Source organism: Fulvivirga sp. M361, assembly GCF_007097395.1.
In the GTDB taxonomy this organism is placed as follows: domain Bacteria; phylum Bacteroidota; class Bacteroidia; order Cytophagales; family Cyclobacteriaceae; genus Fulvivirga.
This window is the reverse complement of record NZ_VKDC01000042.1, coordinates 1-55,028: the sequence shown is the minus strand read 5'-3', so window position 1 is coordinate 55,028 and position 55,028 is coordinate 1. Positions and strand designations below refer to the sequence as shown.

Here is a 55,028-nt window from a genome sequence, read left to right as displayed (position 1 = left end):
GGAGGAAGATATGCGAGAAGAAGGACTGGGCTGGGAAGCGCGGACCCAAAGAAGGCAGCAAGAAGCTACGCCTGTTTTAGATCGCCTGGAAACCTGGCTGAAGGAACATGCCCTCAAAACTCTCTCGGGCAGTCCCTTGGGTAAAGCTATCGACTACAGCTTACCGCGGTGGAAGGGGCCAAGCGCTTATGTGCAGCACGGGCAGCTGGAAATCGACAACAATCTTGTGGAAAACGCGATACGACCGCTTGCCATCGGCAGGAAGAACTACCTTTTCGTCGGCTCACATGATGCAGCAGAAGCTACTGCTGCGATGTACTCCTTTATGGCCACATGCAAAAAGAACAATGTCAACGAACTCGAATGGCTCACTGACGTCTTCGGGCGAATCCAGTCCCATAAGCAAAAGGACCTCTATCAGCTTCTGCCAAATAACTGGGCTAACTACAGGGACGCTCCCAAATAGTCCGATATGGGTTCCTCGGACGTTTACAGATAACCAGGAAAATGGTGAAGGACTATTAAAAAGTATCAAGTCTAAAATTCCGTTGGGTAACAGAATGACTACTCCGCAGGAAATTGCCGATGTCGCTTTGTTTCTTGTTTCGGAGAGATCTTCGCATACTACAGGTCAATATTTTTTTGTAGATGGAGGGTATGTCCATCTTGACCGGGCTGTACTTGATCTTTGACCTTATAAAATGTAAATTTCACAATCTGCTTTCCTTTAGGGAAATTAGTGTTTGAAATTATAAACAGACAAATCAACACACATGATTTTTCCATTTTACATAGAGAAAAGACTAAAGTCCGTTTTCCTTGCAAAGGATAAAAATCAACCCCTTATGCCTGCTTATACACTGCCCGCAAGCGAACCACACCAACCGTAAACCACCAGCCTTACAATTTTATATAAATTATCATGGGTGCTATACATAGAATATGTATAACTGCTTCATATTTGATTCGCAGTCTTATTTAGCGTAAGCGACAGATCGCATTTCCCGTATCACAGTGACTTTGATCTGCCCCGGATACTGCATGTCTTTTTCAATTTTCTGAGAAATATCAAAAGAAAGCTGACCGGCGCGATCATCCTTGACAGTATCTGCATCTACCATCACCCTTAACTCTCGTCCTGCCTGAATTGCATAGCACTTGTTGACCCCGTCGAAACTTAGCGCCAGTTCCTCGAGCTCCTTCAGGCGCTTAATATAGCTTTCCATAATCTCACGTCTCGCGCCAGGTCTAGCACCTGAAACAGCATCACAAGCCTGCACAATGGGAGAAATAAGACTTGTCATTTCTATTTCATCGTGGTGCGCCCCGATGGCATTACATACTATCGGGTGTTCCTTGTACTTCTTGGCGAGGTCCATACCCAGGATGGCATGAGGCTTTTCCGGTTCTTCCGGCCATACTTTACCGATATCATGGAGCAGTCCTGCTCGTTTGGCTTGTTTTGGGTTCATGCCAATCTCAGAGGCCATGGTGGCACATAAGTTAGCCACCTCACGTGAGTGTTGTAACAGGTTTTGACCATAAGATGAACGAAAGCGCATTCTACCTACCATCTTGATCAACTCCGGATGAAGTCCATGGATACCAAGATCAATGGCAGTTCTCTCACCGGTTTCTACGATCTCTTCTTCAATGTTTTTCTTGGTTTTAGCTACAATCTCCTCAATTCTTGCAGGGTGTATTCTACCATCCACCACGAGTCGGTGCAGCGATAGCCGTGCTATTTCTCTGCGTACCGGATCAAAACCAGAGATGATGATAGCTTCCGGTGTATCATCGACGATAATTTCCACACCGGTAGCGGCTTCCAGCGCGCGAATGTTTCTCCCTTCACGACCTATTATCTTACCTTTGATATCATCACTTTCAATATTAAAGATAGATACACAGTTTTCAATGGCATGTTCAGTTGCAGTACGTTGTATGGTTTCAACTACAATCTTTTTAGCTTCTTTCGTTGCGGTAAGTTTAGCTTCTTCAATGATGTCTTTAATGAAAGAAGATGCCTTGGATTCTGCTTCTACCTTCATGGACTCTACTAATTGTTCACGTGCATCGTCCGCCGTAAGATTTGATATCTTTTCCAGAATACTCACCTTCTGCTGATTGAATTTGTCCAATTCAACTTTCTTTTTGTTCACCACTTCCAGTTGTGTCTCAAGCTTTTCCCGGAGGCTTTTTATATCTGATTCTTTACGATTGACCTTTTCAAACTCTTTGGACAGAGTTTGCTCTTTTTGCCTTAATTTATTCTCATTGCTGATGAGTTGGCTCTTTTTACGGTTACTTTCTTCCTCAAAGTCAGATTTTAGTTTCAGGAACTTTTCTTTAGCCTCTAAAATTTTATCCTTTTTAATATTCTCAGCTGAAATTTCTGCTTCCTTTATAATCAACTTGGCTTTTTCTTCCAGCTCGAGTTCTTTAGCCTTATTGGCTTTTGCCACCAGGGTTTTTCCTATAAACAAACCTGTTCCCAAGGCAACTACTGCTGTGATGACCAGATAAACAATCAATAAGTCCATTTTTCTATATGTAGTTAATCTTAAAATTCATCAGACTGGTCGCTAGGTAATGATATGAAATGAAGCTGTTTCAATACATTCAGAGAGTGATAGAAACAGAGCTTTCCGGTATTTAACCTAAGCCAGATCTTTAAAATAGACTCTAAAGAGAGGTGCTGAGGGAAAGAAAAATTCTAAAGGGATTTGCTAATCAACTTATTAAGATGTTCAATTCGTTCTATGGTAGCGGAGTCATCAGCACTTAACTGTTTATCTTCCATTTCCAGTTTGTCCACCAAACTATCAAAAGCCACCATTGCGAGCAGGTCTTGGTTGTCATTGATGCCAAATTGTTCTCTGTAAGACCGTAGCCTTTCATTGATCTTTTTGCCGGCCTTCCTTACCCTTTCTTCATCTTCAGGCTTCACTTTCATAGGATACTCCCTGTCAGCTATTTTTATTTTGATCGAGAGTATGTCCATTTCCGGCTGATGTTATTATTAGCTTAAATGCGTAATGCATTTATCAATCTCTTTGATATATTCGTCTATCTTCCTCTTAAGCTCTGACGTATCTTCATCAGAATCTATTTCCCTTACAATCTTACTAATTTTAATCTTATTTTGAAAGCTGGCAATTTGTTCGTCTTTTGCCTTCAAAAAAGACCTAAGTTCGTCATTTTCTTGCTGTAAAGAAGCGATGTGATCTTTGGAGGATCGATGTTCTTTGAGTAATAAATTGAGTTTGCGTTCTAGTGTGGATAGATGTGATTTTAGAAGATCCTGACTCATATTTATTTTCTTATTATAGCTCCAAGTTCGTTTTCAAAGGCCTGCATCATTTTGTTCATAACGCGATCAATGACCTTATCAGTGAGTGTCTTTTCTTTATCCTGAAGAACAAAGCTCATCGCATAGGCTTTTTTATCTTTGCCTACTTTCTCCCCCTCATACACATCAAACACATTTATGTTTCTCACAAGATGTTGATTATGCCTCTTCGCAATGGCCTGGATTTCCTGGAAAGCAACACTTTTGTCAAGGACTAAAGAAAGGTCTCGTCTTACTTCTGGAAACTTTGATACTTCTTGATATACTATATTATTATTTGTAAGCTTCAAAAGCAAGTCCCAATCCATGTCAGCATAAAATAATTCTTGTTTAATGCCTGATTCTTTTAACAATGTATCCTTTATTTTCCCATATGTAACCAACACCTGCTTATTCAGTGACATTTCCAACGCATAATCATAAGGATACTGATGAATTACATCAGACTCCAACTTTGAATCGGCCAGTCGTTTTAATACAAGTTGAACAGCGCTGGCCAAATCATGGAATTTTATTTTTTCTGCCCGGGCCGTCCAGCTTTCAGCTTGCCTGTATCCACTCATAAATAAACCTAACCTAACTCTCTCATTGTAGTCTTTATCCTGCCTGAAGTAGTTCTTGCCGAATTCAAAAAATTTAAGGTTTGTTTGCTTTCTGTTAATGTTGTAGGCAGCCACTTCCAAACCGTTATATAATAGGCTTTGTCTTAGTACACCAAGGTCTTCACTCAATTTATTCAGAACTTCTACACTTTGCGCACTATCAAGGTCTTCTGCTTTTTCAGCATAAACAGGTTTTGTGAGTGAGTTAGTCATAATCTCATAGAAGCCATTAGCTACTAATAACTCTGTGATGCCTTTCTGTGTTTTACTGGCGTCTTTTTGAGGGAACTCAGCCAGGTAGTCACTATTGAAGCTTTCAGGGATGGTAATATTGTTGAAACCATAAATACGCAATATTTCTTCAGCTATATCTGCCTCACGTTGTACATCTACACGATAAGGTGGGACAGAAGCGAGAAACTTGTCTTTGCTCTCCTCTTCAATTTCGATATCAAGTGAGCCTAATATTTCAAAAATACGTTGCCTCTCGAGTTCGATGCCGAGGAGCCGATAAATGTTTTTGAATTTTACTTCAATTCTGAAGTTCTCAACTTCTTTAGGATATAGATCTATGATCTCAGAAGACACTTCGCCCCCCGAAAGTTCTTTAATTAACAGGGCAGCTCTTTTCGCAGCATATACACAAACCCTTGGGTCCGTACCTCGCTCATACCTGAACGATGCGTCCGTTTTTAGCTGGTGACGTTGGGCTGTTTTTCTGATACTGTCAGCAGAGAAATAAGCACTTTCCAGGAAAATGTTTTGAGTAGTTTCTTTCACACCGGAACCTATTCCACCAAACACACCGGCAATACACATCCCTTCTGACTTTCCATTGCAGATCATTAAGTCGGCAGCGCTGAGTAATCGCTCTTTTTCATCCAGGGTAGTAAATTTGCTTCCCTCCGGCAAAGTTTTGACGATCACTGTGTCTTCTGCAATTTCATCGGCATCAAAAGCATGAAGTGGTTGTCCTACCTCATGCTGGACGAAATTGGTAACATCAACAATATTATTAATTGGAGTTAGTCCTATGGCAACTAATCGCTGTTGTAACCATTCCGGAGATTCCTTGACGGTTACATTGCTAATAGTCAGCCCTACATATCTTGGGCAGGCATCTTGATTTTCTACTTTAATAGTAATGGGGCGATCATTATTTTCTACAACGAACTCATCAACAGCAGGCCATTTGACTTCGGTTTGCAAAGCAGCTTTCAGGTCCCGTGCTGTACCCAGATGAGAAGCAGCATCTGCCCGGTTCGGTGTTAATCCAATTTCGAAAACGTGGTCATCGTCCAGGTCAAAATAATCAGATGCTGGTGTACCATTTGGTACGTCAGTATCAAGCACCATAATCCCATCATGACTTTGACCCAAGCCTATTTCATCTTCAGCACAAATCATTCCTTCAGATACTTCTCCTCTTATTTTTGCTTTTTTAATTTTAAAAGCATCATGACCCGTAGGGTATAGTGTAGCGCCTACCGTTGCAACTACCACTTTTTGACCTGATTGAACATTAGGGGCGCCACAGACTATGGGAGATGGAGTTTCTTCTCCTATATCCACTGTAGTTATCTTAAGTTTGTCTGCATTAGGATGTTTTTCACAAGTGAGGACTTCACCTATCACTATACCCGCGAGCCCGCCTTTCACCGATTCAATTTTTTCTATACCTTCTACTTCAAGCCCTGTGTCTGTAAGTATTTGACCTATTTTTTCAGGCGTATCATTTAGATCAATGTACGTCTTGAGCCAGTTTAAGGATATTTTCATATTGTACTCAGAATACTGTTAAGTTGAAGCGTGCAAAGTTAACTATTTTAACGATTTGATAGAGGGATTATAAATGGTTGTTTATTCCTCTGGTTACTTTGGCTTGTTACTCAAAATTTTAATCATAATGAACCTGTAAGAGATATGTTTAGCATACACAGGCACACTGTGATACGGATCAATGATATTATAAGGGCTTTGAAGGGGTGATCAATCCGTAAGGTAACTTTTTTCTCCAGCCGTGATAGCAATATCCAAAAGGTTTTCTTTTGGAGGAAACGGACAGCTGAAACCTGCTGAATACGCACAATATGGATTATATGCCAGGTTGAAATCCAGAATGATGGTTTTATCACCGGCATGATCTACATCCAGATAGCGCCCGGCACCATAAGTATCTATAGCACTGGTGGCATCTCCGAAAGCAAGAAATAATACATTTTCAGTAACATTTTCCAGAATGAGCAATTTGTTTTCTTTATCTAACAGAGGGAAAATAGCATATCCGTATTCAAGGTATTGCTCTTTTTTGCCATCGTTAGTTCCAAGTGTAATTATTTTAGGATTAGGGATAGGTTCAAAACGTCCTTTAACCTTAAAGGACTTATCTGCCGGGTAGTGATTCAATCCCTGGAAGGTAACACTATCTTTAGCAAATGGTGATTCATCCGAGTATCTCATAAATCTATCTTGCTCCTCCCGCTCTTTTTCTATGTACTCAGCATATTCTTCGGGGGTTTGATCACCTGAACCGGCATAAAAAACAATACCTCCAATAACGACCAATACAATAATCAATACAATCCTATTCCTTTTCATGCTCAAAGCAGATTTTCATCTGTAAAGCTAAAATACCCATTATCAGTAAATATCAAATGATCCAGGAGCGATACATCCAACGTTTTGCCGGCCTCTTTCATTTTTTGTGTAAGCCTTATATCTTGCTGGCTCGGCTTCAGATTTCCGGAAGGGTGATTATGGACCAATATAATGCCCGAAGCTAATTCTTCCAGGGCTGCTTTAAAAATGATTCTGGGATCTGCAACTGTACCTGATACACCTCCACTGCTTACGAGTTGTTTTTTAATGACAATATTACTCTTACTGAGCAAGACACACCAAAACTCTTCATGGGATAAATCCATAAGCTCTTGGCCCATTAGCTTATACACATCATTACTGCAGGTAATCTTGGGTTTTTTAGAAACCTCGGCCTCTTTTCGCCGGCGTCCCAATTCCATAGCTGCCACGATACCAATAGCTTTAGCTTCTCCTATACCTTTGAATTTTTTAAGATCGTTTACAGACAACTTTGCAAGCCGGTTAAGGTCATTTTCAATAGAACTTAGTATACCTTTGGCTACGTCGACTGCATTCAACGAGGGTGTACCTGAACCTATAATGATGGCGATAAGCTCTGCTTCTGACAAGGCCGATTTTCCCTTCAGGGAAAGCTTTTCTCTAGGACGATCTTCTTCTGCCCAATCTTTGATATTCAAATAGCGGTATGTCTTCATTAATTACCCAAATTTTTGCCTGATTTCTATAGTGTACAAATATGTGGTGAATGAGTATAAATTAAAAAGCCCTGCCATCATTGATGGCAGGGCTTTTTAATTTATAAGATTAAATGCTACAGGATCTGTCTTCTATGCCAGACCGTTTACATATTTAGTGAGTTTCGACTTGTTGTGAGCTGCTTTATTCTTGTGAATAATGTTTTTCTTAGCCAACTTGTCAATCATTGAAACAACTTTCTTTAACAGTTCGGATGCTTCACTTTTGTCAGTAGTCTGGCCCAGTTGTTTAATATAGGTTCTTGTGGTCTTATGTTGGTACCTGTTTCGTAACCTCTTCGCATTATTAGACCTGATCCTTTTTAGTGCTGATTTATGATTTGCCATATCCGGTTTATTTCAACTGCTCTTTAATTTTGAGTGTGCAAAGTTAAGGGTAATTATTTTATTTGCAAAACTGAACCTTTTAATATTTAATGTAAATCAGTACTTAAACAATTCAAAGAAGCCACCTTGACCCGATATCTCGTAGTTACGCTAATTTGCTTAAGCCTTCCCATCAAAGCCAATTTTTGGGGGTTTTATGCTCATCAAATGATCAACCGTATGGCAGTATTTACCTTGCCACCCGAAATGATCGGTTTCTATAAACACCATGTTCAATATCTTTCTGAAAATGCTGTGAATCCGGACAAGCGTCGATATGCTGTGGAAGAAGAAGCTGCACGTCATTACATTGATATAGATGTTTACGGAGATAGTGCTGTTTATCATATGCCCAGATACTGGAAAGATGCAGTACAAAGGTACCCGGAGGATACATTGAAAATGTACGGCATTGTGCCCTGGTATGTGAATAAAATGCGATACAGACTGACAGATGCTATGAGAGTTCGTGATGCTGCTTCAATATTGCGTTTATCGGCTGAGTTGGGTCATTATGTTGCGGATGCCAATGTGCCTCTACATACTACGGAAAATTATAATGGTCAGCTGACCGGTCAAAAAGGCATTCACGGTTTGTGGGAGTCGCGTTTGACAGAACTGTTTGCAACGGAATATGACTTTTTTGTAGGGAAAGCGAGTTATCTCGAACGACCTCAAGTAACCATATGGAATGCTGTCATCCAAGCGCATGAGGCACTGGATTCTGTGCTGTTTTTTGAAAAAGAGCTTACAACAAAATTTGGACCGGACAAAAAATATGGATATGAAACGCGTGGTAACCAAACTATAAAGACCTATTCATATAAATTTTCCCAGGCATATCATCGTGTATTGAATGGTATGGTTGAACGTCAGATGCTGCGTTCTGTGAAAATGACCGGCGATTTTTGGTATACCTGCTGGGTTGATGCTGGTCAGCCTGATTTGCAGGAAATGATAGATTTTGAATTTAGCGAAGAGGAATTAGCTCAGCGTTATAAAGAACTGGAAGAATGGAAGAAGAGACGCTTAAAGAGTAAAAGAAAACATGAAAGTGGGGTTGATCTATGAGCTTTCAACCTATTTGAAAGCTCATAGATAAGACATTTATTCTTCCGCTATGGTACTGTCAGATGCTTCGGTGACAGGTTCCATCACTTCAGCTGTCGGCACGGGTTTGGCTTCAGCGATTTGTTTGAGATCGCTCAGACCTTTTTCAAACATTGGCATCATTTCCTCATTTACGTCCATAAGCCCCATAAAGAACCTACCTACCTGGTCAATGTCCTTATAATTGTAACCCCATACCACTTTAGTACCATTCTCTGCAGGTTCCAGGTTGAGATAACTGCTGAAGTTTCCATTAAAGCCTTCAAACTTCATTTGGGTTTTAATGCTTTTGTTTTCAACGGCTTCTATTATTTTAAGACTACCTATACCTAATTCGGGGTTTTCAGAGCTCCATTTTGAGGTAGCGCCTACACCTTCTTCCGGCCCTTCATATGTATATGCCCCAGGGTCCATGGCATACCAGGGTGACCAGGCATCCAGCTTTTTTATATTTACAGCTTCTTCATAAATGGTTTCCGGAGAGGCTGATATGACGATAGAGCTTTCCAGGTTTCCTTCAGCAGGTTGTCCTGAAGAAACGATAAAAAATGTGGCGGCAAAAATAACCACAACCACAGCCAGGATGATTCCAATAACTTTTAATACTTTCATTTTCAAATAGTTTTGGTTGGACTACAAGTTAATATCAAAAAACTAAGCCTGCAATACCCCTGATGAGGTGACTGTATATCCCATATGAACGATATAAACAACCTTTTCCAATATGACCTCAGTACTTGAAGCAAACATTACGACTCTCTTGCTCTATTCTTATTAGTTTTGTTCTATGAATTATCTGTCAGTTGATCAACTTTCCAAATCCTTTGGAGAGCGTACTTTATTTGAGAATATTTCTTTTGGACTCAGTCAGGGGCAAAAGATTGCGCTTGTAGGTGTAAATGGTAGTGGTAAGTCCACTTTACTTAAGATATTGGCCGGCATAGATAGTCCGGATCGTGGTCAGGTGGTGATTAATAGTGAGGTAAAGTTGGCTTACCTTGGGCAGCAACCGGATTTTGAACCTGATCTAACTATTTTAGAAGCTATACTTGCCGGCGATGATGCTGTATCACAGTTGATAAAAAAATATGAATACCACGTAGCGCGAGTTGATACTGATGCTGAAAGTGCAGAGAAGCTGACTGTACTCATAGAGCAAATGGAAGAGGCGGATGCCTGGAATTATGAAAGTCAGTTAAAAGAAATACTTGGTAAAGTAGGCATTCACAATCTGGAGCAAAAGATAGGCGAGCTTTCCGGAGGGCAGAAAAAGCGTGTAGGCCTGGCAAAGACATTAATAGAGAAGCCTGATCTCATCATATTAGATGAGCCTACAAACCATCTGGACCTGGCAGCCATAGAATGGTTAGAAAACTATTTTTCTTCTTCTCAATTGGCACTGATCATGGTTACACACGATCGTTATTTTCTGGATAACGTAACTACCGAGATTATTGAGCTCGAAAATGAGGGACTGTATCATTATCAGGGTAATTATGCCTATTTCCTTGAAAAGAAGACAGAGCGAGAACAAAATGCCCAAATAGAAAAGGATAAAGCCCGAAGTCAATATAAAAAAGAGCTGGAGTGGATACGCCGGCAGCCAAAAGCACGAGGAACAAAAGCTAAATACAGGGTAGAGGCCTTTGATGACATAAAGAAACGCGCTCATGTAAACCTGGAAAAGTCGGATGTAGTGCTTCAGGTGAGTGACCGCCGTCAGGGAGGTAAGATAGTAGAGCTGGAAAAAGTGACAAAGGCTTTTAATGGTCAACAAGTGATCCAGTCATTTAGCTATATATTTAAGAAAGGAGAGAAAATAGGTATAGTCGGTGAAAATGGCAGTGGTAAGTCTACTTTTCTTAATCTGATCAATCAAAAAATTATGCCTGACTCAGGTGAGGTGATACTTGGTCAGACCACTCTTATAGGGTATTATGAGCAAAAGGAACCTGACTTTCAGGCTGGACTTAAAGTAATTGATGTCGTTAAAGAGATTGCCGAAATAGTGAGCCTGTCGGACGGAAGCACCGTTTCTGCATCAAAATTCCTGACCCTGTTTAATTTTTCCGTAAAAGCCCAATATGATTATGTGGACAAGCTCAGTGGGGGAGAAAAGCGTAGGCTTCAGTTACTGCTGGTACTTATACGCAATCCTAATTTTTTGATCTTGGATGAGCCGACGAATGATCTGGATTTGATTACACTCCGTGTGCTGGAAGATTTTCTGGCTGGTTTTAAAGGATGTGTGATCATCGTTTCTCATGATCGTTATTTTATGGATCGTCTGGTTGAACAGCTTTTTGTATTTGAGAAAGGTAAAGCTATCCGACCCTTTACCGGAAATTATTCTGACTACAGGCAAGCAGAACGTCACTCTACAGAAAAAACTGTAGTAGAAGCCACCCGGGAGGTAAAGGAACGGGTAAAAACGGAGGCAAGAAAAATGTCTTTCAAGGAAAAAAGAGAACTCGAAGAAATTGAAAAAGAGCTGGAAACGATAAATGGCGAAAAAGAAAGATTAATAATTATGCTTAACTCAGGTGAAGGTGATCATGCGTTATTGGCTCAATGGGGGAAAGAACTAAAAATGCTGGAAGATAAAATTGATACAAAAGAGATGCGATGGCTCGAACTTTCAGAGTTAGAATAAATCTTACAACTATCTTATAACCATACCTTTAAATCTTAACCTCTGCCTCAGTTACGTCCAATGGATCATTGCATTCATCCAGTAATGTTAGCTGGGTCTTGTTCAGTACAGGGTGTATAAAACGGGGGGCCAGTTCTACCAATGGTACTAAAGTAAAGCGCCTTTCAGGAATGCCTGGGTGCGGAAGTTGCAATGTAACCGATGAAAGGATGGTTTGATGATAGTAAAGTATATCAATATCAATGATCCGGGCTCCCCATTTTTCCTTTCTTACCCTGCCTATTCTCTCTTCAATGGTAAGCAGTTCATGAAGCAGGAGTTCAGGAGATAAATTCGTGCGTACTTCTATAACCTGGTTATAAAAAGAAGGTTGGTCGGTTTTACCCCATGCAGCGGTTTCATAAATGGTAGACTGTCTTAAGACGGACGTTGGTGATTCCTTCATTAAGCGCAGATCAATTTCCTTTCTGGCAGAAGTCAGATTAGCCTTTTTATCAGCCAAATTGGAACCTAACAGTAGATATATTCCTTCCGTCATAATTGTGATCAAACTTAAAACAAATGGCGTTTAACTTATTAATTTTGAAGTTGATATTAAATGGAGAATTATGAGTTTTTTGAAAAATATGCTCTCTGCCTTAACGGCATTGATCATTTTTAGTGGATTAGTGCTAGTAGTGGTGGTAGGTATAGTAGGTGTAATTTCTTCGGAGGAACCTGTGACATTGGAATCTAATTCTATATTGCACTTAAAACTGAACAGACAGGTAGGTGAGCTCGAAAAGCAAAGCCCGTTAGAAGGTATATTTCCGGCGATAGCGGAGAACATTGGTCTGAAAGAATTGAAAGAAGCGATACTCAACGCCAAAGAAGACGATAAGATAAAAGGGATATTTTTGGAAACCCCGTTTATGATGTCGGGCATAGCTATAATAGAAGAAATACGGGATGCACTGATCGAATTTAAGGACTCTGGTAAGTTTGTGATATCCTATAGTGAGTTTTATACCGAGGGTGCTTATTACCTGGCTTCCGTGTCAGATAAAGTTTACATACACCCTGAAGGCGAACTGGAACTTAATGGATTAGCTGCTAATGTCACATTTTTTAAAGGAATGCTGGATAAACTTGAAGTAGAGCCCCAGGTATTCAGAGTGGGGGATTTTAAAAGTGCAGTAGAGCCTTTTTTAAGAACAGATATGAGTCCGGAAAACAGGTTGCAGTTGGAATCCATACTTAATTCTATTAATGATCATGTGCTGAGTAACATTGCTGAATCCCGTGGGATGGAATTGGAACAAGTTAAAAATATTTCCAATAAAATGCTTATACGTAATGCGCAGGATGCCAAGCGTGTAAATATCATTGATGACACCTACTATCTTGATCAGGTGTATAACGAGTTGAAGCAGTTGACTGGACTGGAAAAAGAAGATGAATTAGAAATCATTAACTATGATAAATACAAAAAGACTTTTTCCAGCTATGTTAACTCCAAAAATGTAGTAGCAGTTATCGTTGCTTCGGGTGATATTATTTCAGGCAAGGGAGATGACAACACGGTTGGGTCGGATAAATTTGCCAAAGAGATCAGGAAGGCACGTGAAAATGATAAAGTAAAAGCTATAGTAATGCGTATTAATTCTCCGGGGGGTAGTTTCATAGCGTCGGATGTTATGTGGAGGGAGATAAAACTGGCGGCACAAGAAAAGCCTGTTATAGCTTCCATGTCAGATGTGGCAGCATCTGGTGGTTATTACTTGGCCATGGCTTGTGATACCATACTGGCCCAGCCAAATACTATTACCGGATCAATCGGTATATTTTCCGTTATATTCAATGCGCAGGGTTTTTTGAATAATAAATTAGGCATTACAACGGAGGAAGTAGCTACTGGTGAGATATCCACACTCTATACCATGAGTAAACCACTTTCTGAGGAACAGCAAAGAATTATTCAAAAGAACACGGACGAAGGTTACGAAACGTTCATCTCAAAGGCTGCAGAAGGGAGACGGATGAGCCCGGATGCGATTAAGGTGATTGCGTCCGGCAGGGTATGGACTGGCGAGCAGGCGTTAAACAATGGATTAGTAGATATATTGGGAGGTATAGATGATGCGATCACCTTGGCAGCAGAAAAGTCCGGTGTTAACGAGGATTATAAAGTTAAATATTACCCCCGGCAAAAGCCGTTCATTGAACAATTATTAAGTGATCTTGAAGGAGAAACAAAGACCAGGATGATGCAGGAGCAACTAGGTCAGTTTTATCCCTATTTAAAACAATACGATAAGATCAAAAACCTTCAGGGCCTGCAAAGCAGGCTGCCATTTGATATGACAATACAATGATGAAGGTCATAGGCTTGGTCAGGGAATTATGCTTTTGATCATGTGTATTTCAAAAGGAATGTAATTAGATTTGAAACTATGAGTAGTATTAGAAATAACTGGACAAAAGAAGAGGTAGCAGAGATCTACCACTCGCCTATTATGGAGCTGATTTACAGAGCAGCTACCGTACACAGAGAATATAATGATGCAAGTGAGGTACAGGTATGCACACTGTTGTCAGTAAAGACAGGTGGGTGTCCGGAAGACTGTTCTTATTGCCCGCAGGCAGCCAGGTATAATACCGACGTTCAGGTTCATAAGCTATTGGATACCCAGGAGGTACTTGGTAGAGCCCTTGAAGCTAAAGAAGCCGGTAGTACACGCTTTTGTATGGGAGCAGCCTGGAGAGCAATTCGTGACAACCGTGATTTTGACAGTGTGTTGGAAATGGTGAAAAGTGTGAATTCCATTGGTATGGAGGTTTGCTGTACGTTAGGAATGCTTACGGAAGAGCAAGCTACAAAACTGAAGGAAGCAGGCCTGTATGCCTACAACCATAACCTGGACACCAGTGAAGAACATTATGATACGATTATCAGTACCCGTACTTACAATGACCGTTTAGACACCCTGGAAAACGTAAGGAAGGCAGATATTTCTGTTTGTTCAGGGGGTATTATAGGTCTCGGAGAAAAGGAAGAAGACCGGATCAGTATGTTACTCACCTTAGTGAACTTACCACAACATCCAGAATCGGTGCCTGTCAATGCACTCGTTCCTGTTGAAGGAACACCATTGGAAGACCAGCCACGTGTGAGCGTATGGGAGATGGTACGTATGATAGCCACAGCACGCATACTGATGCCAAAATCCATGGTACGACTTTCTGCCGGAAGAGTTATGATGGACCTGGAAGAACAAGCATTGTGTTTTATGGCCGGTGCTAACTCAATATTTGCCGGAGATAAGTTACTTACTACTCCTAATCCGAAAGTAGTAAAAGACCAGGAAATGTTTCAGGTACTTAATCTTAAGCCGAGGAAATCTTTTAAAAATGAAAAGGAGCCTGTATTGGAATCTTGATTTCTAGAGAAGTTTATACATACCCTGAGTCTTATAACTTATCATACGACTCAGGGTTTTACTACCTAATGGTGAACTCAGTTCAGCCCACCACTATTACCATTGCTTTAGATTTTCTGTCCTCCGCTCATTCGTTTGCGTTCGTTTTCATCCAGGTAGATCTTCCTCATTCGTATAGATTTAGGCGTGATTTCCAGGTACTCATCTTTTTGGATGTATTCCATTCCTTCCTCAAGGGAGAATTTCCTTGGAGGAACAATCTTCGCGTTTGAATCCGAACCTGAAGCGCGCATGTTGGTGAGCTTTTTTCCCTTCTGAACATTTACCACCAGGTCATTATCCCTGGAGTGTTCACCTATCACCTGACCTGTATACAAATCTATACCTGGTTCTACAAAAAATATACCTCTGTCCTGGAGTTTATCGAGCGTGTAGGGTGTAGCCGGACCTGACTCCATAGAAATCAGAGACCCATTAATACGTCCGGGGATATCGCCCTTGAAGGGCGCATATTCTTTAAAGCGGTGAGTCATAATAGCCTCTCCACCTGTAGCTGTCAGCACATTATTTCTTAATCCAATTAATCCTCTTGCCGGAATATCAAATTCCAAATGCTGTAAATCGCCCTTGGGTTCCATGATGGTCATTTCTCCTTTTTTGGCGCTTACCAGCTCAATTACTTTTCCCGAAGTCTCTTCCGGTACATCGACTACCAAGTGTTCAATCGGCTCATGCTTTACTCCGTCGACTTCTTTGATCAGAACCTGAGGTTGACCAACCTGAAGTTCATAGCCTTCCCTTCTCATGGTTTCTATAAGCACGGATAAATGCAATATACCACGTCCAAATACGTTAAAACGATCTTCTGAGTCAGTTTCTTCAACACGCAGAGCGAGGTTTTTTTCAGTTTCTTTAAACAGTCTCTCTCTAAGATGCCTTGAAGTAACAAACTTGCCCTCTTTACCAAAGAATGGTGAGTTGTTAATGGTAAATAACATACTCATTGTTGGCTCATCTATAGCGATCCGTGGTAGTGGTTCAGGATTTTCAAAATCTGTGACTGTATCACCTAAGTCGAAATCCTCAACGCCAACAAGTGCACATATTTCACCTGAGGCAGCTTCAGGCACCTTTACCTTTCCAAGCCCTTCAAAAATATGTACTTCCTTTATTTTTATTCGTTTCAGTTTGTCATCTTTCTTACTCAATCCCAGGGTAGCCCCTTCTTTTATGACACCCTGACTAATCCGGCCTATGGCAATACGGCCAACGTAAGAGGAGAAGTCCAGTGAGGTGATCTGCATTTGGGGTACCCCGTCTTTCTGAGGTGCAGGCGGAATATGTTTTATTATAGCGTCCAGTAAAGGAAAAATCGTATCGGTAGGTTTGTTCCAGTCATCGCTCATCCAACCTTGCTTGGATGAGCCGTAAAGTGTAGGGAAATCTAACTGATCTTCCGTGGCATCGAGATTAAACATTAAGTCAAAAACCTGTTCATGGACCTCATCAGGACGACAATTTTCCTTATCGACTTTATTAACAACTACAATAGGTTTCAACCCTAAAGCCAACGCTTTGCTCAATACAAAACGTGTTTGGGGCATAGGTCCTTCGAAAGCATCGACCAAGAGTAGAACACCATCAGACATTTTGAGCACACGCTCTACCTCACCTCCAAAGTCGGCGTGGCCGGGGGTATCGATTATATTGATTTTGACATCATTATAACGAACAGAAACATTCTTTGAAACGATTGTGATACCTCGCTCTTTTTCTAAATCTTCATTGTCAAGAATAAGCTCTCCTGATTCCTGATTTTCCCTTAAGATTTTAGAAGCATGGATGATTTGATCTACCAGCGTAGTTTTGCCGTGGTCAACGTGGGCAATAATAGCCACGTTTCTGATGTTTTGCATAGTGTATATTTAAGCAGCAAAGCTACTAAAGTCTGGCAAAATTTATAGTGTAGGTCTGGGATAGTTTTTACGGTCTGTAAAGCGGGGTAAAGTAGCTTTTTTTTGCCTGGAAAATGGTGTCGATCTAATTTTTTCAGATCGAATAAAACTTTTGAATAGGTAACCGCAGGGTGTTACAAAAGCATGTAAGTTTTGCTTTCGAAATTGCACATTGGCGGGATATATATTGAGAAAAGGACTAAAACTTATATGACTCCAGGGCTATAAGTCGTTTATAATTAGTTATATAGGTGCTTTTTTTTAAATGTATGATTGAATATAACTATTTCTACATTGATGAGTAACTTGTAGGATTTTATGCCATTCTAAACAATATGAATTCAATATGCATTGCCTTTCAAAGAATAAAACGGTGAAATCAAAGTGAAATTCATAAGTTATACCGTCTTAGGCAATACGTGCGTTATATCATGGACGACTTCATTTGGCATTTTGAAAAACCACCATGGTTTTCCATAGATACATGAATATCCAGGTTTCATCGCCTTGTTATTATTTAATTATGAATACTAACAAGAACTTTTTAACTCCATCTATTTTTGTCATATTAAAATCCTGATATTAAAGGAATTAATAAGCCTAGAATGAATCTTCATCCTCAGCAACAAAACCTGGTAATGCTCTTTCTTGCTTGCTGTCGATAGATTGATTTTTATTATTGGCTCGCTCTCCTTTGTTAATTATTGTAAATGCAAATGATAGGGCTACAGCCATAGAAACAAGGGCAATTATTAATTTAGATTTCATAGTTTTAGTATTTAAATAAGTTGTTAATTTTTACCAGTTTTCATCGTGAACAGTGACGCCTGTGGCATCTGATCTCGACGTAGAAGGTTCGATTGCTTCTTCAGAGCAAGAAGAGAAGCCGATGGCAGTGATACAAAGAATAGTAAAGAGTATAATTTTGGTTTTCATATTTTTAAGGTTTATAAGGTTAGTTTTTACCAGTTTTCATCGTGAACGGTGACGCCTGTGGCATCCGAAGTAGATGTAGAAGGTTCGATCGCTTCCTCTGAACACGAGGAGAAGCCGATAGCAGTGATACTGAGAATTGTAAGGAGTATAATTTTAGTTTTCATATTTTTGGTTTAATAATTTGAAAGAGAAAAGTTTACCAGTTTTCATCGTGAACAGTGACGCCGGTAGCATCTGAAGTTGATGTTGATGGTTCTACTGCCTCTTCTGAACAACTGGAGACAATGGTGATAGTTAATACAAGAAAGGCGAATGTTAATGTTCTTTTCATTTTATTGGTTTTAGCTGGTTATTTAACTATTATTCACTTTGAAATTTTTATCATCTCTTACAAGTTGTCAAATGTGGACATCGAAATAAGTTGAAATGATTTGATACGAAGGTCATTCTTTTTTTGTACATATATGAAGCAATATTTGAGCTATCATTACGCATGTTTAGTAAACACATCATTTGTTTAATAAGCTTCTTCGTCTTAAGCTCCATTTTAGCAGCTGGTGTTCTGCTTGGTCAGAATAAAAAGCCTGCGGCAGACGAAGCCTTTAAGAAGTTTGTTTCATACAGACAAACGGACTTGGATAGTGCCTTATATTATGCTGAAGTTGCGTTGAATCTTGGCTATGAATCTCAAGACAGCATGATGGTGGTTCGGGCGGAACGAGCAGTCGGCTGGATATACCAAAAGAAAGGTGATTTTGAGCAAGCAATCAAGCATTATTCAATCAGTTTGCAAGTGGCTAAAAATAATGGGTTTGAAGACAGGGTAATCTATGCATTAAATAGTTTGGGTATTATCCATTATGAAAATGGTGAATATGATCAGGCCCTCGTCTATCACCTGGAGTCCCTGGGTTTACGTGAACGTCAAGGTAACAAATTGGATGTAGCTATATCAGCTAACAATATCGGCTTGATCTATTATCAAATCCGCAATTACGTGTTAGCGGCAGATTACCTGACGCGATCCGTTAGCCTGTACAGAGAAGCTAAACCCGGTAGTGAATTACCGGCCTTAGTCAATTTGGCCCTGTGTATGACTTCTTTAAACAGACATGATCAAGCGCTGCAATATTACGAGGAGGCGCTGGACCTTTGTGAAAATGAATGTGGTGAAAATATAGCCTTTGAATCGTACAGAGGTATTGGATTAAGTCATTATGCCAATGGAGATCAGAAATTGGCCAGGGAATATTTTTTGAAAGCGCTTAAAATTGCTCGGGAGTATGACTTGAAGATCAGAATAACTTCTGTACTCTATAATCTGGCCAGGCTGGATGTAGATATGGGTAAAATGGATAGTGCTTTGGTAAAGGTGTGGGAAGGTCAGGAAATAGCAAGTAAACATAATTATAAGCACTGGAGTAGTAAGAATTATGGACTGTTAGCCAGGATCTATGCTCTGGAAGAAGACTTTGAGTTAGCCTATAAGTATCAAACGATAAATGATTCCTTAAAAAATCTGATCATTAATGAAGATGTTATCATTCGGATGGCCAGTAGTCAGGCCAATTATCAGGAACGAGAGAATCTTGAAACTATCCAATCACAGGATGAAGAAATTTCCAGGAGGACAACGTTGCTCGCCCTGTTCGCGATCATCATTGTTTTAATCACTGTTATACTGGTCATTTTGTATCGTGTTAATAAATTAAGAAAGAAAATTAACCGGCAATTGTCTGATGCCAATGCAATAATTGAAACTAAAAATAAAGAGCTGAACGACATTAACAGTGTATTAGAAGAAAAAGTTAAGGAACGGACCAAGGAACTAAAAGAAACCAACGAGGCCTTATTACAGTCCAATATAGATCTGGATAACTTTATATATAAGACTTCTCATGATATCCGTGGTCCACTGGCTACGTTGCAAGGTATGTGCAATGTAGCGTTGATCGATATAGATGATGCCCAGTCATTGGACTATTTTCAAAAGATTGGAATGACTGCTAATCGGTTAAATGTTATCCTTTCAAAACTTTTGATTATTAATCAAATCAATAACTCTTTAATCACACTTCACGAAATTGATATCAGAAAAGTGGTGAAAGACATCCTGAAAGAATATAAAAAGGAGTTGGTCGCAAAATATATTAAGGTAGAAAATAAGATTGAAGAAGTTCCTGCTTTCAAATCAGATGATGCATTGGTCAAGATTATTTTGAACAATCTGATCTCAAATGCCTCTAAGTTCTACAACAGTTCGGACCGAATAGAATCTTGGATCAAAATAGAGGCCACAAGGCTTAATGGTCGTGTAGAGCTTAAGGTGATAGATAATGGTATTGGAATTGATGATAAGGTGGCGGGTAAGATCTTTGATATTTTTTCTAAAGCCTCAGAGGTGTCCGATAGTGCTGGCCTGGGCTTATACCTGGTCAGGCTGGCAGTAGAAAAGCTGAGGGGTACGATTAATCACTCAAAAACAAGAGAAGGACATACTCAGTTTACCGTAGGTCTTCCAATGGGATAGTTCTGCGTTCAATGTATGAAAAAGGTCAGTCCATAATATGAACCGGCCTTCTTAAATTTACGGCTGAGATTGACTGACTATTTTCTCTTATATATTTCCTTTTCGCCTTCTTCCATTAATATCAAATTTAGAAGCAGTAACATCAAAATATCCATCTGCTTTGTTGCCGTTAACATCCAATAACTGGATATAAGCACCGGCTATTATACTCGTTGATGAAAACGTTATGTCAAAACCCGAGGTGAGAAAGCCTTCCTGATTACAAAACATTCACTTTTTATATTTCACTCAATTTGTTTTCGAATCACATATCTTTGCCCATTCAAATTGGAAACCAGGATGTCAGAGAATAGTTATAACCGATATACCATTACCGCTGCTTTACCTTATGCTAACGGGCCGGTTCACATAGGTCATTTAGCAGGAGTTTATGTGCCTGCAGATATATACGTTCGCTATTTGCGTAGCCGCGGCAGAGATGTGGCATTTGTTTGTGGGTCTGATGAGCATGGTGTGGCTATCACGCTTAAAGCAAGAAAAGAGGGGGTTACCCCACAGGAAGTAGTGGATGAGTACCATGAGATTATAAAAGACTCCTTTGAACAGTTTGGAATCTCTTTCAATGTTTATTCCCGAACCTCTGCTCAAGTACATCATGAGACTTCTTCGCAACTGTTTAAAAAGCTCTTTGATCAGGGAGTCTTTAAAGAGAAAACCTCATCACAATATTATGATGAAGAGGCAGGGCAATTTCTTGCAGACCGTTATATTATAGGTACTTGTCCTAATTGTAATTACGATCAGGCTTATGGTGATCAATGTGAAAAATGTGGTTCTTCATTGAGTCCTTCAGAGCTGATAAAACCCAAATCTGCCTTGAGCGGGGGGGAACCGGTTCGTAAGGAAACCACACACTGGTACCTGCCTATGGAGAATTATGAGAACTGGTTACGTCAGTGGATATTGGAAGATCATAAAGAATGGAAAGCCAATGTCTATGGACAGTGTAAGTCATGGCTGGATGCAGGTCTTCGACCCAGAGCAATGACCCGGGATTTGGATTGGGGAGTAAAAGTGCCGGTAGAAGGGGCCGATGGGAAGGTGCTTTACGTTTGGTTTGACGCGCCTATTGGGTATATATCTGCTACTAAAGAATGGGCCCGGAGTCATGGGAAAGATTGGGAGCCTTATTGGAAAGCAAAGGATACACGACTGATACATTTTATTGGAAAGGATAACATTGTATTTCATTGTATTATATTTCCGAGTATTCTAAAAGCAGAAGGCAGTTATATTTTACCTGATAATGTGCCTGCTAATGAATTTCTTAACCTGGAAGGAGACAAGATCAGCACTTCGCGCAACTGGGCCGTCTGGCTGCACGAATATTTGGAAGAGCTACCGGGCAAGGAGGATGTACTTAGATATACATTGTGTGCCAATGCGCCTGAAACGAAAGATAATGATTTTACATGGAAAGATTTCCAGGCCAGGAATAATAACGAATTGGTGGCCATTTATGGTAATTTTATTAACAGGGCGCTGGTACTTACTCATAAGTATTATAATGGAAAGATACCCGAACGACGCGAACTTTTTGACATAGACACAGAAGCTATTAACCGGGTAAAAGAAACCCCTGAAAGGATCGCAAAAGCGTTAGAAGCCTTCAAGTTCAGAGATGGCCTGAATGAATTTATTGACCTGGCGAGGACAGGAAATAAATACCTGGCTGATACCGAACCCTGGAAGATGATAAAAGATAATCCTGAACGTGTTCACACTATTTTAAATATTGCGCTTCAAATAGCCGCAAATCTGGCCATATTGGGAGAACCATTTTTGCCTAAAACGTCATTAAAACTCCTAAATATTCTGAGAACTCCCATTAGTAACTGGGACAGTGCTGGTGGGGCAGAATTGTTGATGGCAGGACATCAACTCGGTGAGGTGGAGCTACTATTTGAGAAAATAGAAGATCACGTAATAGCAGCTCAAATTCAAAAACTACAAAATACCAAAGATCAGAACGCACAGGCGGAAGTACCTGTTAAAGCCCCCAAACCGGGAATTACATATGATGACTTTTCTAAGTTAGACATCCGGATAGGTACTGTACTTACTGCAGAAGCTATGCCCAAGTCTAAAAAACTGTTGAAACTGCTCGTTGATACCGGAATAGACAAAAGAACTATTCTGAGTGGAATAGCACAGCACTACGGTCCTGAGGAGATCATTGGTAAGCAGGTTAGTGTGTTGGTTAACCTGGCCCCCAGGAAAATGATGGGTATTGAGTCGCAGGGAATGATATTAATGGCTGAAGACTCATCGGGAGATTTGAAATTTGTATTGCCCTCAGAAACAGTGGATAATGGTGCTATGGTTAGTTAACCTTGCTGGTGTTTAGCTGTTTTTTCTTCGAATGTGATATCTGAACCGTTCCTGATATGGAGCTTAATATTTACGATCAATTCTTCAGCCCCGGCTTCAATAGATGCGCGCTGAGCACGTTCCAGTAAAGCAAGTACTTTGCCGTATTCACCTTCTATCACTGTTTCCATAGGTGTAACGATATATTTCAATCCTGAATCTTTGATCACATCGATAGCTGCGTCAATCAGTGGGTAATAATCTTTCAGGGTAGTTTTGGGGATTATCTGTATAGCTGCGTTGATTGTATTTTCCATATGTTGTTTCTGATGCTAATCGTTGAACTGACCCATTGTTCTTTCTATTCCAGCAGTACAAAAAGAAAATATCATCTCAATTGCTTTATCCATTTTAAAGGGCAATTCTTCAAATTCATGCTTGGTGAAATTACTCAGTACATAATCTGCTTGTCTGCCTCTTGGGAAGTCATCTCCTACACCAAATTTAAGCCTGGGGTAATCCTGCCCTCCTGTAAGTTGTTCAATGTTTTTCAGACCATTGTGTCCGGCCGAGGAGCCTTTGGCACGCATTCTTAAATTGCCAAATGGTAGTGCAATTTCATCTACAATTACCAATAAGTTTTCTTTTGGTACTTTCAGTTCTTTTAGCCAATAATTGAGCGCTTTCCCACTTAGATTCATAAAGGTCGTGGGTTTTATAAGGTGAATATGCCGTCCCTTGTACTTTATATCGGCTTTATCTGCATAGCGATTGTGTTCAAAAGATGTATTATGCTCGTCTGCCAGACGGTCCAGGACCAGGAAGCCTATGTTGTGACGCGTTAGCTCATATTCTATGCCTATGTTGCCTAAGCCAGCTACTAAATATTTCATCTTTTTAATTATGAGGTTAAAAATAGTCTATAAACAAAAAAATCCTGCTCGATCAGAGCAGGATTTAACTTTTCATATGACTGCTATTTATTCGTCGCCGCCTTCAGGAGTTGCAGCTTCTTCCACCTCTTCTCCTACTCCGTCTTCTTCTTCATCTGTTTTACCTCTAAGTGCTCTCGGTACCTCTACCACGGCTACGGAAGCAATCGATGAATCAAGTATTTCAAAATTGCTGACTTCAATTTCGTTGACCTTTACAGCTCTGCCAAAGTCCAGTTTACCTAAATCTACAACAATATGTTCAGGCATATCTTTAGGCAATGCCAACACCCTCAGATGTCTCCTTTTCTTAATGAGTGTTCCACCTTTAGCTACACCTGGTGATGTGCCTTCAAAGTGAACAGGGATATCCATTTTCAGTTTTTTGCCTTCAAAGATCTGTAGAAAATCTACATGAAGGATTACTTCACTTACAGGATGGAACTGTATATCTTGAAGTACAGCCTGAAACTCTTTACCTTCTATGTTCAAATGAACAAAATGGGCTTCATCAGTATATACCAACTCTCTGAAAAGAATCATTGGAGCTGAAAAATGAATTTGCTCATCACCTCCGTATAAAACGCAAGGTACCTGGCTGTCAGCTCTAAGTCTCTTGGCTTCTGATTTGCCGAGATTTGCTCTTTTAAACCCTATAATCTCAACTGTTTTCATAATTATAAATTTGGTTACTATTAAATATTGATATTATTTCTGTATAAAAAGTGAGCTGATTGAACCGTGTGTGTGCACATTACGTATCGCTTTTGCGAATAGATCACATAGTGTCAAAACTCTGATTTTATCGGACTTTCCTTTTAAAGGAATACTATCTGAAACAACCAATTCTTCCAGAACAGAGTTATTCAGATTTTCATAGGCTTTTCCTGATAATACAGGATGCGTTACAACCGCTCTCACCGAGTTGGCCCCGTTTTCTTTAATTAATGCCGCTGCTTTACACATCGTCCCACCGGTATCTATAAGGTCATCTACCAGTACTACGTCTTTACCCTTCACATCACCTATTAAACGCATCGAAGCTACTTCATTTGCTCTTTCTCTATACTTATCGCATACCACTAATTCTGCGCTGAAAAATTTAGCAAAGCTTCTGGTTCTCTTCACTCCACCTACATCAGGAGAAGCAAAAATGAGGTTTTCAAGATTTAATGATCGAAGATAAGGTACAAAAATCGCTGTGCCGTCCAGGTGGTCAACGGGTATATCAAAGAACCCTTGAATTTGATCCGCATGGAGATCGCACGTCATGATGCGATGAGCGCCGGCAGCGGATAATAGGTTGGCCATTAACTTAGCCGCTATAGCTACACGTGGCTTATCTTTTCTATCTTGTCGTGCGTATCCAAAATAAGGGACAACGATAGTGACATATTTGGCGCTGGCCCTCTTGGCAGCGTCTATCATGAGCAAGAGCTCTACAAGGTTGTCAGAAGGCCCGAAAGTAGATTGTATGATAAATACATCACACCCTCTTACAGATTCAGCAAAATACGGAGCCATTTCTCCATCACTGAAAACCTGTAACGTTGCTTCGCCTAAAGGCTTTCCGTAAGCATTAGCTATTTGTTCTGATAAATAGGTTGTGGCACTTCCTGAAAATATTTTTACTGATGACATAACCGTTGTAGAAAACCCAAAATAAACCGGGGCAAGCTCAAGCTTACCCCGGTTTTATTTTAAAACACTTACATGTTTCTCAAAAAAACAGTCTCTTAAAGTTGCCCGACTAGGGCTCGAACCTAGACTCTTCTGAACCAAAATCAGACGTGTTGCCAGTTACACCATCGGGCATTAATATCTTTCCTGATTTTTTGAGGTGGCAAATTTAAAAATTAATTTGCTAAAATCTAAAGAGCAGAATGAAAAATAATTCTAGTTAGCCAATTGTGCTCGCTTCTTTTGTTCTTCAATGAAACCATCAGCGAAAAACTGGTATTTATTGAGGATTGACTTGACGGCATTACGTACCTCCTGGTAGTTATCGAAGTTGAGTTTTGAGTATTCATCGGTAGCATATCCTTGCCATATTGAAGAATTTTGCTTCCTGTCAAATACCTGGATCAGCAATGTGCCCTGGTCAAGATTGAATTTGAGTTGATTATAATCTAAATCACGGTCCCGGCTTTTCATCCAATCATTAATGTCAGGTTGATCATAACCCCTGAATTTAAGACTGTCATAAAATACAGCATAGTTTAAAAGAAGGTCTGGCTTATTCTTCTTTCGCTTGTAACCCAAGAACTTCATATGCTGGGCAATAGAAGACTTTACAAGTGTTGTATCAGAACCCAATAACGTATTGCTTACAATGAAATCGTAAGATTTGTATTTATTGAATCGCCCCTTGTAGCTATAATCGTATTCTACGGGGAGTTCTTTATAGCCGAAACATCCGGATAAGATCACAATAAGAGTCAGGTATAAAGGCTTTTTCATGTTATCACAATTTTAAACAGCTTATGAATTTACTGCAATTTTTCTTTATTAAGAAATGATGTTATGTCATTTTAACAACACTTGCCCTCTTTTGATTTTTTTCAACCCAATTTTTTGCATTTACAAAGGCTTCTATCCAGGGAGAAACCTCATCTTCTTTCCTAACTCTCGGATAGTCAGCCCAATTATATGGGTATAGTGATCTTTCAATATGAGGCATTATAGCCAGATGACGTCCATCAAATGAAGCTAAGGCCGCGGTAGAAAAATCTGAGCCGTTAGGGTTGCCGGGGTACTGTGAATAAGTATAATAACTTGCTATGTTGTAGTCCGAGATCTTTCCCGGTAATACAAAACGACCTTCACCATGGGCCAGCCATACCCCTAATCTACTACCTTCAAATGACTTTAACATTACTGAGTTGTTTTCAGGGATATCGAGGGTAAGGAAAGAAGATTCAAACTTGCCGGAGGCATTATGATGCATTTTAGGATGCTTCTCCAGACCGGGATATAGTAAGCCAAGCTCCATCATAAGTTGACATCCATTGCATACCCCCAGGCTCAGTGTATCTTCCCTGGCATAAAAGTTATCCAACGCCTGCTTAGCCTTGGGGTTATAGAGAAAAGCTCCAGCCCAGCCTTTTGAAGAACCCAGAACGTCGCTGTTAGAAAAGCCACCTACAAAAACAATGAAATTAACATCGGTAAGATCCTCACGTTCATTGATTAGATCAGTCATGTGCACATCTTTTACATCGAAGCCGGCCAAATGCATGACCCATGCCATTTCACGGTCCCCGTTAACGCCCTTTTCTCGAATAATAGCGGCTTTTATATTAGACCTCGATTTTCTTTTTGCATCTATGCCGTAGTCATTCAGTTTCCCTGAGAAATTTTCAGGAAAAACATAGTTCAGTGCCTGATGCTTGTAATTATCATATCTGGATTTAGCCAGTTCACTACCAGATTGACTACGGTCAAGCAAGTAAGAGGTTTTAAACCAGGTGTCTCTTAATTCATCTACGTTAAAATTATGTAATGTATCACCCGTTCCTATGCTGACTTTTCCGGTCTCTTCATAGGAGCCAATGACATAATAAGACAGGTTAGCAGAAGAAAATATCCTTTCTACCTCATCAAGCTTTTCAGTTTGAATAATTACCCCCGGTTTTTCGCTGAACAGTAATTTGATATGATCATTTTCTTCAAACTTTGATAAGTCTATTGTCATACCGGATTTAAGAGAAGGAAAGCACATTTCGAGCAATGCTGTAATCATGCCCCCGGCAGAAATATCATGACCGGATAATACAAGGTTTTGATTGATAGCCTGTTGCAAGCTTTCAAATGCCTTGATAAAGTAATCAGCATCAGATACCTGTGGGGTTTCATTACCTAATTGATTAATAACCTGGGCAAAAGAACTACCACCTAAATGGAAGTCGTCTTTTGTGAAATCAATATAGACCAGTACTGAACCATTCACCTTTTTCAAGTCAGGGCTGATGATTTTAGTCACATCTGAAACTTCGGCAGCGGAACTCACAATAACAGTACCTGGAGAATATACGGTTTTTCCGTCAGGATACTTTTGTGTCATAGAAAGGGAGTCTTTTCCTGTAGGTACATTAATACCTAATGCTATAGCAAAATCACTTAATGCTTTTACAGCTTCATAAAGGCGCGCATTTTCCCCTTTATTTTTTGCAGGCCACATCCAATTAGCACTTAATGATACCCCTTTTAAACCATGGGTTAAGGGGGCCCATACCAGGTTAGTAAGTGCTTCGGCTACCGACAGTTTTGACCCTGCCACAGGGTCTATCAATGCAGGTACCGGAGCATGACCAATAGAAGTGGCTACTCCTTTAAGACTGCTATAGTCAAGCATCATTACCCCTACATTATTCAGTGGTAGTTGTATCTCGCCGCATGTTTGCTGTTTGGCGACTTTACCCGTTACGGATCTATCTACTTTATTCGTTAACCAATCTTTGCAAGCAACAGCTTCTAACTGAAGCACTTGTTCAAGATAGACATAGAGTTTCGTTGAGTCGTAGTCTAACGCTTCAAATTGTTGATCATTCCGGCTGTCCTCTAACACCAATTTTGGTGAGGAACCAAACATATGAGAAAGGTTCCAGTCGATAGCGTTTTTACCGGTCTCTTTATTTTCAAAAACGAATTTACCGTCGTTGGTTACATCACCTACTACATACATAGGTGCCCGTTCACGTTCAGCAACTTGTTTAAGTACATCAAGATCTTTATCACGCATCACTAACCCCATGCGCTCTTGTGATTCATTACCGGCTATTTCTTTATCTGATAGGGTGGGATCACCTACTGGTAATGCATTTATATCAATTTTTCCTCCGGTTTCTTCTACCAGTTCGGAAAGACAATTTAAATGACCTCCGGCGCCATGGTCATGAATGGAAACGATTGGGTTTTCAGCACTTTCTTCCATTGCACGGATAGCATTCATAGCTCTTTTTTGCATTTCAGGGTTAGAACGTTGAATAGCGTTGAGTTCTATTGCATTGCCAAATTCTCCTGTAGCGACTGAAGAGACAGCGCTACCCCCCATGCCAATACGATAATTATCACCGCCGAGTATAACGATCTTATCTCCCTCTTTTGGGACTTCTTTTAGACTATCCTCTTTTTTGCCAAAACCAATACCACCGGCAAGCATAATAACCTTGTCAAAACCATGAAATTTATCCGCTTCTTCATGTTCAAAGGTTAATATACTCCCTGAGATAAGCGGTTGGCCAAATTTATTACCAAAGTCACTGGCCCCATCAGAAGCCTTTATTAAAATGTCCAGGGGTGTTTGATATAACCAGGGACGGGCTTTTGTCTTTTGTTCCCAGGACCGGTCCTTCTCAAGCCGCGAATAAGACGTCATATATACTGCCGTACCCGCCAAAGGCAGGCTGCCTTTACCACCGGCCAGACGATCACGTATCTCGCCTCCGGAGCCTGTAGCAGCACCGTTAAAAGGCTCTACCGTGGTAGGAAAATTATGAGTTTCTGCTTTAAGACTAATAACAGTTTCTATGTCTTTGGTCTCAAAGTAATCCGGTCGATGTTGAGTTTTAGGAGCAAACTGTTCTACTGTAGGCCCGGAAACAAAGGCTACATTATCCTTGTAAGCCGATACGATCAGGTTGTGATTTTCGACCGAAGTCTGTTTGATCATTTGGAATAATGAACGGTCCATTTCTTTGCCGTCAATAACAAATGTGCCATTGAATATCTTATGTCGGCAATGTTCAGAGTTAACCTGCGAAAAGCCAAATATTTCACTGTCAGTAAGCTTTCTGCCCAGTTGTTCACTCACAGAATTGAGATATTCTATTTCTTCCTTATTTAGCGCCAGTCCTTCCTGAGCATTGTAGGCGGCAATATCTTCAATTTCTATCACCGGTTCCGGAGCATGTGAAAGTGTGAATATTTCATGGTCAAGTCCTTCATAAATAACAGAAAGCATTGGATCATGTGGCACGTTTTTGCCATCTACCTGTACAAACTGTTCAATCCGATCTATACCCGAGATACCCATATTTTGACATATCTCAACTGCATTTGTACTCCACGGAGTGATCATTTCCTTCCTGGGTCCCATGAAATACCCTGTTATTTGGTCAGCCTTTTCAGGAGAAGCATTGCCAAATAACCATACCAGTTTGTTGACATCATTTTCGTTAATCGGAGCATTGGTTTTTACTGCATAAACCGAACTCATCGGGCCATGAAAGAACTGTATCATTTATTCCAATATAAGAAGTGTAAGTGGTTGTGCCACAAAAGTAGAGAAATACATAATAAATGAGGACTAAAATAATTTTTAAAGGTTATCCGTATGTTAATACGATCTATTTTATCCGATTTGGGTGTTTTTTTACCCAATTGCACCTAGTTGCATTGACTTTCATCCATTTTTTAGTTAAATCTTAAAGAGAAATCAAGGAATATATGGATTTTAATTTACCCAACGATCCTGGAATTTATGATGAGATGTTCGATCAGGCTGGAAAATGCCGCCCACACTATCAGAAGTTCAAAGATAAAATAAACGAAATATCAAGGAAGAGACTTAAACAACTTCAACATTCTACAGGGAAGTCTCAGCTTGCTATGGGTATGACATTCAATGTATACCATGACAAGCAAGGCCTTGAAAAAATATTACATTTGGATGTTGTACCAAGGATTATAAATGCCACAGACTGGAAGAAGCTGGAAATTGGTCTCCAACAGAGGATTGAGGCCATCAATTTATTCATCCAGGACATCTATAATGATCGAAAAATACTCAAGGATAAAGTTGTGCCTTCAGACCTTATCTTATCCAGTAAAGATTACCTGGAACCTTGCGTCGGTTTCACTCCTCCTAAAGGCATTTGGTGTCATATTACAGGTACTGATTTAGTACGGGATAAGGATGGAGAGTTTTACGTTCTTGAAGACAACCTCCGTTGTCCTTCAGGAGTTTCTTATTTATTGGAAAACCGTGAAATAATCAAGCGCGTATTTCCGGATCTCTTTTATCAACTGGGTGTTCGTCCTGTATCGGATTATCCCGGAAAGCTATTGAGCATGTTAAAGTATCTATCCGGTAAAGCAAAGCCTGTGGTTGCCGTGCTTACTCCCGGTGTTTTTAATTCAGCCTATTTTGAGCACTCTTACCTCGCACAGCAAATGGGTGTTGAGCTGGTGACGGGACCTGATTTGATTGTAGAAAACAACAGGTTGTATATGCATACAACTCAAGGGTTACGACAGGTCGACGTATTGTATCGCAGAATTGATGACCTGTTTCTGGACCCACTTAACTTTAACCCTGATTCACTACTGGGGACTCCTGGTTTTTTCGATGCCTACAAGGCCGGTCATCTTGCCTTTGCCAATGCCCCTGGTACAGGTGTGGCAGACGATAAGGCGGTATATGCCTATGTGCCGGATATGATCAGGTACTATTTGAACCAAGAGCCATTACTATCTAATGTGCCCACCTATTTATGTTCCAGACAGAAAGATCTTGAATATGTATTAGAACATTTAAGTGAACTGGTGGTGAAAGAAACGAATGCAGCCGGAGGTTATGGGATGTTAATAGGGCCCAGATCTACGAAAGAACTGCAAAATGAGTTTTATAATAAGATCAAAAAGAACCCGAGAAACTATATTGCACAACCGACATTATCCTTGTCTACAGTGCCTACGCTGGATGGCAATTGCATAGAAGGCCGTCATGTAGACCTGAGACCATATGTTCTTTACGGAGAAAAAATAGAGGTACTGCCGGGTGCACTTACCAGGGTGGCTCTTGTGAAAGATTCGCTTGTGGTTAATTCCTCTCAGGGAGGAGGGAGTAAGGATACATGGGTCCTATACAGTTAAATGAAAAAGTCAATAGAAATATAGTCAAGTATGTTGAGCAGAGTAGCAGACTCCATTTATTGGTTAGGCAGGTATGTGGAACGTGCAGAAAATTATGCACGTTTTATTGACGTTAACTTAAACTTATTGCTGGATCTGCCTCCGGGGTTAAATGAACAATGGGAACCACTCGTAACAGTAACGGGTGATAAGGATTGGTATACCTCGAAGTATAATAATTTCAGCCGTGATAATGTCGTCTTTTTTATGACGTTTGATGAAGAAAATCCTAATTCTATTATTTCATCTATTTCAAGGGCACGCGAAAATGCAAGGATTATACGCGAAAACCTGGCGCGTGAATCGTGGGAAAAACTCAATGAATTATACTACATTGTAAAAAATGCCAAAAAGAAGAAGGTCTGGCTTAAGAACGACCCTCGTGTTTTTTTTGAACAAATAAAATACGGTATTCAGTTAATCTATGGTATTGCAGATAATTCTGTTTCCCGGACTGAAGGCTGGTACTTTAGTCAAATTGGACAATTCCTGGAGCGTGCAGATAAAACTTCACGAATACTTGATGTGAAATACCATATATTGCTTCCTTCCCTGGAAGAGGTAGGTTCTACATTGGACTTTTTGCACTGGGCTGCTTTATTGAAATCGGTAGGTGGCTTTAATACTTACCGACGTTTTTATGGAGGTATCGAACCCGCTGGTGTACTGGAATTTCTGGCATTGGATCAGTATTTCCCCAGATCAATACTCTTTTGCCTGAGACAGGCAGAAAAGGGGTTACATTGCGTATCGGGATCTCAAGAATCCGGTTATTCCAATGTGGCAGAAAAAAAATTAGGAGCGTTACGCTCTGAGCTGGAGTTTGCTGATGTCAATGACGTGATGGATTTTGGATTACATGAGTTCATGGATTCTATTCAGATAAAAATAAATAACATTTCCGACGAAATACATAACCGCTTTTTTAAGATTACCGATAACTTTACCGGAATCCAAAGTCTTCAAGAATGACATATTGTTTAGGGATCAAAACGAGATCAGGTGTAATTGGACTGGCTGATACACGTATTACCTCCGGTAGCGATACTACTACTGCGAAAAAGATATTTACAGTAAAAAGAGAAAAGCATTCCTTTTTTATCATGACGTCCGGGCTGCGCTCGGTGAGAGATAAGGCCATCACTTATTTCAAAGAAGTGATAGAGGAGGAGGACCAAACTTTCAATAAGCTGTATGAGGCGGTAAATAAATTTGGAGATCAGGTAAAAAGAGTTGCCCGTGAAGACAAGGTTTCATTAGCGGAAAGTGGTATGGCCTTCAATCTGTATGCCATAGTGGGTGGCCAATTGGAGCAGGACAATGAACCCAAATTGTACTTGCTCTATCCTCAGGGGAACTGGATAGAGGTTGGAGAAAATACACCTTATGTCATTATTGGTAATACAGGTTTTGGCAATCCAATTTTAAAAAGATCGTTAACTTATGAGACTGATCTGGAATTTGCCTTAAAAAGTGCTTTTCTGTCATTTGATGCAACTCGTATAAGTGCTAATGATGTGGACTATCCCATTGATACGGTGATTATGAGAAATGACGGTTATCTTATATTGGAGAACCGATTTGAAGAAAAAGAATTAGGTCATATTTCAGAATTCTGGAATTCACATTTGCGTAATGCTATTGACCAGCTTCCTGCTGAAGCGCTGGATAAGGCTTTCCAAAATCTGAACCTTCGCAAGGAAGTTCTATAGTTATGCGCTTGAATATCAGGCATAACACACTGTATAGCTATTCTAAGACAGTTTTCCTTGAGCCGCATTACCTGCTGATGTATCCATTGCAACGGCCTTATGTAACAGTAGAGCATATATCATTTGACATATCCCCTCAACCATTAGGGACTGCGGATGTACTTGATATATTTAATAATCCTACAAAGCAGATATGGTTTGCAGAAATGCAAAATATGCTGCACATAGAAGTGGACATGGTATTGAGTTTAGAACCTTTCAATCCATTTACTTTTTTACCATTTCCGGAAGTGGATTTATCTCACTCAGAACTATATGCTTTTGAAAAGACACATGCGTTAAATCCGTTTTTGCGCTATGATGAAGAAATGATAACAGAGGATATGAAAACGTTACTTAGTGATATGGTGGCAGGAGCAAGAAATGATATAATTGCTACCTTAACCAATTTGCTAGGACATATTCATAAAAACTGGGACCATAGTATCCGCTTGCATCCTGATGTGTGGTCGTCAGATGAATGTTACAACAAAAAAAAGGGATCATGCAGGGATCTGGCATGGATGATGATGATCATGCTGAGGTATTTAAAACTGGCCACTCGTTTTGTGAGTGGGTATTCTTTTAATCCTGAGCAGAGAAACGGTCATGAGCTACATGCTTGGCTGGAAGTGTTTATACCAGGGGGAGGTTGGATAGGAGTAGACCCTAGTCTTGGACTTTTTGCTACTGATCATTTTGTGCCTTTAGCTGTAGGTAGTGAGCCTAAATTTACCATGCCTGTAAATGGTTCTTACAGAGGCTCGGCCATTTCAAACATGGAAAGTACGGTCACTATCAGAAAGATGGACTGAACTTCACCTTCGAATGAAGATCTACTGCTTTATTGAATGGAAAGGCCTGTTGTAAAAACCTAGAAAAACTTTTTATAGTTAGTGTCTTCCTTCCAGAACTCACGGCACTTTTTAATATGTTCTTCTCTGAACGGTTCATTCTTTTTGAGCTCTTTCCAATCGCCCATGCCCAATTGCTCACAAAGTTTAAAGAAGCGATCCCCTTGACCGGCTTTTTTATCTTGTATCAATGCGCTAAGCAATGGACGATTTTCCTCGTGTTCCTCTTCTGATATTTCATCCAGTATCTCACCCAGAAGCTGCTTCTCATGTTTGATATCCATGTTCAACCCTAAATCAGCTTGGTTGATTAATCTTCTGTAAGAAATAGGGCCCTCGTCGGTGCGAGCGAGCTGAATTAACTTATTACGTACGCGACTATTCAAATTCTCGGTAATTTTGGGCCAATGATAGCAAATTTAGAATAGGATTAAAAGTAAGCGGATATGTAACTATCTCTAGATGAGTAAAAATGCTGCACAATCTCCTTTAATCGGCAAATAACCCGGTAGCTTGGTTTGGTTATCAGACCAGTCTTTTGGGCTATTTTGTTAATAATAAGCGATAAAAAGTGTTTATCCGGGTGTCGACAGACAATAATCACCAAAGTTTAAAGTAAAGCATTTAAAGAATAATATCATTCTGTTGCAAAAACCTTGAAAGTCTTCAGGTAAATTAAACTGGAAAACCTTCTGTTCTATGAATTGAAAGGAAGTTGAGCAGGTCATGAATGGACCAATAACTCAGTTGCCTTTTCCAGTAGTTGGCCATGTTTGCAACATATTATTTCCAAATGATGGAGCCTAATCCTTTTTAATAGGCTTGTTATATTTCTTTTTACAATTACCTTATCATATGCTCCGAGGAAAATGCTCAACATGACATTATTATCATTTAAATGAAGTGTTATGTCAGCCTTACTAACATTTAAATGCCGAAATACTGTCCATACATGATATACCTGTTGGCGCCTTTCTTCTGTACTCATATAGTGAGAAGCAAAACGGAAGAGTGATCTGTCAATGATTCGCATTGCTTTGAGCATATATAATAGGTTTGAGAGCCTATTTGGTTTACGCACTATGCTTTTAAAATAACTCCTGGTTAAGCTAAAGCGAGTCGCCAGGCTATACCAAAAGTTGATGCCGATACCATCGGGTGCTATCAAAAATATTTTTTGGATACGACCAGGGAAAAGGGTTAAGGTGCTTAGGGCAAATTTAGCGCCAATGCTAAATGCTATTATAGAGAAAGTATCGATCTTATGTTTTTCCAATATACTTTTCAAAAATCCTCTCCAATCTTCCGGATAAAGGGGTTTTTCCACGTCTGACCAGGTGCTTTCCCCATGGAAGAAAAGGTCAAAGGCATAAATAGTATATTTATAAGATAAGGCATTGATTATCGAACTCATAGATTCAGACCGTTGACCAAAACCATGGAATGCTAGCATTTTCTTTTTACCCCCTTGATATACGTTATAACTTAGAACACCTAAATGATTTTGGAAAGAATGGCGGTCAGCCTTCATGGATTAAATTTTAGCCCGGGCATCAGGTTTCCCCTCAGTAAGGTTATAGTAAATACGTTGTGTGGGATAAGCGAAATCTATATCATCTCTGCTTGCAAAGGCATCCAGGACATTTTGCCATATAGCATCTTCTGTGACACGTCGTTTGTTCGGAACACACAGGTAACGCATCGTGAGCATTACTCCACTGTCTTTTACCGTTACATAAATTATCGGGTCCAGGGTGTTGTAAAATATCATGTATTTTTTTGATGCATCCAACAGTTTTTTTTCAGCTTCTTCTGTGAAGTGAGCACAGTGTTTGGAGACGATATCTTCCAGTATGTCTTTTGCCTTTTTCCAATTACTTTCAAAGGTGACCATCACCCCTATTTCATTCCATATATGACTAAAACCCTGGTCATAATTTGTTTGACTTTGAGTGAAAACCATTCCATTTGGAATATGAATGATGCGGCCGGTACTTTGTTCGGCGTCTACCCAGTTCCCTATTTCATTTATCGTAAATTGAAAAAAGCGGAGGTCTATGACATCTCCTGCATGCGTTCCTATTTGAATACGGTCACCTACATCAAAAGGCCGGCGCAGTAAGATGAAAAGCCAACCGGCAAAGTTGGTGATAGGGTCTTTTAACGCAATGGCCAGGCCCGCAGTCAGTAAACCTAGAAAAGTCGCTAGTGAATCTATTTGCTTTATCCATACAATGCTGATCAAAATTATACCGACTACAACGGTAAAATATTTAATGCCATTACGCCAATAGTAGCGCACTTTAGCCTCCTGTATCTTGGCAAAGATCAGTTGCAGTGTGACAAACCGGAAACCCCACAGTATCATAATTATCCCCAGGGATATTAGCAGCTTTGTTTCAACAGGTCCCAGATTAAGCTGTTCTGCTAACCAGTGTTCTATACTTGCTTCCATCGTTTGTAAGTCAGGTAAGTACTAATGCGCCAAATATAGTGTGAAATAATGAATGATGATTTTACATGAAGCAATAGAAATGTTGAAATTTTTTTAATAAAAATCTGCTAAACCCTGAACAAAAAGAAATTAGACTCGTTAGGAACTCTGGAAACTTTGAGTGATTTGAAAGTTTCCAGAGTTTTTAAGATGGATTAGAATACCTATAAACCGGTGGAAATTAAGAGAAAGATTGTAGAAGGTGCCAGTGAACTTTTTCACAAATACGGAGTCAGAAGTGTTTCCATGGATGACATAGCAAGGCATTTATCAATGTCAAAAAAAACTGTATATCAATATTATAAAGATAAAGATGAACTGGTCACCATTGGGATGAGCCTGCATATGGAAAAGGAAAAAGAGGAGTATCAGGAAATTGAAAGTAAGGCTCATGACGCTATTGAAGAAATGGCAATGTTGTCAACTTGCCTGAGAAGGGATTTAAGAGACATTAACCACTCACTGCTTTTTGATTTGCAGAAATATCATCCTAAGGCGTGGCAGGTTTGGCTCAATTTTAAAAATGATTTTATTAAAAATTCAATCTCTGATAATGTAAAACGGGGCATGGAACAAGGCCTGTTTAGAAAGGACGTAGATCCTGAAGTCATGGCCATTTTAAGAGTAGAGCAGGTACAAATGGCTTTTGATGATCGGATCTTCCCGGCCGATAAATTTGATTTCAGAGAAGTACAGATAGATTTTTTCGACCATTTTATCCATGGTCTGGTAAATGAAAAAGGCAAAAAACTCCTAGATAAATATTTAGAACAAGAAAACAATTCCAAAACCATTACAACAACACATGAAAACTAGAATTCGACTGTTGATAACAGGCCTGATGCTATTACATGCATCAGTATATGCGCAGCAGGGGGCCAAAACGGCCTTTTCGCTGGAGGAAGCAATAAACTATGCTCTTGAGTATAATCAAAACGTGATTAATGCATCTTATGAAAAGGATATTGCCGAAACTCAGGTGAAGGAGACTTTGAGTTCAGGCTTACCACAGATAACCGGAGAAGTGACACTTAATCATAATTTTGAACCTCAAAAGCAACTTCTGGATGCCAGTACGTTTGATCCGACTGTTCCGGAAGGTAATGAAGTACCTATAACCTTTCAAAGGCGGTATGATGGTAATATGGCCCTTAATGTCAGACAATTGATCTTTGATGGTTCTTTTTTCGTTGGCTTACAAGCAGCCCGTACCTTTCGAGAATTATCCAGTAAAGACCATATCAAAACGCAAATAGACGTAGTTGAAGCAGTGTCTAAAGCTTACTACAATGTTTTGGTAACCAAAGAGCAGTATGATCTTCTTGAAGTTAACTTCAGTCGCCTTGATACTTTGCTGAGAGAAACGAAAGCCAGGTTTGAAACCGGGTTTGTGGAAAAGATAGATGTCAGCAGAATTCAGGTGGAATATAACAACACAAAAGTCAGACTAACGAATACCAGGGAATTATTGAAGGTTTCTTATGATCTTTTAAAATTTCAAATGGGTATGCCTATTAAAACCACGATAACGTTAACAGATGTGTTGGAAGAGGTGTTATTTGATGAAGAAGATAATGAAACATTCAACTATAATGAACGTATTGAATATTCACGACTTCAGACTAATTTGGCTCTTACCAATCTGGATATCAAGAATAATAGGGTCCAATACTTACCTAATTTATATGCAAACCTCAACTTAGGGTATAATACCCAGGCGGATCAAGCCAATCAATGGTTTGAGGGTAACAGGTGGCTTGATTTTGGGTTTGTTGGTGCCACATTGAGTGTTCCTATATTCGATGGATTTCTCAAAAAGAGCAAGATCCAGAGAAATAAGATACAACTGAAGCAGCTGGACCAATCTTTTGCTCAGCTTGAAAATTCGATCGACCTTGAAATCATACAGTCAAAAACAAATTTGAAGAACGCACTGGATAATATGGCTGCACAAAAAGAAAACACGGATCTGGCAGAAGAAATATATAATATAACGCGTATTAAGTACCAGGAGGGGGTGGGCGCTAACCTGGAAGTAATTGAGGCAGATGCAGATTACAAAGAAGCCCAAACGAATTATTATAATTCACTTTATGACGCGCTGGTGGCAAAAATTGATCTTGACAAAGCCTATGGCCGTCTCCTTAAATGAACTCAAACATCCTAGAAATAATTAAATCATGAAAAAAACATTAAGTGCAATTATTCTGATTGCCGTTTTTGGAACAGCATGTGAGCAAAAAAATGAAGGCTCTATTTCAGAACTTATCGCAAGTGGTGATATAAAAGCTATCCAGTCTAAAAAGAGTGAGATGTCGAAACAACAGAAGGCATTAGAGCAGGATATAGCTTTATTGGATTCTGTAATCAATGCAAATGATGGGAATAAAAAATTTCCACTTGTCACCACATTTACAGCTAAAACACAAATGTTTGAGCACTTTGTAGAGCTTCAAGGCGATGTTACTACGAAACAAAATGTGCTGATATATCCGGAAATGGCTGGTCCTTTAGTCAAAGTATATGTGAATGAAGGGGACAGAGTGAGCAAAGGGCAATTGTTAGGTACTATCGATGATGGGGGTATGTCTAGCCAATTACAGCAATTTAAGACCCAACTGGCTTTAGAAAAAACAACCTATGAAAGGCAGAAACGCCTTTGGGAACAAAAAATAGGTTCAGAAATACAATACTTGCAGGCTAAGTCGCGCTATGAGTCGCAGGAGAGTGCTGTTGCTCAAATGGAAAGTCAGCTGGGTAAGTATTCCATTCGTGCACCGTTTAATGGCATTATTGATGACGTCATTAAAGACCAGGGTACCATAGTTGCTCCTGGTGGGCCAGGTTCTGAAGTGTTTAGAATAGTAAACCTTTCTAACATGTATATCGAAGTATCAGTACCGGAATCATACATTGTCAATGTAACACCAGGTAAAAATGTTAAAGTGCATTTCCCAGTGTTGAATGAAACTGTTGAATCCAAAGTCAGACAAACCGGTAATTTTATCAACCCGGATAACCGGTCGTTTACAGTGGAAATCCCTGTTCCTAATAAAGGCGGGAAGATAAAACCTAACCTGACTGCCAAAGTACAGATCAATGATTATAAAAATGAACAGGCCATTTTGATACCCCAAAGTATTGTTTCCGAAAATGCTGAAGGAGAACAATATGCTTTTGTAGCGTCAAATGTGAGCTCTGATAACATTGCAGAAGCTAACAAAACCATTATAACAACTGGAAAAACCCAGGGTGACTACGTAGAAGTACTTTCCGGTATCACAAGTGGTCAGAATGTGATCCAGGAAGGGGCCAGAAGTGTGAAAGATGGCCAACAAGTAAAAATACTAATGTAATAGTCCATGAACAATCAAGAAAAAAAGGTAAATAAGGAATTTAAGTTATCTTCTTGGGCCATAGATAATCCATCGGTTATTTATGTTATGATAGCTATCTTTTTTCTCATAGGCTTATCTTCTTATTTCTCTATGCCGCGAGAAGATTTTCCGGAGATCAAAGAAACCAAGATCTATATCAGTACCTCTTATCCAGGGAATACAGCTGAGGATATTGAGCGGCTGATCACCGATCCATTAGAGGATAAGCTTAAAAACGTGAGTAATGTTGTGGAAATACTTTCCACTTCTCAGGAAGACTATTCTATCATAACCGTAGAGTTTGATGAGGATATTGCCGTAGATGCAGCGAAGCAAAAAGTGAAGGATGAAGTAGATGAAGAAAAAGCGGGAGAAGATTGGCCTCTTTTTAATGGCGCCAAGGTAGAACCCAATGTTTTTGACTTAAACCTTTCGGAGGAGTTCCCCATTATGAATGTCAACATTTCCGGGGACTATCCAGTAGATAAACTCAAGGAATTTGCAGAATATCTGGAAGATGAAATAGAGGATCTGCCACAAATCAAAGAAGTAGATATCCGTGGAGCCCAGGAAAAAGAGGTAGAAGTAGCGGTAGACATTTACAAAATGATGGCTGCCAAGGTAAGTTTCGATGATGTGTTACAATCCATAAGCAATGGAAACACGACAATGTCAGCAGGAAACCTCAAGGTCAGTGGGCAGCGGAGAACGGTACGTATTCTTGGCGAGATTGAAGACCCGGATGAATTAATTGATTTTGTGGTAAAATCTGAAAACGGTTCTCCCGTGTATTTGAAAGATATAGCCACCGTCAGTTTTGGAGAAGAAGACAAAACCACTTATGCGAGAGAATTCGAGCACAGCGTGGTAATGCTGGATGTGAAAAAGCGTGCAGGAAAAAATATGATCGAGGCGGCCAACAGCATACGGGAAATTATAAAAGATGCGCAGGCTGATGTTTTTCCACCCAATCTGGATATATCGATCTCTAATGACTCTTCTTCCAGAACATTGAACCAGGTAGATGATCTCGTCAATAATATCATTTTTGGTATCATTCTGGTCGTAACAGTACTTATGTTTTTCTTAGGGTTCAGAAATGCCCTGTTCGTGGGTTTTGCTATTCCAATGTCGATGTTTATGTCATTCATGGTGTTATCTGCTCTGGGTTATACTATGAATACCATGATACTGTTCGGGTTAATTATGGGGCTAGGTATGCTGGTTGATAATGGTATCGTCGTGGTAGAGAATGTATATCGACTTATGGAGGAAGAGGGACTCACTAAAATTCAGGCGGCTAAAAAAGGAATTGGAGAAATAGCTTTCCCTATCATCATTTCAACATTAACTACAGTCGCGGCATTTGTGCCATTAGGTATGTGGCCAGGGTTAATGGGCCAGTTCATGATCTATTTCCCAATTACCCTATCCGTGGTTTTAGGTTCGTCCTTGTTTGTTGCCATTTTTATGAATTCAATGCTGGTGTCGAACTTCATGGAGATAGGAGACAAAGAACTGACATTGAAGCAACTCATCAGGCTGAGTATTATTCTTGTTGGGTTTGGAGTATTCATTTTGTTTTTTGGCGGATCTGTCAGTGGTTTGGGTGCCCTGATGGTTGTAACGGCTGTCTTGTTCTGGATATATAAATTTGTCATTAAGAAACTGGCCAACCGGTTCCAGAGGAAAACGTTAACACGCTTTGAGAATCTTTATGAAAGGCAATTGACACAAGCATTAAGAGGTAGAAATGTTTACCTCTATTTTGGGGGTACTTTACTTATGCTGGTGGCCGCTTTTGTACTTTTTGGGATATCGGTAGGTTCAGGTAGGACTAAAATTGAGTTCTTCCCGGATAACACTCCTAACCAAATCATTGTCTACATCGAGTATCCACAAGGGACCGCAATCGAAAAGACCAACCAGATGACAAAGGACATAGAAGACAGGGTTTATGCTATCATTAACCGTAGCGAATTCCGGGAAGGCTCTCGTAATTTCCTGGTAGAATCATCTGTTTCACAGGTAGGAGAGGGAGCGGGAAACCCTCAAACAGATGGAGGTTCTGCTGCCGAGATGCCGCACAGGGGAAAGATTACGGCTTCTATGAGAGAGTTCAGATATAGAAAAGGGAAAGATTCTGAAAAGTTACGGGAAGAGATACAGAACGCTCTGAAAGGTGTTTATCCTGGAGTAGCCATTTCCGTGGAAAAAGATGCAGTAGGACCTCCTGCGGGTTATCCTATCAATATGGAGCTGGAGGGTAATAGTTATGATGAACTTATTGCTACTGCCGAGAGTATGAGGAATTACATAAACACAAAAAACATTCCTGGTATTGAAGAATTGAAAATTGACGTCAATAAAAGTAAGCCTGCCATGCAGGTGGAAGTGGACCGTAAAAAAGCGGGAGAACTTGGTATTAGTGCCGGGCAAGTCGGGAACCAGCTGCGTCGTTCATTATTTGGTGAAAAAGCAGGTATCTATAAAAAGGATGGGGAAGATTATGACATTAACATACGCTTCAACGAAGACCTTAGATACAATACCAGTGCACTGTTCAATCAGAATATTACCTTTCGCGATCAATCTACCGGTAGAATCAAAGAAGTACCGGTGGCAGCAGTGGCGACACAAAAAAATACTTCAGGATTCAGCGCTATCAAGCATAAAGATACACGTCGTGTAGTGACAGTATATTCAGGTTTGCAACCAGGTTTTACCGATGCCGGCGCTATTGTTACTCAAATTCAAAGAGAGATGCAGGACTTTAAAGGACTTCCAAAGACGGTAAAGATTGATTTTACCGGTCAGATTGAGGAACAGGAAAAGGAAATGTCATTTTTAGTAAGTGCCTTCTTCTCAGGACTCGGACTCATTATGCTTATTCTGGTATTCCAGTTTGGAGGCGTTTCGAAGCCGGTAATTATTATGTTGGCCATATTCCTGAGTTTTATTGGAGTATTTGGTGGTCTGATGATTACCGGATGGTCATTTGTTATTATTATGACCATGATGGGTATTATTTCACTTGCTGGTATTGTAGTGAACAATGGTGTTGTACTTCTTGACTATACCCAACTCCTGATTGATAGAAAAAAGGTTAAACTGGGGCTGTCGGATAGAGAGATGTTATCTAAAAGTGATGTAACGGAGGCAGTGATCAAAGGAGGAAAAGCAAGGTTACGACCTGTAATACTTACTGCCATAACTACAGTACTTGGGCTTATTCCATTGGCGATAGGCTTGAATATAGATTTCTTTTCATTGTTTACAGAGTTCGACCCTAAGATCTATATTGGCGGAGATAATGTTATCTTTTGGGGGCCACTCGCATGGACAGTGATCTTTGGATTGATCGTAGCTACTTTTCTCACGTTGATCATAGTGCCTGTTCTTTTCACTATCGTTTATCGACTTAAGTTTTGGATATACAGTAAAAGACTTCCGGCCTCATCGCCAAAGCCGGTAAAGGAAAAGGAGATATTGGAACCTGCGTTAAGTACAAATTAATACCCAAAATGAGATTAAAGGGATGACCTGTTTAACTTGGGTCATCCCTTAATGAACCAAGTTATTTAATCATTTTCGGATGGTATTAAGTGCTATGCGTAACAGAACTATGTTGTTAAAACACTCTTCTCTATAAGGCGTTCTTAGATTAATAAAGATCATACTACAATGAATAAAATGTTCACGGTCACTGTGCTTTTAGTGGTCCTGTTTTTTGTGGACTGGTATATATATCAGGCGATATCTCTCCTGATGAAAAGCTCCGGAACTACTTCGATACGAATTGTCCGGTCCATTTACTGGGGGCTTACTATTATAACTTTTGGCATTATCTTAATGTATAACTTTGGTAATCCTGACTTGTTCGAAGGTAAGTCACGCAACCTCGTTTTTACCGGTATCTTTATTAACTACTTTTCAAAAGTATTTGGTATTATATTTCTATTGGTAGAAGATGTTACCCGGTTAGGACGTTGGGCCATCAACTTATTCCAAAACCCAGCTCCTTCAGGACAGGGCAATGCTATACCACGTTCTGAGTTCCTGGCTAAAGTAGCATTAATTGCCGGGGCCGCACCCCTTTTGGCGATGAGCTATGGCATTATTTCAGGTGCGCATGATTATCGAATCAGGCGAAAAAAGATCAAACTGCCAAATTTACCAAAGGAATTCGACGGTATTAAGATTGCTCAGTTGTCAGATATTCATTCAGGGAGTTTTTTCAATAAAACAGCAGTACAAGGTGGTGTGGAAATGCTAATGAATGAAAAGGCTGATATAGTTTTTTTTACAGGGGACCTGGTGAATAATGAAAGTAAAGAGGTTGAAGATTACATCAATATTTTTAATAAAGTAAAAGCCCCGTTAGGTGTTTTTTCGACTACCGGCAATCATGACTATGGTGATTACAAGTCATGGTCTTCGGCCACTGCTAAGTCTCGAAACTTTGAAAACCTGAAAGAGGCCCATAAACTTATGGGATACGATTTGTTGATGAACGAACATCGTTTTATTGAATTAGGAGGAGAGAAGATAGCTATTTTGGGTAATGAAAACTGGGGAGCCGGGCGATTTACGAAATATGGTGACCTGGATAAGGCGTATCGGGGTACTGATGAAGCAGCTGTGAAATTGTTACTTTCTCATGATCCCAGTCATTGGGATGCTAAAGTTCGTACCAATTATCCGGACATAGACATAATGTTTGCAGGTCACACACACGGATTTCAGTTCGGTGTGGAATTAGGAGATTTTCAGTGGAGTCCATCGCAATATATCTATAAGCAATGGGCAGGATTATATCAGGAAAATAATCAATATCTCTACGTCAACCGGGGTTTTGGTTATATTGGATACCCTGGTCGTGTAGGCATGCCGCCTGAAATTACAATTGTTGAGTTGGAAAGGGCTTGATCTAGTACGCTCTGGCCACTTCTCCGCGTCCGTATTCTTTCTTGACTACATTTTTGGTAGCACCTTTATGCTTGACTGATCCGCTACCATATACCGTGGCTTCAAGTTTATCACTTACGTTAATTTCACAAGCGCCATCACCGCTCACCAAAACTTCAGCTGTTTCCAGTTCGCAGCTAAAAGCATTGAGTGAGCCTGCACCACTTAAGTTTATCTCATTTTCAGAAGCATAGCCTTTTAAAACGATACTGCCTGAACCCGATATCTGAGTCTTTACATCCTTGCCTTTGATATCAAGCTCCATGTTTCCTGCTCCGGATACACCCAGATCCAATTCACTGGAGGCAATGGAATTCTCACCAATGATTTTACCACTGCCATTGAGCTTTAATTCCTTTACGTCTTTCATAGATATCCGGACATTTAGTGTGGGGGATATCTTAATATCGTCAATTTTTGACCACAAACTCTTATTAGCTACCTCTTTTTTTCGTTTAATATTAATGTGAAGAATGCCATCTTCTACCTTAAACTCACTAATTTCGAATATTTCGGTCAGTGCCTCTACCTTTACCTCTTGTTTATTACTTTGTTTTATATATACAGTGTATGCAGAGTTTACATATACACTATGGAAAGGAGGCAATTCTAATGTTTTATTGGTTACTTCCGGTCCATAGGAATAGGACAGTGCTGAAGTGAAGAGGGTAAAACAAACAAACAGTGTGGTAACAAAGGCAATATTTTTCATAATACGAACATAAGTAATTAAACCAGTAATATTAGCGAATCTGTAATCCCGTGTAAACGATTATTCTATGAGTTAACGGATAAAGCCGTTTAATTTTTAATCCAGTCGTCAGAAGAAGAGACACCTAATCCACCTTTATTGTATTTCATTATGAAATCGAGCATGACCTCTTTGCGGCAACCTTGAAACCGGATATCTCCTGTACACTTCATCAATATGGGATAGGATAATCCATATTCGCGTGTAAATGAGACTAGTGAGTCTTTTTCATCTACCAAGAATCCCCATTCTATTGCTATTGCTGAAGGCTTACAGGAGGCTGGTGCAAATCCGAAGACATCGTACTTGTATTCGCCGGAACCGTCTTCGTTAAGTTTTAAATAACCTTCTTTTTTTCCTTTGTAGATACCATAAAATTCTGATGGAGCGTTGTAAGTAGTCTTTACCTTTTTGCCATTATAGTCAATATGGCGTGTTTTATCGGTGAATAATATACTACATATGACGAAAATGTAAAGAACTTTCATTTAGAATGGAAGGTCATCTTCTTCATTATCTGTGATCCACCCTGGTTCTTCCATATTTTCCATACCAGTATCTGCCGTTGGTGACACAGTTCCATCCGCCGCCGATGGAGCGCCGCCAGCTTCCAGTCTCCAGGCTTGTAAAGAGTTAAAATATTTCACCTCCCCTTTGGGATCAGTCCACTTACGTCCCTTTAGATTGAAATGAACATCAACTTCATCACCTACTTTATGCTTATCCAGTAAATCACATTTTTCCTGTATCGTTTCAAACTTTACAAATTCAGGGTATTGTGGGTTTTCAGCATATTCGATAACAAACTCCCTTTTCTTAAATGTCTTAGTAACTTGTTGAGTGCTGCTTAATTCGATTATTTTGCCTTTGATGTTCATAGTTATTATTATTTCCTCTTCTTCCTAAAAATTGCAGTGAATACAACCACAAAAATAATAGCCCCAATAACAATTGCCAGTAATGAAGATGCATTTATCTGATCTACTGCATGCATGGAGTCGGATTTATTCTTAGCCTAAATGGAGGCTGATTTTAAAAGAATAATAGAAGTTTAAATTTACCTGACCTACGCCACTTTTAGTTTACTGTACTTTGATTTACTAAATTTCTCTTCTGCATATGAACGGTTGATGACCAGTCGTTGAGCATTTTCATTGGAAGGCATTTCAAACATAGCGTCATTTACAATAGCTTCACAAATAGATCTCAGTCCTCTGGCACCAAGTTTATATTCAACAGCTTTTTCCACTATAAAATCAAGGGCACCTTCTTTGAACTCTATTTTTATATCTTCCATTTCAAACAGCTTTGTGTATTGCTTCATCAAAGCATTTTTTGGCTTGGTGAGTATTTCTTTTAGAGCTGCACCATCCAGTGGGTTTAAATAAGTAAGTACCGGAAGTCGACCAATTAACTCAGGAATAAGCCCAAAACTCTTCAAATCTTGTGCAGTCACATATTGCAGCAAATTGTCTGTTTCAACGTCAAGAGGATTAATGGCATCACTTGCCGAAGCGAAACCAAGAGGGCGGGCATTAATACGTTTTGCTATATGCCTGGATATGCCATCAAAAGCACCCCCGCATATAAAAAGAATATTCTCCGTATTTACGGAGATCATTTTTTGGTCCGGGTGCTTGCGACCACCCTGGGGTGGTACATTAACCACCGTACCCTCAAGTAACTTTAACAACGCCTGTTGTACACCTTCTCCACTTACATCCCGTGTGATGGAAGGATTGTCCGATTTTCTGGCAATTTTATCCAGCTCGTCGATATATACAATGCCTCTTTGAGCAGCATCCACTTCATAATCTGCGGCCTGTAGTAAGCGAGTGAGTATACTTTCAACATCTTCACCCACATACCCTGCCTCTGTGAGTACAGTGGCATCCGCTATGCAGAAAGGTACTTGCAGTATTTTAGCCATTGTCCGGGCGAGGTATGTTTTGCCTGTACCTGTTTCACCTGCCATAATGATGTTAGACTTTTCAATCGTAATTTCATCATCGGAAGGTTTCTGCATGAGTCGTTTATAATGGTTATAAACAGCCACGGCAATGACTTTTTTTGCTTCGTCTTGTCCTATTACGAATTCATCAAGAAACTTTTTCATTTCTTTCGGCTTCACCAGATTGAAATTCGGCATTCCTCCCTGAGTGGTGGTGGACTTTTTCTCCTCCGAAAGTATTTGACTGGCCTGCGTGATGCATTTATCACAGATATGAGCATGTATTCCCGATATCATCAGGTCGACGTCTTTTTTGTTTCTCCCGCAAAAGGAGCAAGTAACTTCAGCCATTGCTAATTATTTTCTTTCTAAAACTTCGTCGATAAGCCCGTATTCCTTGGCTTCCGTCGCTCTCATCCAATAGTCCCTGTCAGAATCCTCTTCAATTTTCTCGTATTTCTGACCCGTATTATCTGACAGAATCTGGTAGAGGTCCCTTCTTAATTCCTGCATTTGCTTTAAGGTAATCTCCATATCTCTGGATTGACCTTGCATACCACCGCTAGGCTGATGGATCATAATTCTGGAATGTGGTAGAGCCGCCCTCTTTCCTTTAGCACCGGCGCTCATTAGAACAGCCCCCATAGAGGCTGCCATGCCTGTGCAGATAGTGGCTACCTCAGGATGTACATACTGCATAGTATCATACATACCTAGTCCTGCGTAAACAGAACCGCCTGGACTGTTGATGTACATGATTATGTCTTTCTTGGGGTCGCTGGATTCCAGAAAAAGCAGTTGAGCAGTAATGATATTGGCAATCTGATCATCAATTCCCATTCCCAGGAAAATGATCCGATCAGATATCAAACGGGTGAAAACGTCAATCGCCCTGAAGTTGCCAGGTCTTTCTTCGATGACATACTGAGTCATATTTTGTACCGCTTTGTTATAATCATCCACGGTGGTTCCACTGATGCCTTGATCTTTAACTGCAAACTTTCTGAATTCTTCGGTATTTAGCATTTTATTTCTATAAGTTGATCTTCTACACTACTCAATAATAACAAGATTTTGACTAAAAAGGTCTTTGATGAAAGAAAAAAGCCTTATCCATACAGTATTGGATAAGGCCTTTATTTATTCACTTCAAAGCGTTAATTACGCTACTATTTTTTTAAACTCTTCAAGCCCTACTTTCTTTTCGCTAATGGTAACGCTTTCCTTAATATGATCGAGTATTTTTTCATCCCTAACTTCACTGTAAAGCTTCATATAGTTTTGACCATTTTCAGCTTTCAAATAATTATCAGCAAAACCATCCATATGATCTTTCAACTGTTCTGCTGCTCCGGCGCCTCCCAGTTGTTGAAGAATGAGTGATTTAGCTTTGTCCACCACCTCTTCATTTTCTACCTTAATCTCTACATCCTGCGCTATTTTGTTCTTAATCAAGTCCCATTTCAACGACTTGACGTATTCATCAAATTCCTTTTCTATGTCCTCAATAGTCACTTTTCCTTCATTACTTATCAGTAACCATTTTTTTAGGAATTCGGTAGGGATTTCGATTTTGGTTTTTTCAATCAAAAGGTCTTTTACGCTCTGGTCTAAAAAGTAATCAGTTTCTTTGCTATAGTTCCCTTCAACGGTTTCCCTTACTTTGTTTAGGAATTCTTCCTCAGTTTTTATCGCATCTTTTCCAAACACCTTGTCGAACAGTTCCTGATTTAATTCGGCTGGTGTTGTGCGGTTAATATTCTTAACGGTAAATGTAAGTTTTGAATTAAGTTCTGTGGCTTTTTCACGGCTGACATTAAGAATATGTGAAACCGTGTGTTCATCTTTAAAGGATTTTTTTGGATCCAATTCTATCGAATCACTGGGTTTTAGCTTTAAGAAATTCTTCTGCTCTTTCTTAGCCAGGTCTTCCCAGTTGATCAGTGCCTGGTTTGTCAGGTCTCCTTCATTTTCCTTGATCTCGCCAAAAAAACCATCTCCCTCTTCAGCCTCATCAGGATTAGTAACCTCGCCAAATTGCTTTTTGATATTAGTCAGGGTTTCTTCCATGGTCTTATCATCTAATTCGATCTGATAAGACTTTACTTTTTGTTTGTTAGAAATATCGTATTTAAAATCATCTACCAAACCTATGTCATAATCAAATTCGAATTCTTTTTGATTCTCCCAATCTATGTTAGCCGCCTTGTCCTGATCCGGCAAAGGTTCTCCAATAATTTGAATGTTCTCTCCCTTGATATAGTCAGTTAATGATTTGGAAAGCAGGTTGTTAACTTCCTCAACCATAATGGATTTGCCATACATTTTTTTGATAAGTGATGCCGGTACTTTGCCTGGTCTGAATCCCTTAATGTTGGCTTTTCGGGCATACTCCTTTACTTTTTCTGTTACATTAGGTTGATAATCACTTTCCTTTAACTTAACTTTAATTGAAGCTTCTGTGGAAGTTTTTTTGTCTAATGAAATATCCAAAGCGTTATAATTTTAATGGTTAATTAATGACAAAAACCCTCAATCTCGACCCTACATTTAATGTTGGAAAATCGCGATCGAAGGTTTTTTTTATGTGCGGATGGAGGGACTCGAACCCCCATGGATCGCTCCGCTAGATCCTAAGTCTAGTGCGTCTACCAATTTCGCCACATCCGCTTTTTAAAATGGAGTGCAAATGTAATATAGTTTTTAATTTAGGCAAAGATTTTAATCGGTGATTTTTTGAAAAACATGTATGAGTACTATGATCGCAGTTGACGTTGAGGAGGAAAACAGAGAGATTGTACGTAAGTACCGGCAATTGTTGAGAAGATCGAAGCCTATTTTAAAGGACGATGATGGTAAGTTGATTAGAAAAGCATTTAATGCGGCACTTGAAGCACATAAAGGGACCAGGAGAAAATCCGGAGAGCCTTATATATTCCATCCGTTGTCCGTGGCACGAATATGTGTAGATGAAATTGGCTTAGGCACAACCTCCATAGTGTCTGCACTATTGCACGATATTGTAGAAGACACAGACTGGACTATCCAGGATATCGAAAGGGGTTTTGGTAAAAAAATAGCCCGTATAATAGATGGACTTACCAAAATATCAGGAGTATTTGAACATGGCAGTTCTCAGCAAGCAGAGAACTTCAGGAAGATGCTCCTCACACTTTCTGAAGATGTTAGAGTAATATTAGTCAAGTTGGCTGACAGATTGCACAACATGCGCACCTTGGAAAGCATGCCGGTGAATAAGCAATATAAGATTGCTTCGGAAACAATATTCCTTTATGCCCCATTGGCGCATCGTCTGGGACTTTATGGCATTAAGTCGGAGTTAGAAGACCTTTACCTGCGTTATACAGAATCCGAAACCTACGATGAACTTGTAGGTAAAATGGACGCTGCAAAAGAGACACGTGACAAATTCATTAAAAGTTTTATACGTCCCATTCAACGCGAACTAAACAATCATGATTTTAAATACATAATAAAAGGGAGACCGAAATCTGTTCATTCCGTTTGGAATAAAATGAAAAAACAGAACATCCCATTTGAAGAGGTTTATGATCTGTTTGCGATCAGGATTATCCTGGATACTTCATTGGAGAATGAAAAAGCGGATTGCTGGCAGGTTTACAGTATAGTTACAGACTTTTACAAACCTAACCCTGATCGTTTAAGGGATTGGATAAGTACTCCAAAAGCCAATGGATATGAATCTTTACACACTACGGTAATGGCCAAGAACGGACAGTGGGTAGAGGTCCAAATACGAACAAAACGTATGGATGAGATCGCTGAAAAAGGATATGCAGCACATTGGAAGTATAAAGATGATGCCTCACAAGAATCAGGCTTGGAACAATGGATAGCAAAAGTCCGGGATATGTTGGAGCAAAATGATTCTTCAGCACTCGAATTTGTGGACGATTTCCGGGGGAACCTGTTTAATGAAGAGGTGTTTGTCTTTACACCGACAGGAGACCTAAAGACCTTACCTCATGGTGCCACAGCATTGGATTTTGCCTTTGATATACATACTGAGGTAGGGGCTAAATGTATAGGTGCTAAAATCAATCAGAAGTTAGTGCCTATTAATTATAAGCTGAAAAATGGTGATCAGGTTGAGATACTAACCTCCTCGAAGCAAAAACCCAGTGACGACTGGCTTCGATTCGTAGTGACATCGAAGGCAAGGTCTAAGATCAAAGATGAACTCAAGGAGAATAAAAAATTCTATGTAGATGAAGGCAAGGAAATAGTATATCGCAAACTCCGTCACTTAAAGCTTGAACCTAACAATGATACTTTTGATCGTATGCGGGCCTATTTTAGCGTCAACAATCAGTTTGAGTTATTCTTTAAAGTTGGAAAGGGAATTATTGATGGTAGGCAAATCAAGGAATTTAGAGATTTTAAACCTGCTGCAGTAGTAAAGAGTAAGCCGCCCAATGCTGTCCCGGATGCCAAAACTTTTGAAAATGAGCTGGTAAAGGCTAAATCACATGATGTTCTATTAATAGGAGAAGACATGGACGTTATTGATTATAAGCTTGCTAAATGCTGTAATCCGATACCTGGCGATAATGTTTTTGGATTTGTAACCGTAACGGAAGGGATAAAAGTACATCGCGTAAGCTGCCCCAATGCGCCGGAACTACTATCAAACCATGGCCATCGCGTAGTAAAAGCGAAGTGGGCCTCTCAGCATCAATCTTCATTCCTGGTAGGGTTAAAAATTATAGGTACGGATAGAGTGGGATTGATCAATGATGTTACCTCTATTATCTCCGAAGAGCTTAAAGTAAATATGAGGTCAATGTCTATAGATACAGACTCAGGTATATTTGAGGGAGAGATAATGCTTTACGTCCACGATACCATTCACTTGGATTTGTTGATTACCAGGTTAGAAAAGGTAGACGGAGTAGTCAAGGTTTCACGCTTTGAATCCAATGAATGATTGCAGTACTGAAGCATAATTATAAGAAATTATATATTTGCATCCTTTAAAAGTATAGAATGGCACTGAACGAGAAGGTATATCAGGAAGTAAAGAAGATTTTCACAGCCTATCTTGAAAACAAAAGTCTGAGGAAGACCCCTGAAAGGTATGCGATATTGGAAGAGATCTATACCAGAGAAGGTCACTTTGATGTAGAGTCCCTCTACATTAGTATGAAAAATAAAAACTATCGTGTGAGCCGTGCTACGGTCTACAATACACTTGACCTGCTAGTGGAGTGTGACCTGGTGAGTAAACATCAGTTTGGCAGAAACCTGGCTCAATATGAAAAGTCATATGGGTATAAGCAGCATGATCACTTAATTTGCACGGAATGTCATAAGGTGGTGGAATTTTGTGACCCGCGTATCCATAATATTCAGACTATGGTGGGGGAATTACTTAATTTCGAGATCCTACATCATTCATTGAATTTATATGGCATATGCAGAGATTGCCAGTTAAGAACAGAAAACAACAAAAACTCATAATTAAGATAACATCGGAAGCCTATATGACATGCAAATGACATCAATAATTACGTCATAATGCTGCCGGAAAAAAACATAGATACATGAAATTCAGCCATCAACTAAACGATCAGATTTTAGAACTTGGCCTTAGTGGCGATTTAATAGGGGAAAGCAATGGCCTTGATATTATAGAACTGGTAAATAATTACATAAAGGATAATATTAAACTTTGCTTAGTGGATATTTCCGGTTTACGCTATATTAATAGTAGTGGCATTGGCGTTTTGATCACGGTGCTTACTAAATTCAGGAATAAGGGAGGGGAGGTGTGTTTGCTCAATCCTTCCGAGAATGTAAAAAAGTTATTGATCATAACCAAGTTGAACGCGATCTTCAATGTCACCAATTCAAAAGAAGACGCGCTGGATATTCTTAAAAATAGTCTTTGAAGTATGAAAGTAGATTTGTTACTAGGTCTTCAATGGGGAGATGAAGGAAAAGGAAAAATAGTAGATTTTCTTGCCCCGAAATACGATATGGTGGCGAGGTTCCAGGGGGGACCTAATGCCGGCCATACATTGGAGTTTGATGGTATCAAACATGTGTTACATCAAATACCCTCAGGAATCTTCAGGCATGATATTAAAAACGTTATAGGTAATGGAGTTGTATTAGACCCTGTTATCTTTCGTAAAGAGATTGAAGCGCTGAGTAAGTTTGAGTTGGATGCAAAGAAAAATCTTTTCATTTCGAAAAAAACACAATTGATCTTACCAACACATAGGCTATTAGATCAGGCCTACGAAAAATCCAAGGGTGATAACAAAATAGGCTCTACATTGAAAGGCATAGGGCCTACTTACCAGGATAAGATTGCCAGGCTAGGTCTCAGGGTAGGGGATATTTTATCAGACCATTTCAAGGAAAAATATGATCGGTTGGCAAAAAAACATATGACCATTTTAAAAACGCATGAGATGGAGTTGGATTTGACGGAATATGAAAACGAGTTTTTTAAAGCTATACAGTTTTTGAAGCAGTTTCCTTTAATTGAAAGTGAGTATTTCATTAATGAGGCAATACAGTCTAATGCTCCAATATTGGCAGAAGGTGCACAAGGATCGCTTCTTGACGTTGATTTTGGAAGTTACCCTTTTGTTACCAGTTCCAATACTACATCATCAGGTGCTTGTAGTGGCCTGGGAATAGCTCCTAATAAGATCGGGGAGGTCTTTGGTATTTTTAAGGCTTATTGTACCCGGGTAGGTAGTGGGCCATTTCCAACAGAATTATTTGATGAAGATGGTGAAAGAATGCAAAAGGAAGGGCGGGAATTCGGAGCAACTACAGGACGACCCCGAAGGTGTGGTTGGCTGGACCTTCCGGCGTTGAAATATGCTATCATGATCAATGGTGTTACTCAATTATTTATGATGAAGGCAGATGTGTTGAGCATATTTGAAGATATAAAGGTGTGTACCGGATATCGTAAAACCGATGGCAGTGAAATTGATATATTTCCATACGAAGTGGTTGATGAAAATCTGGAGCCTGTTTATGAAGTGCTTAAAGGGTGGAATACCTCGTTGGATGGGATAAATGAATACGATGATCTCCCTGTGGAGCTTAGGAATTATATAGACTTTCTGGAGGTCAATTTAAATGTACCCGTGAATATAGTTTCCATTGGTCCCGACCGTACAGAGACTATTTGGAGAAATAAAGTACTTGCCTGAGATATTTTTCTCTTTATCATCTTGTCTGTTAAAATATGTTATTTATATTTGCAGCCCTCTACGAGACGAAGGTTGTTAGGAGGATTTAATTTGATGTATTGAGGAGTTTTAGATCGGGGAAATTTTTTTCTTATTTTTTCTTCAAAAAGTTGCGGTGTTAGAAATAA

At 39.7% G+C, this 55,028-nt stretch carries 51 protein-coding genes and 2 tRNA genes; 21 read left to right on the top strand and 32 right to left on the bottom strand.

The window, feature by feature from the left end:
* Both FNH22_RS27685 and FNH22_RS27680 read left to right on the top strand, forming a co-directional pair.
* A partial coding sequence (locus FNH22_RS27685) for a transposase (RefSeq protein WP_143401772.1) occupies positions 1 to 466 on the top strand: 466 nt, incomplete at its 5' end.
* Complete coding sequence (locus FNH22_RS27680; RefSeq protein WP_143401771.1) at positions 348 to 692, top strand: SDR family oxidoreductase; 345 nt, start codon at positions 348 to 350, stop codon at positions 690 to 692. The genes FNH22_RS27685 and FNH22_RS27680, both read left to right, overlap by 119 nt.
* 282 nt (positions 693 to 974) lie before the next feature.
* Here the strand turns inward: FNH22_RS27680 and rny are convergent, their stop codons facing one another.
* The 7 genes from rny to rpsT all read right to left on the bottom strand — a co-directional run bounded on the left by rny (position 975) and on the right by rpsT (position 7,637).
* Entirely contained in the window at positions 975 to 2,543 is a 1,569-nt protein-coding gene (rny, locus tag FNH22_RS27675; protein WP_143401770.1) for a ribonuclease Y, read from the bottom strand.
* 173 nt (positions 2,544 to 2,716) lie between these two features.
* On the bottom strand, positions 2,717 to 3,004 hold the full coding sequence (locus FNH22_RS27670) for a cell division protein ZapA (protein ID WP_143401769.1): 288 nt from the start codon (positions 3,002 to 3,004) through the stop codon (positions 2,717 to 2,719).
* A gap of 18 nt (positions 3,005 to 3,022) precedes the next feature.
* A complete protein-coding gene (locus FNH22_RS27665) occupies positions 3,023 to 3,313 on the bottom strand; it encodes a hypothetical protein (RefSeq protein ID WP_143401768.1) in 291 nt (96 codons plus the stop codon).
* 2 nt (positions 3,314 to 3,315) lie between these two features.
* The gene (gene pheT / locus FNH22_RS27660) at positions 3,316 to 5,733 is read right to left on the bottom strand and encodes a phenylalanine--tRNA ligase subunit beta (protein WP_143401767.1); all 2,418 of its coding nucleotides are present in this window, start codon (positions 5,731 to 5,733) and stop codon (positions 3,316 to 3,318) included.
* Positions 5,734 to 5,943: 210 nt separating this feature from the next.
* Positions 5,944 to 6,552 (bottom strand): DUF1684 domain-containing protein, encoded by a 609-nt coding sequence (locus FNH22_RS27655; protein WP_143401766.1) that lies wholly within the window; start codon positions 6,550 to 6,552, stop codon positions 5,944 to 5,946.
* Positions 6,553 to 6,554: 2 nt separating this feature from the next.
* A complete protein-coding gene (gene radC / locus FNH22_RS27650) occupies positions 6,555 to 7,250 on the bottom strand; it encodes a DNA repair protein RadC (RefSeq protein WP_143401765.1) in 696 nt (231 codons plus the stop codon).
* Between the two features lie 132 nt (positions 7,251 to 7,382).
* Positions 7,383 to 7,637 carry a 30S ribosomal protein S20 gene (gene rpsT / locus FNH22_RS27645; RefSeq protein ID WP_143401764.1) on the bottom strand — a complete coding sequence of 85 codons (255 nt, stop codon included), beginning with the start codon at positions 7,635 to 7,637 and terminating at the stop codon, positions 7,383 to 7,385.
* Between the two features lie 219 nt (positions 7,638 to 7,856).
* Here rpsT and FNH22_RS27640 point away from each other — a divergent pair, with 219 nt between their 5' ends.
* Positions 7,857 to 8,747: a zinc dependent phospholipase C family protein gene (locus FNH22_RS27640; RefSeq protein WP_370513202.1), complete on the top strand. Its 891-nt coding sequence runs from the start codon at positions 7,857 to 7,859 to the stop codon at positions 8,745 to 8,747.
* Between the two features lie 36 nt (positions 8,748 to 8,783).
* Here the strand turns inward: FNH22_RS27640 and FNH22_RS27635 are convergent, their stop codons facing one another.
* Positions 8,784 to 9,398 (bottom strand): SRPBCC family protein, encoded by a 615-nt coding sequence (locus tag FNH22_RS27635; protein WP_143401763.1) that lies wholly within the window; start codon positions 9,396 to 9,398, stop codon positions 8,784 to 8,786.
* A gap of 175 nt (positions 9,399 to 9,573) precedes the next feature.
* Here FNH22_RS27635 and FNH22_RS27630 point away from each other — a divergent pair, with 175 nt between their 5' ends.
* Positions 9,574 to 11,439 carry an ABC-F family ATP-binding cassette domain-containing protein gene (locus FNH22_RS27630; protein ID WP_143401762.1) on the top strand — a complete coding sequence of 622 codons (1,866 nt, stop codon included), beginning with the start codon at positions 9,574 to 9,576 and terminating at the stop codon, positions 11,437 to 11,439.
* 28 nt (positions 11,440 to 11,467) lie between these two features.
* Here the strand turns inward: FNH22_RS27630 and folK are convergent, their stop codons facing one another.
* A complete protein-coding gene (gene folK / locus FNH22_RS27625; RefSeq protein ID WP_143401761.1) occupies positions 11,468 to 11,977 on the bottom strand; it encodes a 2-amino-4-hydroxy-6-hydroxymethyldihydropteridine diphosphokinase in 510 nt (169 codons plus the stop codon).
* 70 nt (positions 11,978 to 12,047) lie between these two features.
* On the opposite strand from folK, the gene sppA reads away from it, so the two are divergent.
* Positions 12,048 to 13,793, top strand: a complete 1,746-nt coding sequence (gene sppA / locus FNH22_RS27620) for a signal peptide peptidase SppA (protein WP_143401760.1) — start codon at positions 12,048 to 12,050, stop codon at positions 13,791 to 13,793.
* Between the two features lie 78 nt (positions 13,794 to 13,871).
* Positions 13,872 to 14,858: a biotin synthase BioB gene (bioB, locus tag FNH22_RS27615; protein WP_143401759.1), complete on the top strand. Its 987-nt coding sequence runs from the start codon at positions 13,872 to 13,874 to the stop codon at positions 14,856 to 14,858.
* 107 nt (positions 14,859 to 14,965) lie between these two features.
* Here bioB and typA read toward each other — a convergent pair whose 3' ends face one another.
* The 5 genes from typA to FNH22_RS32750 all read right to left on the bottom strand — a co-directional run bounded on the left by typA (position 14,966) and on the right by FNH22_RS32750 (position 18,080).
* Entirely contained in the window at positions 14,966 to 16,774 is a 1,809-nt protein-coding gene (gene typA, locus FNH22_RS27610) for a translational GTPase TypA (RefSeq protein WP_143401758.1), read from the bottom strand.
* 639 nt (positions 16,775 to 17,413) lie between these two features.
* Entirely contained in the window at positions 17,414 to 17,581 is a 168-nt protein-coding gene (locus FNH22_RS32180; protein ID WP_185154445.1) for a hypothetical protein, read from the bottom strand.
* A gap of 30 nt (positions 17,582 to 17,611) precedes the next feature.
* Positions 17,612 to 17,749 carry a hypothetical protein gene (locus FNH22_RS32175; RefSeq protein WP_185154444.1) on the bottom strand — a complete coding sequence of 46 codons (138 nt, stop codon included), beginning with the start codon at positions 17,747 to 17,749 and terminating at the stop codon, positions 17,612 to 17,614.
* Positions 17,750 to 17,775: 26 nt separating this feature from the next.
* The gene (locus tag FNH22_RS32170; protein ID WP_185154443.1) at positions 17,776 to 17,913 is read right to left on the bottom strand and encodes a hypothetical protein; all 138 of its coding nucleotides are present in this window, start codon (positions 17,911 to 17,913) and stop codon (positions 17,776 to 17,778) included.
* 32 nt (positions 17,914 to 17,945) lie between these two features.
* Complete coding sequence (locus tag FNH22_RS32750; protein ID WP_255518173.1) at positions 17,946 to 18,080, bottom strand: hypothetical protein; 135 nt, start codon at positions 18,078 to 18,080, stop codon at positions 17,946 to 17,948.
* Positions 18,081 to 18,242: 162 nt separating this feature from the next.
* Here FNH22_RS32750 and FNH22_RS27605 point away from each other — a divergent pair, with 162 nt between their 5' ends.
* A complete protein-coding gene (locus FNH22_RS27605) occupies positions 18,243 to 20,279 on the top strand; it encodes a tetratricopeptide repeat protein (RefSeq protein ID WP_143401757.1) in 2,037 nt (678 codons plus the stop codon).
* Positions 20,280 to 20,366: 87 nt separating this feature from the next.
* Here FNH22_RS27605 and FNH22_RS27600 read toward each other — a convergent pair whose 3' ends face one another.
* Positions 20,367 to 20,549, bottom strand: a complete 183-nt coding sequence (locus FNH22_RS27600; RefSeq protein WP_143401756.1) for a hypothetical protein — start codon at positions 20,547 to 20,549, stop codon at positions 20,367 to 20,369.
* Between the two features lie 69 nt (positions 20,550 to 20,618).
* Between FNH22_RS27600 and metG the strand changes: the two genes are divergently transcribed.
* Positions 20,619 to 22,670, top strand: coding sequence for a methionine--tRNA ligase (metG, locus tag FNH22_RS27595; RefSeq protein WP_143401755.1), 2,052 nt, complete (start codon positions 20,619 to 20,621; stop codon positions 22,668 to 22,670).
* On the opposite strand, the gene FNH22_RS27590 is transcribed toward metG, so the two are convergent.
* The 7 genes from FNH22_RS27590 to purL form a co-directional block, all read right to left on the bottom strand.
* Positions 22,667 to 22,966 carry a thiamine-binding protein gene (locus FNH22_RS27590; RefSeq protein ID WP_143401754.1) on the bottom strand — a complete coding sequence of 100 codons (300 nt, stop codon included), beginning with the start codon at positions 22,964 to 22,966 and terminating at the stop codon, positions 22,667 to 22,669. The genes metG and FNH22_RS27590 overlap by 4 nt on opposite strands.
* Positions 22,967 to 22,981: 15 nt before the next feature.
* The gene (gene pth / locus FNH22_RS27585) at positions 22,982 to 23,542 is read right to left on the bottom strand and encodes an aminoacyl-tRNA hydrolase (protein ID WP_143401753.1); all 561 of its coding nucleotides are present in this window, start codon (positions 23,540 to 23,542) and stop codon (positions 22,982 to 22,984) included.
* Positions 23,543 to 23,629: 87 nt separating this feature from the next.
* Complete coding sequence (locus FNH22_RS27580; protein ID WP_143401752.1) at positions 23,630 to 24,256, bottom strand: 50S ribosomal protein L25/general stress protein Ctc; 627 nt, start codon at positions 24,254 to 24,256, stop codon at positions 23,630 to 23,632.
* Between the two features lie 33 nt (positions 24,257 to 24,289).
* The gene (locus tag FNH22_RS27575; protein WP_143401751.1) at positions 24,290 to 25,222 is read right to left on the bottom strand and encodes a ribose-phosphate pyrophosphokinase; all 933 of its coding nucleotides are present in this window, start codon (positions 25,220 to 25,222) and stop codon (positions 24,290 to 24,292) included.
* Between the two features lie 101 nt (positions 25,223 to 25,323).
* Positions 25,324 to 25,396, bottom strand: a tRNA-Gln gene (locus FNH22_RS27570).
* 81 nt (positions 25,397 to 25,477) lie between these two features.
* The gene (locus FNH22_RS27565) at positions 25,478 to 26,041 is read right to left on the bottom strand and encodes a DUF4136 domain-containing protein (protein ID WP_143401750.1); all 564 of its coding nucleotides are present in this window, start codon (positions 26,039 to 26,041) and stop codon (positions 25,478 to 25,480) included.
* Between the two features lie 61 nt (positions 26,042 to 26,102).
* Positions 26,103 to 29,822, bottom strand: coding sequence for a phosphoribosylformylglycinamidine synthase (purL, locus tag FNH22_RS27560; RefSeq protein WP_143401749.1), 3,720 nt, complete (start codon positions 29,820 to 29,822; stop codon positions 26,103 to 26,105).
* 206 nt (positions 29,823 to 30,028) lie between these two features.
* Here purL and FNH22_RS27555 point away from each other — a divergent pair, with 206 nt between their 5' ends.
* From FNH22_RS27555 to FNH22_RS27540, 4 genes are read left to right on the top strand one after another with little or no spacing between them, the layout of a single operon-like run.
* Entirely contained in the window at positions 30,029 to 31,456 is a 1,428-nt protein-coding gene (locus FNH22_RS27555) for a circularly permuted type 2 ATP-grasp protein (RefSeq protein ID WP_143401748.1), read from the top strand.
* A 30-nt stretch (positions 31,457 to 31,486) separates the two neighbouring features.
* The gene (locus tag FNH22_RS27550) at positions 31,487 to 32,467 is read left to right on the top strand and encodes an alpha-E domain-containing protein (protein WP_143401747.1); all 981 of its coding nucleotides are present in this window, start codon (positions 31,487 to 31,489) and stop codon (positions 32,465 to 32,467) included.
* The gene (locus FNH22_RS27545) at positions 32,464 to 33,207 is read left to right on the top strand and encodes a peptidase (RefSeq protein ID WP_143401746.1); all 744 of its coding nucleotides are present in this window, start codon (positions 32,464 to 32,466) and stop codon (positions 33,205 to 33,207) included. The genes FNH22_RS27550 and FNH22_RS27545 overlap by 4 nt, the downstream gene beginning before the upstream one ends.
* A 2-nt stretch (positions 33,208 to 33,209) precedes the next feature.
* The gene (locus FNH22_RS27540) at positions 33,210 to 34,061 is read left to right on the top strand and encodes a transglutaminase family protein (RefSeq protein ID WP_143401745.1); all 852 of its coding nucleotides are present in this window, start codon (positions 33,210 to 33,212) and stop codon (positions 34,059 to 34,061) included.
* A gap of 59 nt (positions 34,062 to 34,120) precedes the next feature.
* Here the strand turns inward: FNH22_RS27540 and FNH22_RS27535 are convergent, their stop codons facing one another.
* The 3 genes from FNH22_RS27535 to FNH22_RS27525 form a co-directional block, all read right to left on the bottom strand.
* Complete coding sequence (locus FNH22_RS27535; protein ID WP_143401744.1) at positions 34,121 to 34,384, bottom strand: hypothetical protein; 264 nt, start codon at positions 34,382 to 34,384, stop codon at positions 34,121 to 34,123.
* A 440-nt stretch (positions 34,385 to 34,824) separates the two neighbouring features.
* Positions 34,825 to 35,553: an alpha/beta hydrolase gene (locus FNH22_RS27530; RefSeq protein WP_255518174.1), complete on the bottom strand. Its 729-nt coding sequence runs from the start codon at positions 35,551 to 35,553 to the stop codon at positions 34,825 to 34,827.
* An 81-nt stretch (positions 35,554 to 35,634) separates the two neighbouring features.
* Positions 35,635 to 36,555, bottom strand: coding sequence for a mechanosensitive ion channel family protein (locus FNH22_RS27525; protein ID WP_143401742.1), 921 nt, complete (start codon positions 36,553 to 36,555; stop codon positions 35,635 to 35,637).
* 213 nt (positions 36,556 to 36,768) lie between these two features.
* On the opposite strand from FNH22_RS27525, the gene FNH22_RS27520 reads away from it, so the two are divergent.
* The 5 genes from FNH22_RS27520 to FNH22_RS27500 all read left to right on the top strand — a co-directional run bounded on the left by FNH22_RS27520 (position 36,769) and on the right by FNH22_RS27500 (position 44,900).
* Positions 36,769 to 37,410: a TetR/AcrR family transcriptional regulator gene (locus FNH22_RS27520; RefSeq protein WP_143401741.1), complete on the top strand. Its 642-nt coding sequence runs from the start codon at positions 36,769 to 36,771 to the stop codon at positions 37,408 to 37,410.
* The gene (locus tag FNH22_RS27515) at positions 37,400 to 38,746 is read left to right on the top strand and encodes a TolC family protein (RefSeq protein ID WP_143401740.1); all 1,347 of its coding nucleotides are present in this window, start codon (positions 37,400 to 37,402) and stop codon (positions 38,744 to 38,746) included. Before FNH22_RS27520 ends, FNH22_RS27515 begins: the two co-directional genes overlap by 11 nt.
* A gap of 28 nt (positions 38,747 to 38,774) precedes the next feature.
* Positions 38,775 to 39,950, top strand: a complete 1,176-nt coding sequence (locus FNH22_RS27510; RefSeq protein ID WP_143401739.1) for an efflux RND transporter periplasmic adaptor subunit — start codon at positions 38,775 to 38,777, stop codon at positions 39,948 to 39,950.
* A 6-nt stretch (positions 39,951 to 39,956) separates the two neighbouring features.
* Positions 39,957 to 43,487 carry an efflux RND transporter permease subunit gene (locus FNH22_RS27505; RefSeq protein WP_143401738.1) on the top strand — a complete coding sequence of 1,177 codons (3,531 nt, stop codon included), beginning with the start codon at positions 39,957 to 39,959 and terminating at the stop codon, positions 43,485 to 43,487.
* 168 nt (positions 43,488 to 43,655) lie between these two features.
* Positions 43,656 to 44,900 carry a metallophosphoesterase gene (locus FNH22_RS27500; RefSeq protein ID WP_143401737.1) on the top strand — a complete coding sequence of 415 codons (1,245 nt, stop codon included), beginning with the start codon at positions 43,656 to 43,658 and terminating at the stop codon, positions 44,898 to 44,900.
* A gap of 1 nt (position 44,901) precedes the next feature.
* Here the strand turns inward: FNH22_RS27500 and FNH22_RS27495 are convergent, their stop codons facing one another.
* The 7 genes from FNH22_RS27495 to FNH22_RS27465 form a co-directional block, all read right to left on the bottom strand.
* Positions 44,902 to 45,651, bottom strand: coding sequence for a head GIN domain-containing protein (locus FNH22_RS27495; protein ID WP_143401736.1), 750 nt, complete (start codon positions 45,649 to 45,651; stop codon positions 44,902 to 44,904).
* Between the two features lie 89 nt (positions 45,652 to 45,740).
* Positions 45,741 to 46,178, bottom strand: coding sequence for a hypothetical protein (locus FNH22_RS27490; RefSeq protein WP_143401735.1), 438 nt, complete (start codon positions 46,176 to 46,178; stop codon positions 45,741 to 45,743).
* Positions 46,179 to 46,568, bottom strand: coding sequence for a DUF3127 domain-containing protein (locus FNH22_RS27485; RefSeq protein WP_143401734.1), 390 nt, complete (start codon positions 46,566 to 46,568; stop codon positions 46,179 to 46,181).
* 188 nt (positions 46,569 to 46,756) lie between these two features.
* Entirely contained in the window at positions 46,757 to 47,992 is a 1,236-nt protein-coding gene (gene clpX / locus FNH22_RS27480; RefSeq protein ID WP_143401733.1) for an ATP-dependent Clp protease ATP-binding subunit ClpX, read from the bottom strand.
* 6 nt (positions 47,993 to 47,998) lie between these two features.
* Complete coding sequence (locus FNH22_RS27475) at positions 47,999 to 48,667, bottom strand: ClpP family protease (RefSeq protein WP_143401732.1); 669 nt, start codon at positions 48,665 to 48,667, stop codon at positions 47,999 to 48,001.
* A gap of 135 nt (positions 48,668 to 48,802) precedes the next feature.
* The gene (locus tag FNH22_RS27470; protein WP_143401731.1) at positions 48,803 to 50,134 is read right to left on the bottom strand and encodes a trigger factor; all 1,332 of its coding nucleotides are present in this window, start codon (positions 50,132 to 50,134) and stop codon (positions 48,803 to 48,805) included.
* Between the two features lie 95 nt (positions 50,135 to 50,229).
* Positions 50,230 to 50,311: transfer RNA gene (locus FNH22_RS27465), tRNA-Leu, on the bottom strand.
* An 88-nt stretch (positions 50,312 to 50,399) separates the two neighbouring features.
* On the opposite strand from FNH22_RS27465, the gene FNH22_RS27460 reads away from it, so the two are divergent.
* The 4 genes from FNH22_RS27460 (at position 50,400) to FNH22_RS27445 (ending at position 54,861) form a co-directional block, all read left to right on the top strand.
* The gene (locus FNH22_RS27460) at positions 50,400 to 52,610 is read left to right on the top strand and encodes a bifunctional (p)ppGpp synthetase/guanosine-3',5'-bis(diphosphate) 3'-pyrophosphohydrolase (protein ID WP_143401773.1); all 2,211 of its coding nucleotides are present in this window, start codon (positions 50,400 to 50,402) and stop codon (positions 52,608 to 52,610) included.
* 59 nt (positions 52,611 to 52,669) lie between these two features.
* Entirely contained in the window at positions 52,670 to 53,143 is a 474-nt protein-coding gene (locus tag FNH22_RS27455; RefSeq protein ID WP_143401730.1) for a Fur family transcriptional regulator, read from the top strand.
* An 83-nt stretch (positions 53,144 to 53,226) separates the two neighbouring features.
* Positions 53,227 to 53,574, top strand: coding sequence for an STAS domain-containing protein (locus tag FNH22_RS27450; RefSeq protein ID WP_143401729.1), 348 nt, complete (start codon positions 53,227 to 53,229; stop codon positions 53,572 to 53,574).
* A 3-nt stretch (positions 53,575 to 53,577) separates the two neighbouring features.
* Positions 53,578 to 54,861 (top strand): adenylosuccinate synthase, encoded by a 1,284-nt coding sequence (locus FNH22_RS27445; protein WP_143401728.1) that lies wholly within the window; start codon positions 53,578 to 53,580, stop codon positions 54,859 to 54,861.
* Positions 54,862 to 55,028: the final 167 nt, after the last annotated feature.

What these genes read in the sequence shown, in the direction of transcription:
- FNH22_RS27680 (WP_143401771.1), top strand. Translation starts at nt 348, where the DNA reads ATGTCAACGAACTCGAATGGCTCACTGACGTCTTCGGGCGAATCCAGT.
- FNH22_RS27515 (WP_143401740.1), top strand. Translation starts at nt 37,400, where the DNA reads ATGAAAACTAGAATTCGACTGTTGATAACAGGCCTGATGCTATTACAT.
- FNH22_RS27535 (WP_143401744.1), bottom strand. Translation starts at nt 34,384, where the DNA reads ATGGATATCAAACATGAGAAGCAGCTTCTGGGTGAGATACTGGATGAA.
- clpX (WP_143401733.1), bottom strand. Translation starts at nt 47,992, where the DNA reads ATGGCTGAAGTTACTTGCTCCTTTTGCGGGAGAAACAAAAAAGACGTC.
- metG (WP_143401755.1), top strand. Translation starts at nt 20,619, where the DNA reads ATGTCAGAGAATAGTTATAACCGATATACCATTACCGCTGCTTTACCT.
- rpsT (WP_143401764.1), bottom strand. Translation starts at nt 7,637, where the DNA reads ATGGCAAATCATAAATCAGCACTAAAAAGGATCAGGTCTAATAATGCG.
- FNH22_RS27505 (WP_143401738.1), top strand. Translation starts at nt 39,957, where the DNA reads ATGAACAATCAAGAAAAAAAGGTAAATAAGGAATTTAAGTTATCTTCT.
- FNH22_RS27640 (WP_370513202.1), top strand. Translation starts at nt 7,857, where the DNA reads ATGGCAGTATTTACCTTGCCACCCGAAATGATCGGTTTCTATAAACAC.
- typA (WP_143401758.1), bottom strand. Translation starts at nt 16,774, where the DNA reads ATGCAAAACATCAGAAACGTGGCTATTATTGCCCACGTTGACCACGGC.
- FNH22_RS27445 (WP_143401728.1), top strand. Translation starts at nt 53,578, where the DNA reads ATGAAAGTAGATTTGTTACTAGGTCTTCAATGGGGAGATGAAGGAAAA.
- pheT (WP_143401767.1), bottom strand. Translation starts at nt 5,733, where the DNA reads ATGAAAATATCCTTAAACTGGCTCAAGACGTACATTGATCTAAATGAT.
- FNH22_RS27495 (WP_143401736.1), bottom strand. Translation starts at nt 45,651, where the DNA reads ATGAAAAATATTGCCTTTGTTACCACACTGTTTGTTTGTTTTACCCTC.
- FNH22_RS27555 (WP_143401748.1), top strand. Translation starts at nt 30,029, where the DNA reads ATGGATTTTAATTTACCCAACGATCCTGGAATTTATGATGAGATGTTC.
- FNH22_RS27525 (WP_143401742.1), bottom strand. Translation starts at nt 36,555, where the DNA reads ATGGAAGCAAGTATAGAACACTGGTTAGCAGAACAGCTTAATCTGGGA.
- FNH22_RS27485 (WP_143401734.1), bottom strand. Translation starts at nt 46,568, where the DNA reads ATGAACATCAAAGGCAAAATAATCGAATTAAGCAGCACTCAACAAGTT.
- FNH22_RS27500 (WP_143401737.1), top strand. Translation starts at nt 43,656, where the DNA reads ATGAATAAAATGTTCACGGTCACTGTGCTTTTAGTGGTCCTGTTTTTT.
- FNH22_RS27630 (WP_143401762.1), top strand. Translation starts at nt 9,574, where the DNA reads ATGAATTATCTGTCAGTTGATCAACTTTCCAAATCCTTTGGAGAGCGT.
- FNH22_RS27605 (WP_143401757.1), top strand. Translation starts at nt 18,243, where the DNA reads ATGTTTAGTAAACACATCATTTGTTTAATAAGCTTCTTCGTCTTAAGC.
- FNH22_RS27540 (WP_143401745.1), top strand. Translation starts at nt 33,210, where the DNA reads ATGCGCTTGAATATCAGGCATAACACACTGTATAGCTATTCTAAGACA.
- FNH22_RS27590 (WP_143401754.1), bottom strand. Translation starts at nt 22,966, where the DNA reads ATGGAAAATACAATCAACGCAGCTATACAGATAATCCCCAAAACTACC.
- FNH22_RS27635 (WP_143401763.1), bottom strand. Translation starts at nt 9,398, where the DNA reads ATGAAAGTATTAAAAGTTATTGGAATCATCCTGGCTGTGGTTGTGGTT.
- FNH22_RS27510 (WP_143401739.1), top strand. Translation starts at nt 38,775, where the DNA reads ATGAAAAAAACATTAAGTGCAATTATTCTGATTGCCGTTTTTGGAACA.
- FNH22_RS27670 (WP_143401769.1), bottom strand. Translation starts at nt 3,004, where the DNA reads ATGGACATACTCTCGATCAAAATAAAAATAGCTGACAGGGAGTATCCT.
- pth (WP_143401753.1), bottom strand. Translation starts at nt 23,542, where the DNA reads ATGAAATATTTAGTAGCTGGCTTAGGCAACATAGGCATAGAATATGAG.
- FNH22_RS27475 (WP_143401732.1), bottom strand. Translation starts at nt 48,667, where the DNA reads ATGCTAAATACCGAAGAATTCAGAAAGTTTGCAGTTAAAGATCAAGGC.
- FNH22_RS27565 (WP_143401750.1), bottom strand. Translation starts at nt 26,041, where the DNA reads ATGAAAAAGCCTTTATACCTGACTCTTATTGTGATCTTATCCGGATGT.
- FNH22_RS32180 (WP_185154445.1), bottom strand. Translation starts at nt 17,581, where the DNA reads ATGAAATCTAAATTAATAATTGCCCTTGTTTCTATGGCTGTAGCCCTA.
- FNH22_RS27450 (WP_143401729.1), top strand. Translation starts at nt 53,227, where the DNA reads ATGAAATTCAGCCATCAACTAAACGATCAGATTTTAGAACTTGGCCTT.
- FNH22_RS27490 (WP_143401735.1), bottom strand. Translation starts at nt 46,178, where the DNA reads ATGAAAGTTCTTTACATTTTCGTCATATGTAGTATATTATTCACCGAT.
- purL (WP_143401749.1), bottom strand. Translation starts at nt 29,822, where the DNA reads ATGATACAGTTCTTTCATGGCCCGATGAGTTCGGTTTATGCAGTAAAA.
- rny (WP_143401770.1), bottom strand. Translation starts at nt 2,543, where the DNA reads ATGGACTTATTGATTGTTTATCTGGTCATCACAGCAGTAGTTGCCTTG.
- FNH22_RS27600 (WP_143401756.1), bottom strand. Translation starts at nt 20,549, where the DNA reads ATGTTTTGTAATCAGGAAGGCTTTCTCACCTCGGGTTTTGACATAACG.
- FNH22_RS27575 (WP_143401751.1), bottom strand. Translation starts at nt 25,222, where the DNA reads ATGTCATCAGTAAAAATATTTTCAGGAAGTGCCACAACCTATTTATCA.
- folK (WP_143401761.1), bottom strand. Translation starts at nt 11,977, where the DNA reads ATGACGGAAGGAATATATCTACTGTTAGGTTCCAATTTGGCTGATAAA.
- radC (WP_143401765.1), bottom strand. Translation starts at nt 7,250, where the DNA reads ATGAAGACATACCGCTATTTGAATATCAAAGATTGGGCAGAAGAAGAT.
- FNH22_RS27580 (WP_143401752.1), bottom strand. Translation starts at nt 24,256, where the DNA reads ATGAAAACAGTTGAGATTATAGGGTTTAAAAGAGCAAATCTCGGCAAA.
- FNH22_RS32170 (WP_185154443.1), bottom strand. Translation starts at nt 17,913, where the DNA reads ATGAAAACTAAAATTATACTCCTTACAATTCTCAGTATCACTGCTATC.
- sppA (WP_143401760.1), top strand. Translation starts at nt 12,048, where the DNA reads ATGAGTTTTTTGAAAAATATGCTCTCTGCCTTAACGGCATTGATCATT.
- bioB (WP_143401759.1), top strand. Translation starts at nt 13,872, where the DNA reads ATGAGTAGTATTAGAAATAACTGGACAAAAGAAGAGGTAGCAGAGATC.
- FNH22_RS32750 (WP_255518173.1), bottom strand. Translation starts at nt 18,080, where the DNA reads ATGAAAAGAACATTAACATTCGCCTTTCTTGTATTAACTATCACCATT.
- FNH22_RS27655 (WP_143401766.1), bottom strand. Translation starts at nt 6,552, where the DNA reads ATGAAAAGGAATAGGATTGTATTGATTATTGTATTGGTCGTTATTGGA.
- FNH22_RS27545 (WP_143401746.1), top strand. Translation starts at nt 32,464, where the DNA reads ATGACATATTGTTTAGGGATCAAAACGAGATCAGGTGTAATTGGACTG.
- FNH22_RS27530 (WP_255518174.1), bottom strand. Translation starts at nt 35,553, where the DNA reads ATGCTAGCATTCCATGGTTTTGGTCAACGGTCTGAATCTATGAGTTCG.
- FNH22_RS32175 (WP_185154444.1), bottom strand. Translation starts at nt 17,749, where the DNA reads ATGAAAACCAAAATTATACTCTTTACTATTCTTTGTATCACTGCCATC.
- FNH22_RS27460 (WP_143401773.1), top strand. Translation starts at nt 50,400, where the DNA reads ATGATCGCAGTTGACGTTGAGGAGGAAAACAGAGAGATTGTACGTAAG.
- FNH22_RS27550 (WP_143401747.1), top strand. Translation starts at nt 31,487, where the DNA reads ATGTTGAGCAGAGTAGCAGACTCCATTTATTGGTTAGGCAGGTATGTG.
- FNH22_RS27665 (WP_143401768.1), bottom strand. Translation starts at nt 3,313, where the DNA reads ATGAGTCAGGATCTTCTAAAATCACATCTATCCACACTAGAACGCAAA.
- FNH22_RS27455 (WP_143401730.1), top strand. Translation starts at nt 52,670, where the DNA reads ATGGCACTGAACGAGAAGGTATATCAGGAAGTAAAGAAGATTTTCACA.